Below are 54,801 nucleotides of genomic sequence, written 5' to 3'. Positions count from 1 at the left end.
TCCCGGCTGACACTGAAGTGCCCGGCCAGCTGCCGCTCGCCCGGCAGGCGTTCACCGGGCGGGACGGTGCCGTCGCGCAACTCGCCGAGCAGTTGGGTCGCGACGCGCCAGTACAGCGGGTCCCCTCGGTGTTCGCCTTCGGTGAGGGCAGGGTCGTGCGGGGTGGTGCGGGCCATGCCGCGCCTCCTGTTGGTGACGGAACGTAGCCGTGCGGGCTCATTGCGCCACCAGATCTAGCATTGGTCTAAACCACCAGGGAAGACCGACTCGGTGGTTCGGCCGAAACCGGTCCGCAACCGGTCCGCGCCGAGCACCGTTCACAGCGCCCGGTACACGGCCTCGATCAGGGCCATCTTTCGCGGGTCGTCCGCGATGTGGGGCCCCATCCGGTTCATCACATACCCCACCGACACCCCCGCCTCCGGGTCCGCGAGCCCGCAGGAACCGCCGAAGCCGTCATGTCCGAAAGCCCGCGGGTTCGGCCCGTACGAGCCGTTCGCGCCGCTGAGCCACAGGCCCAGCCCGATCTCCGTCTCGTGCCCGAGTCCGGCGCCGAGCACCAGGTCCCGGCAGCTGCCCTGCCCCTCACGCACCCGCTCGGCGGCCTCGGGGGACAGGATGCGACGGCCGTCGTACGACCCCCGGCCCGCGAAGATCCCGTAGAGCGCTGCGACCGCCCGGGCCGTTCCGTGCCCGTTCGCCGCCGGGATCTCGGCAGCCCGCCATTCGGGCGTGTTGGCCTCGCCCGCGCCCACCAGTGGATTGGCCAGCGCGGCGAGCGCCTCCGGCCCCAACTGGCTGAAGATCGCCGCCTGTTCGCTGTCGGAGGCGGTCGGCGGATGAACCAGCTCGGCCGCTCGACCGGCCTCCTTCGCCGGCAGCCCGACGGTGAAGTCGATCCCCAGCGGCCCGGTCACCTCACGCTCCAGAAACGCCCCCGGCAGGAGCCCGGAGACGCGCCGCACGACCTCACCCACGAGGAAGCCGTAGGTCAACGCGTGATACCCGGACCGTGTCCCCGGCTCCCACCAGGGCTCCGTCGCCGCGAGCCGCTGCGTGGTGAACTCCCAGTCGCAGAGTTGCTCCAGCGAGTGCGGCTCCCGCAGCCCGGACAGTCCCGCCCGGTGCGACAGCAGATGCCGTACGAGGACCTTGTCCTTGCCGGCCGCGGCGAACTCGGGCCAGTACGTGGCCACCGGCGCGTCGAAGTCCAGCAGCCCCCGGTCGGCGAGGATGTGCGCGCACAGCGCGACCGGACCCTTGGTCGTCGACCACACATTGACCAGCGTGTCCCGCTCCCAGGGCCGGGTGTGCGCAGCGTCGGCCCAGCCGCCCCACAGATCCACGACGGTCCTGCCGCCGACGGTGACGGCGACCGCGGCGCCGAGTTCCGCCCGCTCCCGGAAGTTCTCCTCCAGTGCCGTGCGCACCGCCGTGAACCGCTCGTCGCAGTATCCGTGCACCTCGGGCTCGTGCTCCGTCATGGCCCCTCCGTCGTCCGCGGGAAACCCGGGCCGCGACGCTGCGGCCCGGGCCATCCGAACGTACCGACTGGTCGGACTGGAGGGAAGGCCGACGGGACTGTCAGACGTACGACCGCAGCCACTTCAGCTTGGCCGCCTCCTGGAAGGGCCCGCCGCCCTCGTGGTCGTTGAAGTCGTACACCTCGATCGCCTTGTCGTCGTGCGCCCAGGCGTTGAAGGCGGCGAAGACGGTCGAGGGCGGGCAGGTCGCGTCCTCCAGGGCCGCCGAGAACAAGGCGGCGCTGTTGCCGCGGGAGGCGAAGTGCACGCCGTCGAAGTAGGACAGGGTGCGCAGCGCTTCCTCGGTGCGGCCGCGGTGGGTCTTGAGGAACAGACCGACCTCACGGTAGGGGTGACGGTCCGTGATCGTCACGGCGCGTGGGTAGTCGCACAGGAACGGCACGTCCGGGGCGATCGCGGTCAGGTCCGGGACCAGACCGCCCACCGCGATCGTGATGCCGCCGCCCTGGCTGCCGCCGAGGGCGACCGTGCGGGTCGCGTCGGTGAGGGGGTGCGAGCGGGCCGCCTCGACGGCACGCACCGCGTCCGTGAACACCCGCCGGTAGTAGTAGTTCTCGGGCGCGTCGATACCGCGGGTCATGAAGCCGGGGACGGACGGCGCGCCGCCCACCGGGTCCGCGGTGCTGCCGCCCCCGCCCCAGCCGCTGCCCTGTCCGCGGGTGTCCATCACGAAGTGCGCCCGGCCCGTGGACGCCCACAGCAGGTGCTCGTGCGGCAGGCCGCGCCCGCCGCCGTATCCGATGAACTCCACGACCAGGGGTATCGGTTCCTCGGTCGCGGCGGGCAGCGTCAGCCAGCCCTTCACCGGGTGCCCGCCGAACCCCGCGAAGGTCACGTCGTACACGTCGACCGTCGTCAGGCCCGTGTCGACCGGTTCGAAACGGGCGTCCAGGTCGTGCTCGCGAGCTTCCTGCAGGGTCTTGGACCAGAACGCGTCGAAATCCTCTGGCTCCACGGACTTGCTGCGGTACTCGTGGAGTTCGTCGAGGGGGAGGTCGAACAGGGCCATGTAGGACCGCCTTTGCGAAGCGACAGCTACGAAGGGACAGTGCGGATGATCACACCGTACGCGGGTGGTCGGACGACTCGCCAGGTCTTTCCGGTCGTACCTGTCTACGATGGCGCCATGACTTCAGCCGTGGATCTGCTGGTCAAGGACGCCGGACTGCTGGTCGTCGACGGGGAGCGCGAGATTCCCGGCGGCTGGGTGGCCGTCGCCAATGGTCGGGTCACCGCCGTGGGCGCTGCCGGGACCGAGCCCGAGGCCCGTACGACCCTCTCCGCGTCCGGACGGCTGGTCACCCCCGGCCTGATCAACACGCACCACCACATCTACCAGAACCTCACCCGCTCCTACGCCCCGGCAGTGAGCGGCACCCTCTTCGACTGGCTGACCACCCTCTACCCACTGTGGTCCGCCCTGGACGAGGAAGCCGTCTACGTGTCCGCGTACGTCGGCATGGCCGAACTGCTGATGGGCGGCTGCACCACGTCCTCCGACCACCTGTACGTCCACCCCCGCCCGTACCTCGTCGATGCGGAGATCCGCGCCGCCCGTGACATCGGTTTCCGCTTCCACGCGACCCGAGGCTCCATGACCCGCTCCGTCGAGGACGGGGGCCTGCCGCCCAGGAGCGTCACCCAGACCGTCGACGAGGTGCTCGCCGACAGCGAGCGGCTGATCAAGGCCCACCACGACCCCGAGCCGGGCGCGCTGATCCGGGTGGCGCTCGCGCCCTGCTCGCCGTTCTCGGTGACCAAGGAGGTCATGACGGCGACCGCCGAACTCGCCGAACGCCACGACGTACGCCTGCACACCCACCTCGCCGAGGACCACGACGAGGACACCTACTGCCTGGAGACCTACGGCTGCCGGCCCGTGGAGTACTTCGAGGACTGCGGGTGGATGAGCGACCGCACCTGGGTCGCCCACTGCATCTACCCCAACGACGACGAGCTCGGCCGGCTCGCGGCAGCGGGCGTCGGTGTCGCGCACTGCCCCAGCTCCAACATGCTCATCGGCGGCGGCACCGCGCGCGTCAAGGAGATGCGCGAACTCGGCCTGCCCGTCGGCATCGGCTGCGACGGCTCCGCCTCCACGGACCACGCCTCCCTCTGGATGGAGACACGCGGTGCCCTGCTGCTGGGCCGTTACCGCGGCGGACCCGGCGCGATGACCGCACGCGATGCCCTCGACATCGCCACCCGCGGCTCGGCCCGCTGCCTCGGCCGTGCCGACGAGTTGGGACATCTGCGCCCGGGGGCCTGCGCCGACCTGGTCGTCTGGGATCTCCACGAGGTCGCCCTCGCGGGGGCGTTGAGCGACCCGGTCGAGGCATGGCTGCGCTGCGGTCCGGCCCGTGCCTGGACGACGGTGGTCGGGGGCCGGGTCCTCGTCGACCGGGGCGAGCCGGTGCTGCCGGGGCTGGCGGAGGCGCTGCGGGATCACGGGCGGATCGCGCGGCGGATGCAGCAGGAGGCGTAGTAGGCGGCTCGTACGTTCGCGCCGGTCGCATTTGGTTTCAGATGAGACCGTTTCGAATGAATGCATGGCTGTAATCTGGCCCCATGGCTGCCGACGTTCCTGACACCTCCGCCGCCTCGCGTGCGACCGACCGCCCTGGGGACGCATCACCGTTCGCTCTCGGCCTGCTGCTGCGCCGGGCACACTGGCGCGCCGCCGCGGTGATGTCGGAGGCGCTTAGGCCGTTCGGCATCGAGCTGCGGCACTTCGCCGTGCTGATCGTCCTGGTCAACCAAGGGCCCACCATGCAGCGGGACCTGGCGGCGGCGACGGGGTCGGACAAGGCGGGCATCATGCGGGTCGTGGACGACCTGGAGGGCAAGGGGCTGGCCGTACGCAAGGCGGTCCCGGGGGACCGGCGGGCGCGGGCCGTGGAGATCACGCCACAAGGCCTCGAACTCTTCGATGCAGTCCATGCGGCGGCTGAACGGCCGGCTGAGCGACTGGTCGCCGAACTGGAGCCCGGTGAGCCCGAGTTGCTGAAGGACCTGCTGACCCGGTTCGCGCATCCCGAGGGCGGTGGGGCGTAGCCGCCCTGTCGTCGGGGTGAAGGGTGAAGCGGACGAGGGCGGCTGCGACCCATCCGGTCGCCGTCCTGGCAGGATGGCGGCATGGAACGTGTACTTGGAATCGGTGGTTACTTCCTGCGCGCCGCCGATCCGGCGGCCCTGAGCGCCTGGTATCGCGACTGTCTGGGCCTCGACGCCGACGAGAACGGCCTGTGGCGTCCCGAAGCCGGGCCGACGGTGTTCGCGGCGTTCGAGTCCGAGACCGACTACTTCGGGTCCCGCACCCAGCGGACCATGCTCAACTTCCGGGTCCGCGACCTGGATGCGATGCTCGCGCAACTCCGGGCCGGGGGAGCGGACGTGGCCGAGGAGACGCAGGACATGGACGGTGTCGGCCGATTCGGCTGGGTCACCGATCCTGAAGGCAACCGGATCGAGCTGTGGCAGCCCGCCTGAGCGCGGCCGTGTCCCCTGACGCCTTCCATGGGCCGTAGCGCGGGTTCCTTCGCCGCTCGAGCCCGTACGACCTCTTGTGCATGAGGCCGGGACGGTGTCCGGATCTTTGTGGCTTCTGTCAGTACGACGGCCGGCCGGGAGGCCGGGAGACTGCGCGTCAAGGGCTGAGGTGTGCCCAGGGCGCGGGGGCCGAGGCCGAGGACACGACCGGGCACAGGGGAGATCGGCAACGTGAGTGTGCAGCAGTACGAGGAGATCGGTGAGGCCTTCGAGGGCTTCAAGTCCCTGCCGCTGACGCGGTACGCGGAAGTACCCGGCTTTCTGGCCATGGTCGGGGACTTGCGCGGCAGGTCGGTCCTCGACCTGGCCTCCGGTACCGGCTTCTACAGCCGGGAGTTCAGACGGCGCGGCGCCGCGGATGTACTCGGCATCGACATCTCCGGTGAAATGGTCGCCGCGGCAAGGAAGTTGGAGGAGCGCGATCCGCTGGGTGTGCGCTACGAGGTGGGTGATGTGTCCGAACTGCGACCCCTGGGGCGCCAGTTCGACATCGCCACGGCAGTCCAGATGCTCAACTACGCGGAGGACATCGCCGCCATGGAGCGCATGTGCCGCAACGTGCACCGGAGTCTCAAGCCCGGCGGCGAGTTCTTCGCGCTCATGCAGTCACCCGACTACGTCTTCGACGGGCCGTCCCTGGCGAAGTACGGCTTTCTCTGCGAGCCGACCGGCGAGGAGGCCGAGACCGGGCCGCGCTTCCGGGTCACGGCGCTGCTCGACCCGCCGATCGAGATCATCTCCACCGCCCCGCGCCGCGAGGTCTACGAACACTGCCTGCGGGCGGCCGGTTTCGGCGAGCCGACCTGGGTCCCGCTGAAGGTCTCCGACTCCGGCGTGCGCACGTTCGGCGCGGACTTCTGGGCGGACTTCGTCGCCGGCCCTCCACTGGAGATGCTGCGCTGCCGCGCCTGACGACCGAGCGGGCATTTCCCGGAGCGGTTCATCGGCGGCCGGAGTCCCCGGCGGGGATTCGAAGCCGCGGACTCAGGCTCGCTTGATAGTTGCATGCGAGATGGTATTGAGTGATACTATCTCGCATAGAGCGAGAGTGAACGTGCTGAGTGGGCTGGAGGCGGTCGATCTTGAACGTCTACGAGGCGGTCACGAGTCGGCGGGCGGTACGCGGATGCCTAGGTGCTGGCCGGTGAGCCGCTGGTCGAACTCGAGAAGCGTGCCGGTGCGTGCGTGGCCGCCGGCGCCCCTGGGGCGACCGGGAGTACGAGATGTACCCGCCCGCGCTGAAGCCCTCGTACCGCGAGCGCCGACCCGCCTTCGGTGAACAGCGCCACGGAGCACTCGGCATTTCGCGTGAGGACTGGGAGGCACGTCAGCGGGCAGCGGCCGCGAACTGGACTGTTTCGGCGTGCCCGCGGCCCTGTTCTGCTCCATCGACCGCGACATGGGGGCGGCGGGGCGGCGCAATGGGTCGATGTCGGCTTGTCCTCTTTTGCGGCTTGTCGATCGGGTTCGAGGACGCCACCGTGGACTACGCCCGAAGGGTCCGGGCGCCGCTGGACGAGACGGTCACGTTCGTCGACGGCTGCTGACCCCGCCCGCTCTCAGCCGTTCGAGGCACCACCTCCGGCCGCACCCACAAGGCGGGGCATGGATCACATCGCATGGACAACTCCGACGAAGGGCATGTCATGAAGTTCGCAGTCATCGGCGGTACCGGGCTGATCGGGTCACAGGTCGTCAAGAACCTGAAGGCCGCGGGCCACGAGGCAGTACCGCACTCGCAGTCCACCGGAGTCGACGTCATCAGCGGCCGGGGGCTGGACGAGGCCGTGGCGGGAGCCGACGTCGTCGTCAACCTGACGAATTCCCCGACCTTCGACGACGCCTCCCCGGCCTTCTTCCAGGCCTCGATGGACAACCTGGTGGCCGCGGCCCAGAAGGGCGGCGTCGGCCACTTCGTCATCCTCTCGATCGTCGGCACGGACCAGGTACCGGAGCTGGACTACTACCGGGCCAAGACGCTCCAGGAGAACATCCTCGCGGCCGGGCCGATCCCCTACTCGATCGTCCGGGCAACGCAGTTCATGGAGTTCATTGACGCCGTCCTGTCCTGGACCGCCGACGGCGACACCGTCCGGCTGCCCGCCACACCGATCCAGCCGATCGCCGCCAAGGACGTGGCCGCCGCGGTGACGGAGGTCGCCGTGGGCGCCCCGCTGAACGGCATCCGCAACATCGGCGGCCCCGAGATCTTCACCCTGGACGAACTGGGCCGCATCACCCTGTCCCACAAGGCCGACAACCGCACCGTCGTCACCGACCCCACCGCCGGAATGTTCGCCGTCGTCAAGGGCGACGTCCTCACCGACAAGGACGCTCACCTCGCGCCCACCCACTACGTCGACTGGCTGTCCGCCTGACAGGTTCGCGTACGTCACGCCCGACGCCGGGTCCACTCCGGCTCGGTGCGCGCCCACTCGCGCTCCCACTCGGCGAGCCGGTGCCCGGTGGACACGCGGCGCACCACGGCGCCGGCGAGGAGCGCGACGGCTACCGCGCCGCCCGCGGCGCAGATGCCGATGGTCACTGTGTGCTGCCAGACCTGGGTCTCGCCCGGCGGCGGGGGAACGGCCCTGCCCGCGGCGTCGAACCAGACATCGACCGTGTCGCCGTGCCGGCTGTCCGCCGGCACGCGGGCCTTCGCGGTGTGTGTGCCGGTCGCGTCCCGCCAGCGCACATCCACGCGGTACGAGTGATCCCCGCTGCCCTGCACCGACGGCAGCCTCTCGGGTGTCCTGCCGACGACCTCGGCCCGCACCCGGTGACGTTCGGCGCGCTGCGCAGCCGCCACGGCCCGTGCCTCGTCATGGGCCCACCAGCCCGCCAGCGCTCCCGCCAGGGGCGCGCCCACGAACAACAGGACGGCGACGACCAACGCCGTCCACGCCTCGACCACGTCCGACCGACGCCGCAGCGGATTGCGCCGCCAGCGCCAGCCGCGCACCCGGGTTCGCATGTCGACCTCCTCCCCGTCGCCGGAGCCGGAGGGGCCGTATCGCCTTCGGTCCGTATTGTCCCTCCGCGCCGCGTATACGCGCGAGTGCCCAGGAAAATCAGGTACCCAGCACACGGGAGATCGCTCAGTCCGCCCGGCCTGCCCTTCGGGGCGTCAGCCGAAGCGTTCGATCCGGATCCGGTCCACGGGCTGGCCCGCCTCGACGAGCAGCCGGGAGGCGTGCTCGGCGAAGGCGTTCGAGCCGCACACATAGGCCTCCCACCCACCGGGTGGCTGCTCGGCCAGGAGCGGCGCCACATGTGCGGTGCCCATACGTCCGACGGGCACACCGGCCGGTGCGCGACGAGTGAACACGGGTGTTGTCTCCGCGCCGAACTCCCGCGCGTAGATGAGCTCTTCGGGACTGCGCGCGGAAACCAGCAGCCGCAGCGGCACCTCCAGCCCGCGCGCCCGGTGGTGCCGCACCATCGACATCAGGGGTACGACCCCGGAGCCGGCCCCGAGCAGCAGTGCGGGCCGGTCGCCCGGCCATGCGAAGAAGCCGCTCAGCGGGCCGCGCACCTCGACCTGGTCACCGGGCTCGGCCACGGTGTGGAACCAGCCCGAGACCTCGCCGCCCTCCACATGGTCCAGGGTCAGTTCGATGTGCCCCGGGTCGTCGGGCGCGGACGCGAGCGAATAGTGGCGCTGGGCCACATAGCCGTCCGGTGCGGTCAGCCGCAGCATCAGGTGCTGGCCGGGCAGATGCCCCTCCCAGTCGGGCACCGCGAACCGGAAGGTGGCCGCCTGCGCGGTCTCGCGGCGGATCTCGGTGAGCGTGGCGGTCTGCCACACCGAGGCCGTCCGGTTGCTCACGGCGATCCGGCCGGGCACGGCGAAGCGGGTCGGGGGAGTGAACCCGGGGGAAGGGGAGGGCTGCGTCAGTTGCTCAGTCACCGGAGTACCGCTGCTCCTGCCAGGGGTTGCCGCGCGCGTGGTAGCCGTTCTGCTCCCAGAACCCCGGCTCGTCGTGGTCGAGGAGCGTCAGGCCCGCGATCCACTTGGCGCTCTTCCAGAAGTACAGATGCGGCACCAGCAGCCGGGCGGGCCCGCCGTGCTCGGGCGCCAGGGGCTGCCCGTCGTACTCCCAGGCGATCCAGGCCCGCCCCCCGGTCAGGTCCGCGAGGGGGAGGTTGGCGGTGTAGCCGGTGTGCGAGTAGGCGACGGCATGGGTGGCCGACTGGCGCGGGCGCACCACCTCGAGGAACGCGTCCAGGGACACGCCCCCGAACCGCACCCCGAACTTCGACCAGCTCGTCACGCAGTGGATGTCGCCCTCGTACGCCGACTCCGGCAGCGCGTGCGCCTGCTCCCAGTCCCAGGTGTGCGGCCGTTCCACCAGGCCGTCGACCCGGAAGGTCCAGTCGGCGGGCGCCAGTTCGGGGGTGACCTCGGCGGACAGGACGGGCCAGTCGTCGCCCGCGTCGTACTGGCCGGGCGGCAGGCCCGCATTGTCGACGCGGGCGCGCCCGGTGAAGCCTCGGGTGACGTTCATACGGATCCAGCGGGACGGAAGTGATTGCCTACGCATCCAACCGTACGTGTTCGTGAGAGGTGCTCCGGCCCCGGCCCCGGCCTCGATCATTAAGGCCGTATGAAGACTCCGGCGGCCCGGGAATAGCCGACCCCTGATCCTCCTTGCCGACTGGTGCCGGAACCGGTGCCCCGTACAACCGGTGACCAGGCGGGAGCGAAGGAGAGTGGGAGCAGATGCCCAAGGCGTACGTCTTCACGCGCTACGGCGGACCGGAGGCCGAGGCCCTCGTCGACGTGGAGCGGCCGAGTCCCGGCCCCGGTCAGGTGCTCGTCGCGGTGCGTGCCGCGGGGGTCAACCCCGTCGACTGGAAGCAGCGCACCGGTTACCGCCGCCCCGGCGAGAGCGGCGAGCACGCCTTCCCCGCCTACTTCGGCAACGAGGTCTCCGGTGTCGTGGAGGAGATCGGTGAGGGAGTCGAGGGGTTCGCCGTCGGGGACGCGGTGTTCGGCCGGCCCGTCGTCGGCGGGTACTCCGAGTACGCGCTGCTGTCGGTCGACCTGATCGCGCTCAAGCCCGCCGCGCTGTCCTTCACCGACGCCGCGACCCTGCCCGTCGCAGCCGTGACGGCGTACGACGGAATCCGCCAGCTCGGCCTTCCGGCCGGTGCGACCCTCCTCGTGACCGGCGCGGGCGGCGGGGTCGGTGTCGCGGCCGTGCAGATCGCCCGTGCGTTCGACCTGCGGGTGGTGGGCCTTGCGAGCGAGGCCAAGAAGGACTTCGTCGCATCGCTCGGGGCCGAGCACGTGGCGTCCGGCCCGGGCTGGACCGGGCGCGTACCGGGCGGTGTCGACGGCGTGTACGACCTGGTGGGCGGCGACGTCCTCGAGGAGGCCGCGACGCTGCTCACCGACCGGACCAAGCTGATCACGGCCGGGGCTCCGCCCGAGGTCGTGGAGAAGCTGGGCGGCGCCCGCGTGGCCCGGGTGCGCACCTCCGAGCGGCTCGCGGCGGCGGCCGAGCTCGTGGTGCGCGGCGACCTGGACCCGCACGTGACGCAGACCTTCCCACTGGAGCGGGCCGGCGAGGCGCTGCGCACCGTCGAGGAGGGCCATGCCCGCGGCAAGGTCGTGATCGAGGTCGCCCGATGAGCCACGTCCTGGACAACCCCGCCCTCGCCTCGCTGACCGGCCCGCACGCGCACTTCGCCGAGCGGCGCGGCCGGCTGCTGCGCTACCCGGTCGACGTGTCGCCGTGGCTGGCGCTGCCCGACGAGCTCGACGCCGGGGACTGGGCGGACCTCGCCGCCTTCGCTGGCCCCGGAGGCGAGGTCCCCTTGCTCGGCTTCCGTGGCGAGATTCCCGACGGCTGGGAGGTCACCTTCAAGGTCGAGGGTGTACAGCTCGTCGACGACGGCGTAGCCGCGGAGCCGGAGCCGGAGGCGGTCCGCCTCGGCCCCGCCGACGTGCCGGAGATGCTCGACCTGGTCGCTCGCACCCAGCCCGGCCCGTTCCTGCCCCGCACCATCGAAATGGGCACCTACCTGGGCATCCGGCGGGAGGGCGCGCTGATAGCGATGGCGGGGGAGCGGCTGCACCCGCCGGGCTGGACCGAGATCAGCGCCGTCTGCACCGACCCCGCCTTCCGCGGCGAGGGCCTCGCGACCCGGCTGATCCTCGCGGTGGCCCACGGCATCCGCGAGCGCGGCGAGACCCCGTTCCTGCACACCGGCGCGGGCAACACCAACGCCATCCGCCTCTACGAGTCCCTCGGCTTCCGGCTGCGCCGCAGCACCGTCTTCGGCGCGGCCCGCGCGCCCGAACACCTCACGGACGAGCGGACGTTGGCCGTCTCCTAGGCCTCGCCCTCCGGCCGCGCCCAGGCGTTGTACCGCACGAGATAGCCGGCGAACCGCTCCAGATCCTCCCTCGGCCAGCCCGCAAGCCGCTCCCGGAAGGCCGCCCGGCGGCTGTCGGTGACCTGGGCGAGGATCTGGCGCCCGGCCTCGGTCAGGTGCAGGACCTGGACGCGGTGGTCGTCCGGGTCCAGGCGCCGCTCGATGAGCCGGGCCTGCTCCAGGGCGGCCACCTGGCGGCTGACCGTGGACTTGTCCAGGGCGTAGTGCGCCGCCAGGTCGGTGGCCCGGCAGCCGCTGACCTCCTCCAGATGGCCGAGCAGTGTGTACGAGACCAGCGACAGCTCGGGGTGCATACGGCCCGCCGAGGCGCGGGCGCGGCGGGCGAAGGCCGTCATCTCGCGCTGGATCGTCTCCACGGCTTCGTCTGCTTCCACCGGACCTCCCTCGTTCACCACGGAATACCACCTCACCCCACTTGGTTGTATAGTACAACTTGATGTGAGAGTTGTATAAGCCAACCATCTGGAGGTTGTGAGCGATGAGGTCTCCGGCCCTGCGCCACGTGATCACGCACCTGATCACCCCGCTGCTGATGTGCATCGGCATGGGACTCGCGTACATGGGGGCGTTCGTCACCCCGGAGCCCCACCACCTGCCCGTCGCCGTCGTCGGCTCCGGCCCGCAGGCGAAGGTGTTCGCACAGACCGTCAAGGACAAGGCGGGGGACAGGCTGGACGTCCGCACGGTCGCCACCCGCTCCGAGGCCGTCGGCCTGCTCGGCTCCCGTGACATCACGGGCGCCTACGTGCCCAGCGCGAAGTCGCCGGAACTGGTGGTCGCCAGCGCCGCCTCCGACATGGACGCCACGGCCGTCGAGAAGGTCTTCACACCCGTCGCCGCCGGGCAGGGCGTCCCGCTCAAGGTCACCGATGTGGCCGCACCGGTCGACGACGACCCCACCGGGCAGGGCCTGTTCTTCCTGCTGATCGCGCTGAGCATCGGCTCCTACGCCTCCGTCGCCGCGCTCGGCGCCGCCGGCGCCGGCCTGCCCATGCGGCTGCGTGCCCTGCTGGCACTGGGCGTCTCCGCCGTCGTCAGCGGCATCGGCGCGCTGCTCGCCGGGCCCGTCTTCCACCTCGCCCACCACGACCTCGCCGGCCTGTGGGGGATGGCCTGGCTCTACTCCGCGGGCATCCTCTTCGTCGGCGTCGGCCTGCACACCTTCCTCAAGCGCTGGACCACCCTCGCCATGATGGTGCTGTTCGTCATGCTCAACTTCACCAGCTCCGGCGGTCTGTTCCGCCCCGACCTGCAGAACGGCTTCTTCGGCACCCTGCACGCCTTCTGGGACGGCGCCGGATTCGTCGAGGGCGCGCGCAGCCTCCTGTACTTCCACAGCGACGGCCTGTCCCGCAACGTATGGACGCTCGCCGCGTGGCTGCTGATCGGGCTCGCCGTCACGGTGCTCGCCGCCGCGTACGAGCGGGCGCGGGGCCGGGCGCAGGCGCCCGCCACCGTAGCCGCGCCGGTCCGCGTGACCGAGGAACACGAGGCGGAAGAGAAGGCCGAAGAGGAAGCGGAGGAGGAGGTCGAGGAGACGGTCGGCGTCTGACGCGTTGCGGTAGTGTGGGCGCCCGGCCGTGGAGTCTCCCGGCCACCGAAGACCGAGGAGGTGGGACCCATTACCGCAGTGTCAGGTCGGGTGCTCACACCTCGAGTCGACGCGGGCCGCCGGCAGTAGGCGACCGCGAGAGCGCCCTTCGACTTACCGAAAGGCTCTCGGCTTTCATGCCTCCTCTGTCTCCTTCACCTTCCTCCCTGCCGTCGTCCTCCACCCGTGAGTCCGTCGTCGCCGCGCTGCGCGCCGCGGGCTGCGTCTTCGCCGAGGACGAAGCGGAGTTGATCCTGGCCGCCGCGCGCACGCCGGAGGAACTGGCCGCCCTGGTCGACCGCCGGGTCTCGGGGCTGCCCCTCGAACTCGTCGTCGGCTGGGCCGAGTTCCGGGGGCTGCGCATCGCCGTGGAGCCCGGCGTGTTCGTGCCCCGCCGCCGTACCGAGTTCCTCGTCGACCAGGCCCTCGCCCAGGCCCCGAACGCCTCCGTCGTCGTCGACCTGTGCTGCGGCTCGGGCGCCGTCGGCGCGGCCCTGGCGACCGCGCTCGGCCGGGTCGAGCTGCACGCCGCCGACATCGATCCGGCCGCGGTGCGGTGCGCCCGCCGCAATGTCGGCGCCGTAGGCGGCCGGGTCCACGAGGGCGACCTGTTCACGGCGCTGCCGGACGAACTGCGCGGTCGTATCGACATCCTCGCGGCCAATGTGCCCTACGTTCCCAGCGGCGAGGTCGGCCTGCTGCCCGCGGAGGCCCGCGACCACGAACCGCTGGTCGCGCTCGACGGCGGCGCGGACGGACTCGACGTCCTGCGCCGGGTCGCCGCCGAAGCACCCCGCTGGCTCGCCCCTGGCGGCTGCCTCCTGGTCGAGACGAGCGAACGGCAGGCCGCAGCGGCCGTCGACGCCTTCACCTGCGGCGGGTTGAGGGCACGTCTGGCGGCCTCCGAGGAGTTGTACGCCCATGTCGTGATCGGCGTCCGCCCCTGAACTCGCCTTTGCGGACACCGTTCCCGGTCAGGCGGGAGGGGAGAGCTGTTCGCGCACCCATTCCGGATCGGGGTTCGTGTGTGGCCGGCCCTTCACGACGACAGTCGGTACGGTCTCGTTGCCGTCGTTGGCTTCCCGCACTGCCGCCGCGCCGGCCGGGTCACGCCAGATGTCCACCCAGTGCAACTGATGGGCGCTGCGGCCCAGTCGGAGGCGCAGTCGCAGACAGTACGTGCAGCCGGAGCGCCAGAAGACGACCGGTCGGCCGTCGACCGCGCTGCGGCGTTGTGCCTCCGGCCAGCTGATCGACTGTGGGAAGACCAGGGGCGAGTTCACCCCTGCGAGCGCCACGAACACCAACAGGAGGGCCACTGCGGCGGCCGGGCTGCCTCTGAAGAACTCCTCGGTCGCAACGGCCGAGCCGCAGAGGACCATGAGAAGCGGCAAGATCCAATGACGCGTCATGACGACGCAGACTATCGGTGCCTCAGGTCGTGGCGCCGCTGCCCGACGGGCTCGGGAATGGTGCGTGGCCCCGCCAGTCCCTGTGGCCGTGGCCCGGGAACCTGCCGTGCCAGTCGCCGGGGCCCTTGCGGTCGAAGGTGCCGGACATCGCGCGGGTGGCGGTCCGGGTACCGTCGTCGGAGCGGGTGCCGGCCAGGAGGGCGGTCTCGCCCTTCTTGAGGTCGCCGGGGCCCGAACCCTTCGTACCGTCATGGAACACGGCGGTGCCGGAGTTGACGGTCCATGTCCACCGGGCACCGTCGTCGCTCTTGAGCGTGACCTGGTCGCCGTCGACCTTCTCCACGGTGCCGCGCTGCCAGATCCGTACGACCCACTTGCCGGTGTCCTGGTCCTTCACCGTCGTCTCGCCGTGCACCCCCATGCCGCCGAAGCCGAAACCGAACCAAGGGCCGACGCCGTGCCGGCCGCGGGGGCCGTCCGGCGAAGGGGAGGCGGACCCGGACGCGGAGGGCGTGGCGCCCTGGCCGGAGCCGCCCGAAGTGGTGGCGTAGGCGACCGTGCCGCCGAGGGCCAGCACGGCGACCGTGGCTGCCGCGGCCACCGCACGCGCCCGGCGGGAGCGGCGCCGCCACGGCCCCGGCTCGCGGTCCGGGCCGCCCGGACCGGTCATCACTTCCATGTCCGGGTTCGTCTTGAAGCGCCCGTCAGGCGGCTCGCCCCCGGCGGTGGGTTCCTGGTCCGGCTCGTGCATCACGGCTCGCTCCCATCGGCCACGGCAGGCGCTTCTCCGTGCCATGCCTTGCTGTGATTGTCGAATGCGGGCGATAAGGAACCCGTAATCAGGAGCTGTGAGAGCCCCGGCGACGCCCCCGGTCGCCTCGGGCCGTCAGCCCGGCTTCTGCACGCGTGCGATGAGGAGTGCCACGTCGTCGGAGTTGTCGGGCTGGTGCAGGGTCCGCAGCAGGAGGTCGCAGACCTCTTCCAGGGGGCGGTCTGGGCCTTCGAGGAGGGAGAGCAGGGCGTCCAGGCGCTCGTCGAGGGGATGCTGCCGGGTCTCCACCAGGCCGTCGGTGTAGAACACGAGACGGTCGCCGGGCTCCAGGTCGACCGTGGTGGTGGAGAAGGCGACCCCGCCCACGCCCAGCGGTACGCCCGTGGGCAGTTCCAGCAGCTCCGGGGGGTGCCCGGGCTGCAGCCGGACCGGCGGCAGATGACCGGCATTGGCGATCCGGCACTGCCGCAGCCGTGGATCGTGGACGGCGTACACACAGGTCGCGATCGAGTGGTCCAAGCCCTCGGTGATCTTGTCGAGGTGTTCGAGGAGCCGGGCCGGATCGAGGTCGAGGGAGGCCAGGGTGTTGGTCGCGGTGCGCAGCCGGCCCATGGTCGCGGCGGCGTTGATGCCGCTGCCCATCACATCGCCGACCACCAGCGCCGTCTTGCCGCCGTCCAGCGGGATCACGTCGAACCAGTCGCCGCCGACCTCACTGGTGGCTCCGGCGGGCTGGTAGCGGGAGGCCACTTCGAGGCCGCCGGTCACCGCCGGATGGCTGGGCAGCAGGCTGCGCTGGAGGGTGAGGGCGGTGTCGCGGGCGTTCTGGTACCAGCGGGCGTTGTCGATCTGCACGGCCGCGCGGGACGCCAGCTCACGGGCGAGCAGCAGGTCGTCCTCGCTGAACGGCTCCGGGTTGTGCGTGCGCTTGAGGTCCAGGGCGCCCAGCACCTCGCCGCGGGCGATCAGCGGCACCGCCAGATACGAGTGGACGCCCGCCTCGGCGAGCAGCTCCGCGGCCTCGGGGGAGCGGGCGATGCGCGGCAGGTCCGCGGGCGCGACCTCCCGCACCATCACCGGCCGGCCGGTGCGCACGCACTCGGTGACCAGGCGGTCGGGGCCGTACCGGGTGACCTCCCCGGGCGGGTCGGCCGCCCGCAGCGCCTCCGGGGCGCCGTCCGCCTGCACGGCGAGGGCCCGGATCACCGCCGGCTCCGTGGGGCCCAGGCTGCTGCGTCTGCCCGCGACCACCGCCTCGAGGAGGTCCACGGCGGCTATGTCGGCGAGCTCCGGCACGGCGACGTCGGCCAGTTCGCGGGCGGTGCGGTCCAGCTCCAGGGTGGTGCCGATGCGGGCGGAGGCGTCCGCGATGACCTGCAGCCGCCGACGTGCGGACTCCGCCTCGACGCTCGCCCGGTGCTGCTCGGTGATGTCCACGACCGAACCGGCCACGCCCAGCACGGTCCCGACGGCGTCCTCCAGCCGGTACAGCGAGAGCGACCAGGCGCGCTCCTCGTCCGGATCGGCCGGGGTCCAGCCGGTCGCCTTCTGGTCCACGAGGGGGCGCCCGGTCTCCAGCACATGACGCGCCGCACCCTCGATGGCCTCGACATCCAGGTGCGGCAGCACCTCGCCGATCGAGCGGCCGATGTGCTCCTCGGCAGCGATCCCGTTGAGCCGCTCCAGGGCCGGATTGACCGACACGTACCGCAGATCGGTGTCCAGGACGGCCAGCCCGATGGGGGACTGCGCGATCATCCGGGTGGACAGCGCCACATCCCGCTCCAGCTGCCGTACGGTCGACCGGTCGGCGCACAGCCCCAGCGCGTAGACGTCCCCGTGGTCGTCCAGCAGCCGCATGTTGCGGAACTCCACCAGACGCGTGCTGCCGTCCTTGCGCCGAATGGGGAAGGCGCCGGCCCAGCTCTGGCCGGTGACCATGACATCGGCGAACAGTTTGACCACCAGGTCGACGTGCTGCTCGTGCACCATGATCCGGGCCGCGTACTGGCCGAGGGCCTCCTGCGCCGGATAGCCGAACAACTCCTCGGCCTGCGGGCTCCACAGCACGATGCGTCCCTCGGCATCCAGGACCACCGAGGCCACGCGCAGCACGTCGAGCAGCCCACTCGGCTGTACCGACTCCTCGCCCTCGGCCACCGGAAACCCAGGTGCACTCATTCCACGCACCGCCTTCGCCCGTTCGCGCGGCACGCCGTCCCCCGTGCCGACTCCCCATGTTCTACCGCGCTCAACCGTCCCTGTGACGACCCCGTCGCCCACCTCCACCATCCCTCAACACGGTGGGGACCGTCCCCCGGAGCCGTGACGACAGTACCCGGTACGGACCGTCACCGAGCCGACGACCCCCGTTACCGTCTTGGTCTGTACATGACTACGTCATGAGGCCAGACTGTCCGCCGAGCACGCCCCACCCCCCATGGAGGAGCCCCCATGTCCCTGCGCGCCCGGCAACGTTGTCACGCCGCCCTGACCGCGGCCCTCGCCCTCGCGGCCGCGGCAGTCCTGTCCGCCGCTCCGCCCGCCTCGGCGGCCGACACCTGGACGGAAGTGGGCTCGGACCGCGCCGATCCGCTGACCGAGAGCCAGGGCCTGACCTCCGTCGAGGTCCCGGCGAACAGCCCCAACCGTTACACCGGCATCGGCACGATCCCCACCGGCGTCTCCAGTCGCGGCTGGAACCACGTCGGCGACCCCGACGCCTCCTACAACGGCTACTACGTCGAGCCCTACCAGGCCGACTCGGGCAACGCGAAGATGTTCCGCGTGCAGGCCCCGGGCGGGGCCTGGTCGGAGTACGTCCACACGCTCAGCTCCGGCGAGGCGCCGAACAACTCCTGGGTCGCGATCTCGCCCGACGGACAGTGGATGCTGGCCGGCGAGTACGGCACCATGAGCCGCTTCCTGGTGTTCCCGACCCCCGGCGTCAACGCGAGCACCTCGCCCTCGGCCAACCTCCCGCAGGCCTCCACGGTCAACCTCGACCACGCCGTACGCGACGTACAAGGCTGCGACTTCTCCGGCCCGACGACGCTGCTGTGCTCCTCCGACGACCCGGCCGGCGCACTGTTCGGCATCACCAAGCCGCTCCTCCAGGTCGACCTGTCCGCTCCGCCGAACGGCACGTCGGACGTCTCCGGCCATGTCACCGCCCTACGGCAGCTTCCGCTGCGCAGCTCCTGCTCGGGCACCTTCGAGGTCGAGGGCATCGACTACGACCGCCGGGACGGCACCCTGCGCGTGATCGTCGTGTCGCCGGGATTCTGCGTCCTGACGGACAGCAAGACCTACCGCTTCAAGCGGAGCTGAGTCTCTCGCTGGTCCGGTGCGGCCAGTGGTGCTTTTCTGGGGGTGTGGCGCGGTTCGCGGGGAACTCGCGGTACCGCGCCACAGCCACGAGAGGAGCGATCACGATGGATCGTCAGCGCTCGCACGAGGAGCCGGTCTCCCTCGAGATCAGCGGATGCAGCAAGGAGGACGCCCGGATCGTGTTCGACGCGCTGTGCGCGTGCTTCGAGTCCGATCGGGGTCCGGACGAGGTGCCGGAGCAGCTCCATGAGACCCGGCCGATGGTGTGGCTCGGCACGTTCGAGGTCACCGATGCGCATGAGTGTCCGGCGCCGGGGCGGCTGTCGTCCTCCGTCGAGGTCGATGCGCAGGGTGGGTACTGGGCGATCGAGCGGTTGCGCAGCACGCTGGATCCCCTGTTCACGGTGCGGGATCTTTCCTCGGCGTCGGGGGATCAGGAGCGGGAGTTGCACGTCATTCTTGAGAGTCGGTGAGGATTTCGACTGCGGCGCTGTGGGGGCTGGTCGCGCAGTTCCCCGCGCCCCTTGAGGGGGGTGCCGGGCCGTCGGTCAGTAGGCGCAGCGCGGCTTGCCTGTAGATGGCGTGGACCCTGGGCAGGTCTGTGAGGCAGGCGCGCTCGTCCGTGCCGTGCAGGCCCTCGTAGCGGACGCCGAAGCCTGCTGTTGCCGGGATGCCCTCCGCCGCCAGTAGATTGCCGATGTTCGATGGGCCGGCGGTCTTCGCGTGGACCGTCAGCCCCTCCCGCGCGGCTGCGTCCCGTAGTGCGGCGGCGGGTTGCTGGTTCTCGGTCAGGCGGTACGGCGGCCAGGAGGCCACCTGGGTGATCACGGTCGGTCTCGGGCCGGGAAGCAGTGCGTCCAGCTCGGCGACCGCTCCGCGCACCAGAGCCTCGGCCTCGTCGGCGTCGAAGGACGGCGTGGTGCGGATGTCGATGCCCAGTTCGCATCGGTCGGGGACCACCGAGAAGCCCTCGCCGCCGTGGCAGGAGGTCACCGTCAGTTTCGGCGGCAGCGGGAACTCGCCCTGGGCGGCCGGTAGTTCGGCCTCCTCCAGCAGGTGTACCAGCCGCGCCGCCCGGGAGACGGCGCCGCGCGCCGTGCGCCGCGATCCGGAGTGGCCCGACTCCGCGTGCACCGCGATCGTGGCCCGCCAAAGCCCCCGCCCGCCGACCACCACCTCGTCCGGGCCGGGGTAGCCGATCATCACCCCCGCCGGGCGCACCGCGGCCGCGTCCGCGAGATAGGCCCGGGCCCCGCCGAACCCGCCGGTGTGCTCGTCGACGTCCAGCAGTACCGCGAGCCCGCCGTGCAGGTTTGCCGCCCGGGCGTGCACCTCCGCCGCGATCCGGCAGAACATCGCCGCCGCCAGCTTGGAATCGGCCGCGCCGCGGCCTCGCAGCCATCCGTCCACGACGTCCCCGCAGTCCGGCGGGAACGACCAGGCGTCCTCGTCGCCGTAGGGGGCGGTGTCCAGGCAGGCATCCAGTGCCCACCACGGCCCCGGCCGGCCACCCGCTACCTCCACCAGCAGGGCGACAGGTCGGCCCGCGTCGTCGTACAGGCGGCGATATGGCAGGTCACGGGCGGTGAGCCAGTCGCCGAGGACGGTGAGGACGGGGCCGTAGTCGTCGATCCCGGCCCGGCTCGGGCGGCGGATCAGTGCCTGCGCGAGCTCGATCACCTCGGTGTCTTCGGGGCTCATGAGGTCACTGTGCCCGGAGGTGGTCCGTGTCACCCCTGCCCGCTTATGCAACTAGTTGCAAAACCTGGTCGGGGTCCTCTACAACAGAGGCACCACACCGCGCATGGAGGGCCCGATGAGCCGATACCCGCATCTGCTGAACCCGCTCGACCTGGGCTTCACCACGCTGCCCAACCGCGTCCTCATGGGCTCCATGCACGTCGGCCTGGAGGAGGCCGAGCGCGGCTTCGAGCGCATGGCGGAGTTCTACGCCGCCCGGGCGCGCGGGGGAGTGGGTCTCATCGTCACCGGCGGCATCGCCCCCAACGACGCGGGGCGCCCGTACGAGGGCGGCGCCAAGCTCACCACCGACGCGGAGGCCGAGCAGCACCGGCAGATCACCGAGGCCGTACACCGCGAGGGCGGCCGGATCGCCATGCAGATCCTGCACTTCGGCCGGTACGCCTACCACCAGGACCTGGTCGCCCCGAGCCCCCTCCAGGCGCCGATCAGCCCCTTCCCGCCCCGCGAGCTCACCGACACCGACATCGAGCGGACCATCGACGACTACGCCCGCGCCGCCCGCCTCGCCCGGCAGGCCGGCTACGACGGTGTCGAGATCATGGGCTCCGAGGGCTACCTCATCAATGAGTTCATCGCCGCCCAGACCAACCGGCGCACCGACCGCTGGGGCGGCTCGTACGAGAACCGCATGCGCTTCCCCGTCGAGATCGTCCGGCGCGTGCGCGAGGCCGTCGGCGAGGACTTCATCATCATCTACCGGCTGTCCATGCTGGACCTGGTCCCGGGCGGTTCGACGTTCGAGGAGGTGATCACCCTCGCCAAGGCCGTCGAGGCGGCCGGTGCCACGATCATCAACACCGGCATCGGCTGGCACGAGGCCCGCATCCCCACCATCGCCACCTCCGTGCCGCGCGGCGCGTACGCCTGGGTCACCAAGAAGCTCATGGGCGAGGTGTCCCTCCCGCTGGTGACGACCAACCGCATCAACACCCCTGAACTGGCCGAGGAGTTGCTCGCCGAGGGGTACGCGGACATGGTCTCCATGGCCCGCCCGATGCTCGCCGACCCCGACTTCGTCAACAAGGCCGCCGAGGGCAAGCCGGAGGCCATCAACACCTGCATCGGCTGCAACCAGGCCTGCCTCGACCACACCTTCAGCCTCAAGATCACCTCCTGTCTGGTCAACCCGCGCGCCTGCCACGAGACCGAACTGGTCCTCTCGCCCACCCGGCTGAAGAAGCGTGTCGCCGTCGTCGGGGCCGGACCGGCCGGACTCGCCTGCGCGGTGTCGGCGGCCGAGCGCGGCCACGAGGTCACCCTGTACGACGCCGCGAGCGAGGTCGGCGGCCAGCTCAACGTGGCCCGCAAGGTCCCCGGCAAGCAGGAGTTCGACGAGACCCTGCGCTACTTCCGCCACCAGCTCGACGCGCACGGCGTGGACGTACGCCTCAACACGCCTGTGGAGGCAGGGGACTTGAAGGGATACGACGAGGTCGTCGTCGCCACCGGCGTCACCCCGCGCACCCCGGACATCCCGGGCATCGACCACCCGAGCGTCGTCGGCTACCTCGACGTCCTGCGCGACAACGTCCCCGTCGGCGCCCGCGTCGCCATCCTCGGCGCGGGCGGTATCGGCTTCGACGTCGCCGAGTTCCTCACCGACGGCGGGGACAAGGCGAGCGAGGACCCGGCGACGTACTTCCGTCAGTGGGGCGTCGACATGGACTACCGGGCGCCCGGCGGCCTCATCGCCCCCGAGCGACCCGCCCCGCCGCGCACCGTCCACCTGCTGCAGCGCAAGACCAGCAAGGTCGGCGCGGGCCTGGGCAAGACCACCGGCTGGATCCACCGCACCGAACTCAAGCACCGCGGCGTCACCATGGTCCCGGGCGTCCGCTACGACCGCATCGACGACGCCGGCCTGCACGTCACCGTCGGCGAGGAGAGCACCGTGCTGCCGGTCGACACGATCGTGCTGTGCACCGGACAGGAACCGCGCCGCGGCCTGTACGAGGAACTGGTCGCCGCCGGAGTCGGCGCGCATCTGATCGGCGGTGCGGACGTGGCCGCCGAACTGGACGCCAAGCGTGCCATCAAGCAGGGCACGGAGCTGGCGGCGGCCCTCTAGGGGCCCTGCGCCCGTCCCTAGGATGACGCCATGTCACTCCCGCACGCGATCCTCACCGCCCTGCTCGAAAAGCCGTCCTCGGGGCTGGAGCTGACCCGCCGGTTCGACAAGTCGATCGGCTACTTCTGGTCGGCGACGCATCAGCAGATCTATCGCGAGCTGGGAAAGCTGGAGGCCGAGGGGCACATCCGGGCGCTGCCGTCCGAGCAGCCGGCCCGCGGGCAGAAGAAGAGCTACGAGGTTCTGCCCGCGGGCCGCGCCGAACTGGCCCGCTGGACCGCCGCGTCCCGGGACCCCAAGCCGCACCGCGATGTGATGCTGCTGCGGCTGCGGGCGGCGGCCGTGGTGGGCACCGCCGGTCTGGAGGCCGACCTGCGCCGCCATCTCGACCTGCACCGGCTGCAGTTGGCCGAGTACCGGGAGATCGAGCAGCGCGACTTCCCGCCCGGCAAGGACACCCCCCAGGACCGGCTGCGGCACCTGGTGCTGCGAGCCGGCATCGACCTGGAGACCTTCTGGACGCAGTGGCTCACACACGCACTGGAGGAGTTCGCCGAACTGCCCGGTTCCGAGCCGGAGTGAGCTCTGCGGCTAGGGGGCCCGGCTGCTGTCAGAGCCGGTTCGGCCGCGTACGCCGGCGCAGGTACCAGCCCGTGGCGATGACGCCGGTGCCCACCAGGGCGGCGCCCACCCCGACCGTCAGCGGGCCGTAGTCCTGGACCGCGCCGCCGACACCGCCCCTGACGCCGAGCGAGGGCGAGGGCCTGGTGGTGGCCGAGATGGTGGCGGCGGGAGTGGTGGTGGGCGTGGGGGTGGGAGTGGTGGCGGAGGAGACGACGACACTCTGGGTGCCCGCCGGGGTGCCGTTCGCGCAGACGACCGTCACGGTGTACGTGCCGGGGCTCACGTTCGACCAGGCCGCCGACTGCAGGGTGGCGGTGCCCGTCAGCGTCGCCTGACGGGCCGGCCGGCTGCTGCTGAGCAGCGTAGCGGTGCCAAACCCATTGCTGCCGTGCACGGAGCACACGCTCGTGGTCACCGAAACAGTGGATCCGCTGGTGCTCACGGAGATCCCCGACCCCTGCGCCGCGGCCGGCACGGCGGCCAGGGCGAGTGGGAGCGCGGCGGCGGCTGCCGCGGTCAGGGCGGAGCGAACGACTTGCTGAGAGTTGCGCATTGGACTGCCCTCCGACGGCACGGTTGGCGGTACATCCCTTGCGCCGCCGAGGGTCGGGAAACGTCCGTGCTGCCTCAGGTGCAGCCAACGTCCCCGCGGCCCGCCCCGCATGCGGACCGCCTCCGGGCAGGTGACGGATTCCTCCGTCCGGCCCATGCCGCAGGGTCGTCACCGCCGTCAGCCGCGGGTCGCCCCGGTGGTCACCGTCCGCTCCACCGAGAAGCCGCCCCAGGTGCCGTCGGGCAGCCTGGCCCGGATCCGCACGCGATGGCGCACGCCGGCCTCCCGGCCGATGTAGAAGGAGTACGACGCCCGGTCGCGCGGCGCGTCCCCGCCGTAGACCAGGGAGGTGGCCGCGCGGTCGTCGAGGCGGATCTGGTACTCCGTCACCACGCTGTCGGTGCGCGGTGGGATCCAGCGCAGGTCGAGGTAGTAGGCCCCGTCGACGCGGTGGCTCGTCACCCGGAAGGCGGTGGGTGCCGTGTTCCGCCCGTCGTCGGAGCCCGGCGTGGTGAGGCGGACAGTGGTGCCGGGAGGCGAGAGGTTGTCGGCGGCGTCGCGGGCGCGGACCGTGAAGGCGTAGCGGGTGCCCGGCCGCAGCCCGGTGACCACGGTCGCCGTCTGTGCCCCGCCCACACTGTGGATCTTGGCGGTGCCCTGATAGACGTCGTACGACACCACGGCCCGGTCGTCCCTCGACGCGGACCAGGACAGCTCGACGGCCCTGCTGCCGACCGCGCGGCCGCACACCTTTCCCGGGCCGGTCGGGGCCGTGTCGTCCGCTGCCACGACCGCCGGAGTGGCCGCCCGCACCTGGCGGCCGGGCGGTCCGAGCCGGCCTTCGGTGTCGCGGGCCCGCACGGTGAAGACGTACCAGGTGGACGGCCTGAGCCTGGTGACGTCCACCATGTGCTGGGAACCGGGCACTTCCTCGACCTTGGTGGCGCCGCGGTACACCTCGTAGGCACTGACGCGAGGGTTCGCGGACACGGCGTTCCACATCACATGGACGCTGGTCGAACTGCCCGCCGCCGCGGTCACTCCGGTGGGGGCCGCCGGCAGCCCGCCGTCCTCCTCCCCGGCTCCGCTCCCGCCGCAGGATCCGACCAGGGCCCAGTGCGGCACAGAGCGCCAGGGATCTGCACATGAGCACGGTGTCCTGACGCACGGCTCCGCCTCCGGGACGACACGGCGGTAATGGTCCGGACCAATATGGCGTGGCTGACGTGATCGCATCAAGGGTGCGGTCGCGGTCGACAGCATGGGTGACGGCGTTGCGGACCGCTCGCCGGAGTTACGTATGCTGAAGCTCCTCCCGGCTGAACTCTCCCTGAGGGTTGCTGAGTTCATGTCGGTGGCGCGGGCCGCTGTCGTCGCTGTTCCCGCGCCGGACGCGGGGGCCCGGGCCGCCGGAGCCGAGGCAGGCTCGGGTGGCCCGGCCCCTGCCGGACGTCCGAAGACACGCCGCGCCGTGCCACGCCTGGAGCTGTGTGCCGTCCGGTCCGCCTACGGTGGCCCCATGATCGCTACGGCGCCGGACCGGGCTGAACGCCCGTCAGTGCCCCTTCCGGAAAGGGCTTCTCATGGTGCGTGTCCAGTCGCTGACCCTGGCCGTGGCCGGCGCCGCCTTACTCGCCCCGCCGATGCTGTCCGACGCCGCGGCAAGCGGCCGGGCGGAACCGGCGGCCTGGCGCGAGGGCGACGTCCGCGCTGCCGATCTGCTCGCCAAGGTGCGTGACTGCACCCAGATCTCCCACGGCCGCTTCCGCAGCGACGCCGGCAGACCGGCCACGATCGCGGTGTGCGGCACCCGGCGCGCCGTCTTCTGGAAGGCCGACATGGACATCGACTGCGACGGACAGCCCGGCCCGCGCTGCAACCGCCGCACCGATCCGTCGTTCTCCGAGGCCACCGCCTACCAGCAGTCCGACGGGAGCTACCTGAGCGCCGAACGCCTTCCCTACATCGTCGTGCCCGCCTCGAGCCGCATCTGGGACCACCTCGACGACGGCGTCCGCGGCGGATCGGTCGCCGCCGTCGTCTACCGGGGCCGTGTGCAGTACGCGGTCGTGGGCGACGTCGGCCCCGAAGGCATCATCGGCGAGGCGTCCTACGCCACCGCCAAGGGCCTCGGCATCCGCCCGGGCCCGAACGGCGGCGGCACCTCCTCCGGCGTCACCTACATCGTCTTCAAGTACTCGCAGGTCAAACCGATCGAGAGCCATGCCGCGGCCGTCGAAGTGGGCCGGCGGCTGGCGCAGCAGTTCGTCCGCGGCGGATAAGCGCCCGGGGCCGTCAGACGGCCGCCCACCCGTTGTCGACCGGCAGGATCACGCCATTGATGTTGCTCGCCGCGTCCGAGGCGAGGAACACGATCGCGGCGGCCTGCTCCTCCGGCTGGGACACGCGTCCCACATTGCCCATGTACGGCCCGAGAGTCGTCGGCCCATGGGCGCTCCCGTCGACGTCGGGAATCATCCCCGTGGCGGTGCCGCCCGGCGCGATGGCGTTGGCACGGATGCCCTGGTTGCGGTACATCACCGCGAGGGACCTGGTCAGGCCCACCACTCCGTGCTTCGAGGCGGTGTACGCGGCGCCCGCCGCGCTGCCCCGGATGCCGGCCTCGGAGGCGGTGTTCACGATCGCACCCCTGCCCGCCTCCAGCATGTGCGGCAGCACCGCCCGCGTGAGCAGGAAGGGGGCCGTGAGGTTGACCCGTATGACCCGCTCCCACTCGCCGTCGCTCACGTCCGCCGGCGCCGACATGCGGTCCATGATGCCGGCGTTGTTCACCAGGACGTCCACGCCGCCGAAGCTCTCCACGGCCCTCCGGACCACCTGGTCGACAACGGCCCGCTCGCTCAGGTCGCCCACGACGGCGACCGCGGCGCCACCCGCCCGCTCGATCTCCTTGACGACCGCGTCCGCGCCCTCGGCGTTCAGATCGGCGACCACGACCCGAGCCCCCTCCGCCGCGAAGGCCAGAGCGGCGGCGCGCCCGATGCCCGAGCCCGCTCCGGTGACGATGACGCTGCGTCCGTCGAGTCCACTGGCCATGAGGTGCTCCTGTCCATGCGTAAAGAGGGCTCGCTCAGGTGCCTGCAGGCCCGGTGTGCGCACACCCTACGACTTAATGTCTGTGAGTGACATAAATCTGTGGTGGAGAATCCTGGAGAGTGATCACCGGAGCCGGAGGAACACATGACCGCAGCCCGCGGACGCACGGGACGACCGCCCTTGACCGAGGAGCGCAAGGCCGAGATCCGGCTGGAGATCGCCCGGGCAGCGGTGGACCTGTTCGTCGCCCAAGGCGTCGCGGCGACCACCGGCGAGCAGATCGGGCAGGCCGTCGGCGTCTCCGCCCGCACCGTGTGGCGCTACTTCCCCAGCAAGGAGGCCTGCGTACGGCCGCTGTTCACGGCCGGTATCGGCATGATCGCCGCCCGGCTGCGGGAATGGGCGCCCGGACAGCCCCTGGAGGACATCTTCGCGCCGGAGCTGACCGCGGACCTGGGGGTCGTCGCCGGGCCCGACCGTGCGACCGTCGGTGCGCTGGTGCGGCTGACCCGCACCGAGCCGGATCTGCGCGCCGTCTGGCTCCAGACCTACGACGAGGCGGAACCGGCGTTCGCCCGCGCCCTCGCCGAGCGCGCCGGGCTGCCTGCGGACGATCTGCGGCCCACGATCCAGGCGGCGATGTTCAACGCGGCCCTGCGCGCGGCCGTCGAGCGCTACGCCTGGCGCACCGCCGGCGCGGAGCCCGACCGCGCGACGGCGGAGGCCGAGCTGACGGCAACCATGCGCTCGGCCCTCTCCGTCGCCGCGGAGGGACTGGGGTAAGAGGTCCTCTCGGTTCTTCCGGTGCTGTCAGACCTTCCGGTAGGTGTACGCCTCCGCGGCGGCCGCCTCCACGGCCGCGAGGTCGGCGCCCGTGGCCGCCGTGACCACCGCGGCCACCGCTCCTTCCACGAACGGGGCGTCCACCAGCCGCGTGTGGTCGGGGAGTTCGTCGCCCTCGGCCAGCAGCGCCTTCACCGTGAGCACCGCGCTGCCCAGGTCGGTGAGTACGGCGACCCCGGCACCCCGGTCCACGGACGCGGCCGCGGCGGCGATGAGCTCCGCGCTCGTGCCGAGCCCGCCGCCCTCGGTGCCGCCCGCCGGGGCGACGGGCACCGAAACCCCGCCACCCGCGAGCCCCTTCGCCAACTCGGCCACGGAGGCGGCCACTTCGGCGCTGTGCGACACCAGCACGATGCCGACCTGCTTCTCCTCACTCATCGTCGGCCTCCGCGAGAGCGGCGACGAGCAGCGCCGACGAGGTGGCACCGGGATCCTGGTGCCCGATGCTGCGCTCCCCGAGATAGCTGGCCCGGCCCTTGCGGGCCTGCAACGGCGTCGTCGCGAGGGCGCCCTCCTCGGCGGCCGTGCGGGCCGCGGCGAAACCGCCGCCGTCGAGTGCGTCCACGGCCGGCACCAGCGCGTCGATCATGGTCTTGTCGCCCGGCGCGGCGCCCCCGAGTGCCATGACCGCCTCCACCCCGGCCCGCAGCGCCTCGGCGAACTGCGCCTCGCTGACCTCACCGGCGTCGCCGAGCGCCTTGCCGGTACGGCGCAGCAGCGTGCCGTAGAGGGGGCCCGACGCACCGCCGACGGTCGAGATCAGCTGCCGCCCGGCCAGCGTCAGCACCGCACCTGGCGTGTCCGGCGCCTCCTTCTCCAGCGTCGCGGTCACGGCCCGGAACCCGCGCTGCAGATTGCTGCCGTGGTCGGCGTCCCCGATGGGCGAATCGAGGGCGGTGAGCCGTTCCGCCTCGCGGTCCACGGACGCGGAAGCCGTCGTCATCCAACGGCGGAAGAAGTCGGCGTCGAGCACTGGATCTCCTTGCGTGGTAGGTACGTTGACACCTGGGTCCGCCGGGCTACATGCCCCAGCGCAGCCCGGGCGTCTTCACCGGCGCGTCCCACAGCCGCAGCAGCTCCTCGTCGATCTGGCACAGGGTGACCGAGGCGCCGGCCATGTCGAGCGAGGTGACGTAGTTGCCCACCAGCGTCCGGGCGACCGCGACACCGCGCTCGGCCAGCACCCGCTGCACCTCGGCGTTGAAGCCGTACAGCTCCAGCAGCGGCGTCGCACCCATTCCGTTGACCAGGACGAGCACCGGGTTGCGCGGGGGCATGTCCTCCAGGATCGCGTTCACCGCGAACTCGGCGATCTCACCCGCGGTCATCATCGCCCGCCGCTGCCGGCCGGGCTCGCCGTGGATGCCGATGCCCAACTCCAGCTCGCCGGAGGGCAGATCGAAGGTGGGGCTGCCCTTGGCGGGGGTGGTGCAGGCGCTGAGAGCGACGCCGAAGCTGCGGGAGCTCTCGTTGACCTGCCGGCCGATCGCCGCCACCTGCTCCAGCGGCTGCCCCTCGTCCGCCGCCGCGCCCGCGATCTTCTCCACGAACAGTGTGCCGCCGACGCCGCGCCGCCCGGCCGTGTAGAGGCTGTCCGTGACCGCCACGTCGTCGTTGACCAGCACCTTGGCGACCTGGATGCCCTCGTCCTCGGCGAGCTCGGCCGCCATGTCGAAGTTCAGCACGTCGCCGGTGTAGTTCTTCACGATGAACAGCACACCCGCCCCGCTGTCCACGGCCGCCGCGGCGCGCGCCATCTGGTCGGGAACCGGCGAGGTGAACACCTCGCCCGGGCAGGCCGCCGACAGCATGCCGGGACCCACGAATCCGCCGTGCAGCGGCTCGTGCCCCGAGCCGCCCCCGGAGATCAGGGCGACCTTTCCGGGCACCGGGGCGTCCCGCCGCACGATCACCCGGTTCTCCACGTCGACGGTCAGCTCGGGATGGGCGGCCGCCATGCCCCGCAGGGCGTCCGCGACCACGCTCTCCGGCACATTGATCAACATCTTCATGGGTACCTCCCGGTGGGATGAGCAGATGAGCCCATGACCTCTGTTCTTGCAGGTCAGTGCGGGTTTGGCTGGTTGTCGATCTTGGCGGTTCCTGGCGGTCGGAAGCGGGTTCCGGCGGTGCTGATGCTGACTAAACGCTGACTTCGGTGACGGGGTGTCAGGGATATGGGTGTGGTCGGATGCGGGCGGGCGGAGAGCGCTTCTTTCGGCAGTATCGACCTTGCGGCAGTGAAGGTCACGCCGGACGACGGCGCGATGCAAGAAGGTGTGTGTCGGAGGTGCCTCCGTGAACGTGGGAGCGCTTCGCCTGACGTGTCCCGTGAGCTGTTCCGGCAGGACAGTTCGATCACGCCAATGGCATCCTGGGGCCGAGCTGCACCCTTGCTGACCTGGGCCGTTGGCTTGAGGGACGCGGAGGGCTACCTCCAGTTCCCTCGATTTGCCGGGGAGGCGGCCCGAGGACGCTGCCGGACGTTCTGTCCGTCCGCCGGCCATCAGTGGAAGTTCGCCCTGCATCGCGGAGCCGACTCGGTCAGTGCCCCGCTGTGACCGCTTTCGGCCGACGGTCTTTTGCTCCTGGCCACGGTCGGGCTCTTCAAGTCAGTCAGAGCCTCGGACCCGCCGGGCGATTTGGTCGGCCTACTTGCTGGGAATCGCGGTCACTCTGGCCGCAGAGATGTGCCGCAGCCGGTGCGTTCATGGTGATCATCGGCGATATCGGCACCCCGTCGAGGGCCCGGTCGTCGGCGCGATCGCGTACTTCCTCCTCGACAAGTACTTCGCGCAGAGCGGTGTCTGGTACCTGATCGTGGTCGGCGCGGCGGCCATCGTGGTTTCGCTGTACCTGCCGAGGGGGCTGTGGGGAACGCTGGCGCACCGCACGGGATTCGCCGTCTTCCCGGTGCGCCATACGGTCCGGTTGTAGGTCGGCTCTCTGGGGCGCCGCGAGCGTGCGGTTCGAGTTCATGCAGCTCGGAAGCGATCGGCACGACCACAGCGGTGCAACAGGTGTGGGCACGGAGCCCAGCGCAAGATCCACCCGGCGGGAGGCTGGCGAGAGTCGGACCGCCCGCTCAGGCACTCGCGGATCGCGAGTCGTTCGGTTGTGAGTCGTGTGACCGCCTGTGAGTGGTGCATTGACAAGCCGAACCAGTGAACTGATGATGTAATCAGTTATGCGGAGGTGGTCAGAAAGTGGGTCTCGTCCCGCTTGTGCGCCACCCTGCGATGGCCTATTTATGGCGATATGTGACGTATTGCCGCCCAAGCCCAAAGAGAGGCGCCATGAGCGAGACAGACCTGCACGCCAAGTTCCAGCAGTTCCCGGATGCCGTCCGCGAGAAGGTCGAGACCGCACTGTCGGACGCGAAGATCGCTCTCAAGCTCAAGGCCGCCGAGATCCTCGCCGACAAGGAGGAGATGGCCGAACACGCCGTCACCACCGCCGGCCGGATCGGTGCCAAGAGCGGTGAGGTGTCCGAGCTGACGACGATCCTGCCGCTGAAGCCGAACGGCGCCGCGCGGCTTCGGAAGTTCTTCGGCCTGGTCGGCGGGAACCTGGCGGGCGCGGGCCAGGTCGGCACCCTGCACAACATGCGGTTCGTGTTCCTCGACAACGACACGAAGCTGCTGTTCGCGACCGCCTTCGACGGCGAGTGGGACCCCTACATCGACGACTTCGCGACGAAGATCCCCGAGTTCATGGACTACCTGTTCAGCAACGTCGAGGGCTGGCCCGGCATCACCTCGCCGGACGTGAAGGAGTTCATCGTCAAGTACCAGATCCCGGCGGAGGCGTGGTTCGTCGCCCACCCCAACCTCACCGTCGCTGAAGGCCACCGGCTCAAGCGGCAGGAGGCCGCCGTGCAGCGTTTCCTGTCGGACCTCAACTGAAGGCAGGCACACCATGCCTTCCCCGCTGTTCCGGCGGCTGCGCCGCCCGCCCACCCTGGACCTCGACGACATCCAGGCGACCCTGCTGCGGGCCCGGCCCGAGCCCTACTTCGGTACCCACGCGATCCTGGAGATCACCGAACCGGCCGCGGGCAAGGAACTGCTGCGCCGACTGGCGCCGAGGGTGACCTCGGCGGCGCGCTGGGACGAACCGCAGCCGTCCTGGCTGGCCCTCGCCCTCAGCTACCAGGGTCTGGTCGCACTGGGGCTGCCGGAGACCTCGCTGGCCTCCTTCCCGGCCAACTTCCGCGCCGGGATGGCCGCCCGCGCCGAGCGGCTGCGGGACACGGGCGTGAACGCGCCGGACCGCTGGGAGTTCCCCTTCGGCACCCGTCGCGTGCACGCGGCCGTCACGGTCTACGCGGCGAGCGAGGACGACTGGCGGGCCGAAGTCGCCGCCTACGAAAAGGAACTGGGCGAGGTCCCGGGCGTGAAGCTGCTGTCGCACCAGGACTTCGCGGCCGACGGGTTCAACGTCTTCGGCTACCGGGACGGCTTCAGTCAGCCGGTGGTCGAGGGCAGCGGCGCCGAACCCCTGCCCGGCGACGGACGGCCCATCAAGGCGGGGGAGTTCGTCCTCGGCTACCCGAGCGAGACCGGTGTGCCGCTGCCCGTGCCGGCTCCGGACGTCCTGGGCCGCAACGGCACGTACGTCGTCTTCCGCAAGTACCACTCCCACGTCGCGGCCTTCAACAAGTGGCTGCACGACAACGCCTCCACCGAGGCCGAACGCGAGCTGCTGGCAGCCAAGTTGGTCGGCCGCTGGCGCAGTGGCGCACCTCTCGCCCTGACCCCGGAGCGCGACACCCCCGCCATCGGCGAGGACCCGAACCGGATCAACGACTTCGACTACTCCGCCGACCCGCGCGGACTGCGCACCCCGCTCGGCTCCCACATCCGCCGGATGAACCCGCGCGACACCAAGCTGACGGTCCTCACCGACGTCAACATCCGCCGGATCATCCGGCGCGGCACCTCCTACGGCACCCCGCTGCCCCCGGACCGCCTCAAGGACGACGGCACACCGCGCGGCCTGGACTTCATCGCCCTCGGCGCCCGCGCCATCGACAACGTCGAGTTCCTGCAGAGCGAATGGGTCGGCTCGGGCAACTTCATGGGCCTGGGCAAGGAGAAGGACCCGATGATCTCGCTCCAGGACAAGGGCGCCTACTTCACCGTGCCCGGGACCCCGCCGCGCCGGGTGCAGAACATCCAGTCCTTCAACACCCTCCTCGGCGGCGAGTACTTCTTCATGCCCAGCCTGTCCGCCATCCGCTGGCTCAGCGGCAACTGACCCCCCACCCCGCGCGGAGACACTCCCCATGACCTCGTACGTCCGCTACAGCCCCGACCTCGAACAGCCCTTCCCGGACGAGGACGAACTCGTCCGCCAGGTCGTCGCGGCCATGGGCAAGGCCAACCAGCAGGTCGCCGACAAACACCGGCACGGCCTGCGCGATGCCCACGCCAAGAGCCACGGCGTCCTCGCCGGCGAGCTGCGCATCCAGCCCGACCTGCCCGCCCACCTCGCCCAGGGCCTCTTCGCCGAACCAGCCACCTACCCGGTGATCGTCCGCTTCTCCTCCGCCCCCGGCGACCTGCGCTCCGACCAGGTGCCCGTCCAGCGCGGCCTCGCGATGAAGGTGATCGGCGCCCCCGGGCCCCGCGCCCTCGACGACGGCTTCACCACCCAGGACTTCCTCCTCGTCAACCACCCCACCCTGCCCTTCGGCAACATCGCCGAATACGCCAAACTCCAGGGCATCCTGGAGAAACAGCCCGGCCAGAGCGACCAGCAGCTCCAGCTCACCGGCGCGGCCGCCCGGGTGGCCGCCAAGGCCCTCACACGCGTCGGACGTCCGCTTCCGCCCGCCGTCGAGACCCTGGCCGCCGCCAACGACCACATCCTCGGCGAGACCTTCCACTCCATGGCCGCGCTGCGCTACGGCGACCACGTGGCGAAGATGTCCGCCGCGCCTCGCTCGGCGAACGTCAGGGCCCTCACCGGCAGCCACGTCGACAAGAAGGCCGGCGAGTCGGCTCTGCGCGACCTCGTCATCGACTTCTTCGCGGACAACAGCGCCGAGTACGACATCCGTGCCCAGTTGTGCACGGACATCGACCGGATGCCGGTGGAGGACGCCTCGGTCCTGTGGCCCGAGGAACTGTCACCGCACCGGACCGTGGCCGTGCTGCATCTGCCCGCCCAGGACGCCTACAGCGACGCCCGCCGCCGCTACGCCGACGACGTCCTTTCCTTCAGCCCCTGGCACGCCCTGGAGGCCCACCGCCCGCTGGGCTCGATCATGCGCTCCCGCCGCGCCGCGTACCCCGCCTCCAGCGACTTCCGGCACCGCTTCAACGGCATCGAGCCGCAGGAGCCGTCCGACATCAAGGAGCTGCCCGCCTGACCAGGTCCCGACCGACCCCGGATGCGGCCGCGGGTCGGTCGGGACTCGCGTGCCAGAATGGAGAAGTCCCTTCTACGCCCTGTCTTCTTCGAGGTTCCTTTCGTGTCCCAGCCCGTCGGCCGTGTGCCCCAGCGACGCAACGCACGGTCCAACCGGGCGCGCATCCTCGCCACCGCCCGCCAGGAGCTCGGGCGCAATCCCGACATCACCCTGGAGGAACTCGCCCGCGCCGCCGGTGTCGTACGGCGTACGCTGTTCGGGCACTTCCCCGGGCGGGCGGCGCTGCTGGATGCACTGGCCGAGGAGGCCGCCGAGGCGCTCCAGGCCGCCGTCGCGGTCGTCGCGGGGGCGACGGAACCGGCGGACCGGGCGCTCGCCCACTTCACGTTGGCGCTCTGGCCCGTGGGCGACCGGTACCGGATGCTTCTGGCGCTGGCCCGACGGGACCTCGGCATGGACCGGGTCGCCGGGATCCTGGAGCCCGCCCGGGTCAGGGTCACGGCCATCGTGGAGCAGGGACAACAGGACGGGATCTTCCACTCCCACCTGTCGGCCCCGGTGCTGAGCGCCGGTCTGGAGGCGATGACGGTCGCCCTGCTGGAAGAGGTCAACACCGGGGCGCTGGAGGACGACGGCACCCGGGTGGCCGTCACCACGCTCATCGCGGCCGGTGTGCCGGAGAAGCGGGCGCAGATCGTCGTGGACGAGGTGGCCGCCGCCGAGGGGTGAGATCGCCCTGCAGTCCGACGTGACCCCGGTGCGAAGCGCCGGGGTCCTTCCGTGTCCGCTCCCGCTTCTTTAGTTACCCCTGGATGTGCAATTATCTTGCGCATGAACTTCGGCGGACCAGACGATCTGGCCTTCTCCCAGCCTGCGCCGGTGGCGGTCCTCGGCGACAGGTACGAACTGCGACTGCTCCTCGGCTCCGGGGGCATGGCCGAGGTGCATCTCGCGCACGATCTCCGGCTCGACCGCGGCGTCGCGGTGAAGACGCTGCGCACCGACCTCGCCCACGATCCGGCACTCCAGGAGCGGTTCCGGCGGGAGGCACAGTCCACCGCCTCGCTCAACCACCCGGCCATCGCCGCGGTCTACGACACGGGCGAACACCTCTCGTACGGGGCGCAGTTTCCGTACCTCGTGATGGAGTACGTCGACGGCACCACCCTGCGCGAGGCCCTGTCCTCCGGACCGCCGTTGACCGTCGAACGCGCCTTGGAGATAACGGCCTGCGTCCTGGAGGCGCTCGCCCACTCCCACCAGCACGGCATCGTGCACCGGGACATCAAGCCCGCCAACGTCATGGTGACCTGGTCCGGCCAGGTCAAGGTCATGGACTTCGGGATCGCCCGTGACGCACGGGACGTCGGCATGACCCAGACCTCCCTGGTGATCGGTACCGCGCAATACCTCTCCCCGGAGCAGGCGATGGGACACGCCGTCGACGCCCGCTCCGACCTGTACTCGGTGGGCTGTCTCCTGTACGAACTCCTCACCCTCCGCACGCCGTTCACCGGTGATTCGCCGATGGCGGTGATGTACCAGCACGTTCAGGAAGAACCGAGACCGCCGAGTCTCTACAACCCCGAGGTCGGCCCCCAGGTCGACACGATCGTCCTGCGGGCACTGACGAAGGACCCTGCGTATCGCTACCAGTCCGCGCAGGAGATGCTCGCCGACGTCGAGGCGTGCCTCGGGGCGCAGACCGTCCTGGACCGGGCGGTCGACGGCGGCGACGAGGAGGAGCCCGACGGCGATGTCGCGGCGGAGACCGGTCGCCGCAGAGGCAGTGCCGCGCTGATCGGGGTGGGCGTCGCGGTCGTCGTCGTGGCGCTCGTGCTCGGCTGGTTCCTGTTCGGGCGCGGTGCGGCCGGCGACGGCAAGGCGGGCGTACCCGATCTCGTCGGTCAGCCCCTGGAGGAGGCCCGGCGCACGGCGGACAACGTCGGGCTCACGCTCACCGTGACCAAGAAGGAGCCCTGCGCGGACCAGCCCAAGGGGCACATCTGCGAGCAGACCCCACTGGACGGCCGGCTCGACAAGGGGGAGGCGGTGTCGGTCACCGTCTCCACCGGCGCGCCGAAGGTCGAGGTGCCGGACGTCACGGACAAGGACGAGGACGACGCGTCCCGCATCTTGGAGGACAAGGGCTTCAAGGTGAAGCTCCGGCACAAGGTGTCCACCGAGGACGCCGGGACCGTCCTGGAGCAGGATCCGGCCGGCGGCGAGAGCGTCGAGAAGGGCACCGAGATCACCCTCACGGTGGCCAAGGAGGCCGAGAAGGCCACGGTTCCCGACCTCACCGGCAGCACCCTGAGCGAGGCCCGCAAACTGCTCGCCGAGCACGGCCTCGAACTGGGCGACACCACCGAGGTGGAGAGCAGCGCCTCGGCCGGGACCGTCGTCGAACAGAGCGCCACCGCGGGAGAGGAGGTCGAGCCCGGTTCGTCGGTCGACGTCCAGCTCGCCAAGTCGGTGCAGACCGTGCAGATCCCGACGGACATCGTCGGCAAGACCCTTGCCGAGGTCCAGAACGAGCTGGGCGGACTCGGCCTCCAGGTGACCGTCGCCTCCGGGTACTCCCAGGCCTCCGACGCCGTCGTCGCCTCCAGCACCCCGGCGGCGGGGAGCGAGGTCGAGGCGGGCAGCACGGTGGTCGTCGTCCCCGAGGAGGCCCAGGACACGTCGTCGGACGACGGGACACCGGACGACGACACGGCGACGACGCCGGGGGCGACGACCGACGGCCGATGAGACGTCGTTCACCGACGCGGACGTCATCAAGGCCGTCCGGCGGCGGTATCGACCCGGCTACTCCTCGGGCTCCCAGGCGATGAGCTGCTCGAACACCTGCTGGTTGCCCTCGATCTTCAGGTCGTTCAGCGTGAGGCGGCCCCAGACGAAGAGGAGCAGCTGCTCGGCGTGCCCGTGGCCGAAGCGGAGGCAGGCGCGGCGCTGTCCGTGAGGGGTGCGGGCCAGGCGCCGGTGCCGTCCATTGCAAGGAGCCGGGAGCGGCCCTCGGTGGCGTGAGTGGTAGTGGAGGGTGCCGGCCTCGTGCGGCCAGGCCGCCGGGGTGGAGTTGCAGGTGTCGAGAAACTCGGCCACGCCGTCGATCGCGACGTCCGCCGACATCGGCTGCACGGCGCCTGCGGCGAGCTGGGCGTCGTAGGTGTGCACCAGCACCTCGTGCACCCGGTGCCGGGCAACGCCCCAGGCATTCGTCGGCGACACACCGGCGCTCCACCACTTCCAGCGCTCGCGCTCCGGGCCGGCCTCACACAGCGCACTCAGCAGCAGCTCGTTCGACCCCGTGTACCAGGCCGGCAGTGCCTCCAGCTCGCACGGCACCTCCGCGGCATCCTTGGCCGGCGGAGCCTCGGCCGGGCCCGCGGCGACGATCGCGGCCCACCAGCGCTGGCCCGTACCCAGGTGCTGCACCAGATCGAACACGTCCACTCGGGGCAGGACGGCACCGGCGCGTCAAGGCCGGGTGCGGCGGCAACCGCACTCCGGAACGCGGCCGACCGCTCGTCGATCAGTCGCAGCAGGGCGGAATTCTCATGACTCTCTGTCACATCGCTTGCCTTTCACCCCAGTTCAGCGACCGCACCCCATTCAGTGGAGGTCTTGCGGTGCTGCGATGGGAAAGGAGTCCCGAACTCACTTCACCCGAGAGTGTGCCCTTATTCCCGGCGCTGATGCGGTAGGTCGGCACGAGGACCCGGCGCAAGGCTTGCAGCTACCCGCATCGATCGGTGACAGCGGCCCACGCCCTCACCCGCCGTACGTCTCTGCTGCCATCGAGGGGCCGAGGCGGCGTCTCGGCCGCGGACGACAAAAAAGGGGGACGGTGCCGGGTGTCCCCTCCCGGCACCGTCCGGGGCCGTGCGCCGCTCTAGGCACGGCCCGTTCTGGGGGCGAAGGAGGCCGGAATCGCGTTCCGGCCTCCGATGTGCGGGGCTCAGGCGCCCACGGTCTCGGTCTGCTTCTCGGTAGCCGGTGCCGCCTCCGCCTCACCGTGCTTGGTGGTGTGCTTGCGGCCGGGCAGGACGGCGATGACGATCAGGGTTCCGGCGGCCATGATGATGCCGCCGATGAGGCTGGTGTGGGCGATGGCGTGGGCGAAGGACTCGTGGACCGCTCCCAGCAGAGTCTGGGCCTGCTCGGCGCCACCCTGGGGGTTCTTGGCGACCTGTTCGGCGACCGCGATGCCGCCTCCGACCGAGTCCTTGGCCGTGTCCATGGCCGCGGCCGGGAGATGGCCGCCGACCAGGTCGGTCAGCTTGTCCTTGTAGGAGGTGGCCAGCAGCGAGCCGAGGATGGCGATGCCCAGCGAGGCACCGAGTTCCAGGGCGGTGTCGTTGGCGCCGCCGCCGACGCCCAGCTCGTCCTCGGGGAAGGAGCCCATGATCGTGTCGGTGGCGGGGGACAGGCTCAGGCCGATGGCGAAGCCGAGCAGCAGCAGCGGGGCCAGGAAGTCGGTGTAGGCCGAGCCGGAGTCGATCCGGGTGAGCAGGAAGACGCCCACGGTACCGATCACCATGCCGGTGCCGACCACGATCTTCACGCCCAGTTTCGGGGCGAGCTTGCCGGTGACTGCGGCGCCGAGGAAGACCGCTCCGGCCAGCGGCAGCAGGCGGATGCCGGTCTCCAGGGCGTCGTAGCCGAGGACGAACTGCAGGAACTGGGTGGAGTAGTAGATCGAGCCGAAGGTGCCGAAGAAGAAGAACAGCACCGCGAGCATCGAGCCGCCGAAGGGACGCTCGGTGAACTTGCGCACGTCCAGCATGGGGTTGGGGTGCTTCAACTCCCAGGCGACGAAGGCCAGCAGGCCCACGCCGGCGACGACGGCCGCGGTGATCGGGCCGACGCCCCAGCCGAAGTGCGGGCCCTCGATGGTCGCGTAGACGAGGCAACCGACCGAGACGATCGACAGCAGACCGCCGATGTAGTCGATGCGGCCCATGCCCTCCGCCTTCGACGGCGGCACCAACAGCAGCGCGCCGACGACGCCGAGGACGGCGATGGGCACGTTCATCAGGAAGGTCGAGCCCCAGGCGTGGTCCTCCAGCAGCCAGCCGGCGGCCAGCGGGCCGGCGGCGATGGCGAGGCCGGAGGTCGCGGACCAGGCGGTGATCGCCTTGGCGCGCTCGGCGCGCGGGAACATCGCGACCAGCAGCGACAGGGTGGCCGGCATGACGACGGCGGCACCGACGCCCATGATCGCGCGGGCTGTGATGACGAGGTTCGTCTCATCGACCAGGCCGCCCATCACCGAACCTCCGGCGAAGATCAGCAGGCCGAGGACGAGGGCGCCGCGGCGGCTGTACTTGTCGCCGATAGCGCCCAGCACCAGCATCAGCGCGGCGTAGGGGACGGTGTAACCGTCGATGACCCACTGCAGGTCACTGCTGCTCAGGCCCAGGTCCTTGGTCATGTCGGGGGCGGCCACGATCAGTGACGTGTTCGCCATGACGACGATCAGCAGGCTCAGGCACAGGACCAGCAGGGCCCACCAGCGCCGGTGGTAGGGCTCCGTCATCTTCTCGACGGGTGTGTTCGGAAAGAGCGGCATGGTCAGGCTCCTCGGCAGGAGGTGAAGCGGAGGCTTCGGGGGTGCGGAATCGATGGGATCGGTGCACGCGGGGCCAAGAGGGGCCCGGCACCAGGGGCAGCTAATTGCCCACTGATGTGCAGACTAGTTTATTGCCCGTCGATGTGCAACTATCGAGTCGTCCTCCCCCACCTACCGGAGGTTCGACATGATCCACGCACACCTGACAGCCGCCCCGGAACGCAGCCGCACTCTGCTCACGCGGGCCCGCATCCTGGAGGCGGCCCGGCAGGAACTCGGCCGCGACCCCGACAGCAGCCTCGGTGACATCGCCGAAGCGGCAGGGGTGGTGCGCCGTACGGTCTATGGCCACTTCAACGGCCGGGCCGCGCTGATGGAGGGGCTGGTGGAGGAGGCCACGTGGGCCTTGCGGCAGGCGCTCGCGGTCCCGCGCACGCCGGTGGCGGATGCCGTCACGGAGTTGGCGCGCTTCGTCCTCGCGGTGTGGCCCGTCGGAGATCGCTACCGCATCCTGCTCCGCCTCGCTCCCCAGGACCTCGGGGCCGACCGGCTCGCTGAAGTGCTGGCCCCCGCGCGGGACATGGCGGAGGCGATCATCGGCCGGGGGCAACGGCAGGGCGCCTTCCAGACCGGCGTCCCCCCGGTCGTCCTGACCCGGGCGCTGGAGGGGCACCTGCTGGGGCTTCTCGACTGCGTGAACAGCGGGGTCTGGAGTGACGACGGCACCGGCACCGCGACCGCCGCCCTGATCGCGATGGGCGTGGCCGGAGACAGCGCTTCGGCGCGCGTCCACGGGCTTGTCCGGCCCGAGGGCGACGCCGCGTAGGCGGACTTGCCAAGCACCACTCGAAGAGGAGAAGCATGTATCAGTCCCACCGCGACGAGGAGTACCTCGGCGAGCCCTACTACGGCGACGCCTCCGTGTACGCGAGCCCCCCGACCCGGACCAGACGGCGCATGATCATCGCCGTCGCGTCCCTGGTGGCCCTGATGGTCGGCGCAGTCGCGGTCGACCGGATCGCCGCAGCTCGCGCGGAGAGCCGTACGGCCAAGGCGTTCCAGGACGGCATGGGAACCGCCGATCGGCCGTCGGTGCACGTCAGGGGCTTTCCCGTACTGAACCAACTGGCCGCGGGCAGCCTGGACCATGTCGACCTGACCGCCCACGACATTCCGGCCGACGGCAGCACCCGGCCGCTCCCGGTGACGAAGCTGACGGTCGGGATGGACGGGCTGAAGACCTCGGGGAGCGCCGACGAGGCTCACGCGGACGGCGTCACAGCGACCGCGTTCCTGTCGTACGCGGACGTGTCGAGCGCGCTCGGCGTGCAGGTGTCACAGGGGGACGAGCCCGGCCGGGTCGACGCGACCGCGAGTCTGCCGCTCGTCGGCGACGTAACCGTGAGCGCTGCCGTCTCGGCGGCCGACGGCAACAGTATCGCCTTCACGGACGTACGCGCGGAGCAGGGTGAACTGCTCCCTCCGCTGAAATCACTGCTCGACAGGGCCCTGGACGAGCCCATTCCGCTGCAGAACGTGCCCGAAGGGCTCCGGCTGCGGTCGGTCACCACCAGCAAGGACGGAATCGACGCCCGCTTCACAGGCCGCTCGGTCACGTTCCACCCGGACTCGTCGTCCGCGTGAGGTCAGGGGGCGTCAGGCAAGGGGCGTCGGGCTACTTCGTGGGCGTCGTCCGCGGGCAGGCCCAGCATCCGCAGGACCATCTCGGCGAGGTTGACCGCGGCCTCGTCGCCGTCCACCTCGGGGCGGGCGAACCGCAGTTCCACCAGGGACAGCAGGGTGCCGCCCAGCGCGGTCAGGGCGACCACGGGGTCGAGAGTGGTGGTGAAGCGGCCGGAGGCAATGCCGACCTGGAGATCACGCAGGGCGCGTCGGGCCAGTCCGTTGCCCGTGTGGATGTGCCCGAGGCCACGGCGGCGCAGGACCTGCATCAGCTCCGGGTGGGAGTCGGCCATGCGGGCGCTGAGCCGGAAGCCGGCCGCGAGCAGCTCCGCCGGGTCGTCGATCCCTGTCAGGCGCTCGTCGAAGGCCTGCCCGAACTCCTCGAAGGCGTCGATCACTGCCGTCTCGAACAACTCCGCCTTGGAGTCGAAGTGGTTGTAGAAGGAGCCGAAGCCCACATCCGCGCGCTCGGCGATCGCCTGGATGCTCGCGCTGGTGTCGCCGCTCTCGGCGAGTATCTGCCGGGCCGCTCGCACGAGAGCTCCACGGGTCTCTGCGCGACGTCGCTCGAACCGGTTGCTGGGCGGGGCTGACGTAGACATGCGAAGGAGTCTAACGGTTACCCCATGCAGATCGCAGTCCTGATGAATTCATCATTTCTTGCAGCGAACGCCTTGACGACAGAACTGTCACAGTTGATGATTTCCTCATTACGGCAATGTTGCTCGGAGGGCACCATGTCTGAAACACGCGTCAACGGGGACGTCATCACGGCCCACCAGGACCTCCACAGTGAGCAGGGCGCCCTGCGCGGCGAACACCCCGGCCGCTCCCGGAACCCCGTGATCAAGGTGGCGGACCTGGCCTGGCTGGAGTTCGAGAAGCCCGACCTGGACCGGGCGGAGGTCTTCGCCCGCGACTTCGGCTTCGGCGTCGCCGCCCGGACCGAGAGCGAGCTGTGGCTGCGGGGTACCTTCGCGGGCTCGCCCTGCATGGTGATCCGGCGCGGTCGTACGTCCCGCTTCATCGGTCCGGCGTTTCGCGCCGCCGAGCGGGGCGACCTGGACCGGCTGGCCCGCGCCACCGGATCGTCCGTACGGGACTCCGACGTTCCCGGCGGCGGCAAGGTGGTCGACCTGCTCGACCCGTCGGGCTTCCCGGTCCGGGTCGTGCACTGCGGCGAACAGCTCCCCGCACTGCCGGAACAGCAGCCGCTGATCCTCAATTTCGGCACGGATCACCGGCGTACCAACGCCACCCAGCGGCCGCCGCGCGAGCCGTCCCGAATTCAGCGCCTGGGCCATGTGGTGCTGGAGACACGGGTGTTCGGCCGGGCCCTGGACTGGTACCTGGACACCCTCGGGATGATCGTGTCCGACTTCCTGTTCCTGGACGGGCAGCGCGATCGCGGCCCGACGATGGCGTTCATCCGTTGCGACCTGGGCGGTGTGCCCGCCGACCACCACACCCTCGCGATGCACCTGGGGCCGGGGACGGGGTACGTCCACTCCGCCTATCAGGTCACCGACCTCGACTCGATCGCCGCCGGGGGTGAGTACCTCAGGGAACGCGGATACAAGCGCAGTTGGGGCATCGGCCGGCACATCCAGGGCAGCCAGCTCTTCGACTACTGGCGCGACCCCGACCACTTCATGCTGGAGCACTTCGCCGACGGCGACCTGTTCTCCTGCGACGTCGAGCCCGGCTGGGCGCCGATGTCGACCAGCGGCCTCGCCCAGTGGGGCCCGCCGGCCACCCGCGACTTCCTCGGCGCGAGCCCCTCCCCGCAGCGGGTCCGCGATGTCATCGAGGCCCTGCGCGGCGACAACGAGATGGACCCGGCACGACTGTTCGGCCTGCTCAAGGCCGCCAAATCCTGAACCCCCGCACCCGAATCCCTCACAAAGGCACTGACATGAGCACCAATGTCCTGCGCACCGCCGACGGCTGGTGGGTCGTCCGAGGCGACCGAGCCGTCCCCGTCGAGACCAAGGCCGTGACCACCGCCGAGCTGCTGGCCGACCGGCCGGCTGTCCGCGAGGCCGCCGCCTCCGGCGAACCGGGCACGCCCGTCGCCGACCTGGTGGCGCTCTCGCCGGTCACCACGCCCTGCCGGGTGGTCGCCCAGATGGTCAACTACCGCAGCCACGCCCGCGATTCGGGCTTCAAGGGCGACATCCCGCCCGCCTTCTTCCGTAAGGCATCCGGCTCGGTCAGCGGCCCCGGCGACGCCGTCGTGCGGCCGTCGCACGTGAAATTCCTCGACTACGAGATCGAGTTGGGGCTCGTCATGGGCGCGCCCCTACCCGTCGGCACCGTCGTCGAGGAGCGGGACCTGCCGTCGTACGTCGCCGGACTGGTGATCACCAACGACGTCAGCGCCCGTGAGGTGCAGCTGACCAAGACGCAGTTCTACGAGAGCAAGTCGTACCCCACGTTCACGCCCACCGGGCCCCACCTCACGCTGCTGGAGCCGGAGGACTTCGCCCATCTCCTCGACCTGCGGCTGAAGTTGAGCGTCAACGGCGAGCTGCGCCAGGACCGCACACTCGCCGACATGATCGTCCGCCCGGCACAGGCACTCACCCTGCTGGCCCGCTTCCAGACCCTGGACGCCGGCGACCTGCTGCTCACCGGTACTCCCGGCGGCACGGCCCTGAAGGCGCCGCCGAAGGCCGTCGAGAAGATCGGCGCGCTGCTGCCGCCCGCCGTGAAATGGAAGGCGTTCTTCAAGAGCCAGGCGAAGAACCCGCACTACCTGAACCCGGGCGACGTGATCACGGCGACGATCGCGACCCCCGACGGCCGCATCGACCTCGGCGAGCAGCGCACGCCCGTCGCGGCCGCGAACTAAGACCCGAGGTGAGCCGCACATGACCGTCGATGAAGCCGCACGTGTGCCCGTCGTGATCGTCGGGGCCGGGCCGGTGGGCGTGACCGCCGCCCTTCTCCTGGCCCGGCGCGGAATCCGCAGTGTCGTCCTCGAACGCCACCAGGACATCTACCCGCTCCCGCGCGCCGTCGCATGCGACGATGAGGTCCACCGAATCCTCCAGGCCGCGGGCCTCGGCGAGGAGTTCACCGCCATCTCCCGCCCGGCGGGCGGGCTGCGGCTGCTGGACGCCCGGCACCGGGTGATGGCCGAGTTCCGGCGCACCGAGCACGGCCGGCACGGCTACCCGCAGACCAGCATGTTCGACCAGCCCGAGCTGGAACGCGTGCTCCGTCACGCCCTGGCCCAGCGCCCGGAATGCGAACTGCGCGGTGGCGTGGAGGTCACCGGCGTCGGCCCGGACACCACGGGCCCCGTGCGGGTGACCTACCGCGACGACACCGGCGAGCACGCGCTGTGGGCCGACGCGGTCCTCGGCTGCGACGGCGCCAACAGCCTCACCCGCGAGGCGATCGGCGGCGCCTGGGAGGACCTGCACTTCGAGGAACGCTGGACCGTCATCGACGCCGAGACGACGGGCCCGGTCCGTTGCTGGGAGGGTGTGGACCAGGTCTGCGACCCGAAGCGGCCGGGCACGTTCATGCGGGTGAACGACACCCGCTACCGCTGGGAGTTCAGGATCCAGGAAGGGCAGGAGACGGCCCGCGAACTGATCGCCCCGTGGCTGCCGCCCTCGTACGACGGGGACTTCGAGGTGGTCCGCGAGACGCAGTACACCTTCCGGGCCCGCGTCGCCGACCGCTGGCGCAGCGGCCGGGTCTTCCTGCTCGGCGACGCCGCCCACCTCACCCCGCCGTTCATCGGACAGGGCCTGTGCTCGGGACTGCGGGACGCCTACAACCTCACCTGGAAGCTCGCCCGCGTCCTCCAGCAGGGCGGCGACGAGCGGCTGTTGGACACCTACGAGAGCGAACGAAGGCCGCACGCCCGTCATGTGGTGAGGCTCGCGGTCGCCATGGGCTGGGCCATGACCGGCGGCCAGGACGGCGCCGCCGCGATCCGCCGCCGAGCGCTTGCCGCCGCCTGCCGCATACCCGGCCTGACCGAGCTGGCCGGCCGCGACCTCAGCCCACCCCTGACCGCCGGCCCGCTCGTGCGGCGCAGTGTCCGCCGACGCCTGGCGGGCACGCACTGTCCGCAACCGTGGGTGAGCGTCGACGGACGGCGTACCCGTCTCGACCAGCTGCTCGGCGACTCCTTCACCGTGCTGACCGCCACAGAGCCCGGCCCCTCTCTGACCGCGCTTGCCCACAGCCTCGGCATACGCGCGCTCTGCGTGGCCGACCTCGGCGACGACGGCACCCTCGCCGCCTGGCTGCGCGGCGGACGCGCGGACGCGGTCCTGCTGCGGCCCGACCGCGTCGTGATGGACGTCGTCCCGGCCGGGGGACGCGACTTCACGTCGACCGCCGACTGGGCGGCCCTGCTGCACACCACCCGAAGCCCCGTCCCTTCCGAACGGACGGCGCCGAAAAGCCTGTTGAGGAGTACGACGCGATGAGTACGCCCTTCTTCACCCCCGATCCGGAGACGGCGGCCGCCAGTCGCATCGCGGACTTCGCCCGGCTCCAGGGCATGGACCCGGAGGACTACGCCGCCCTGCATCAGTGGTCGGTCACCGACCTGGAGGGCTTCTGGGGCGCGGTGTGGGAGTACTTCGACATCAACGCCGACACCCCCTACGAGCAGGTGCTGGCCGAGGAGCGGATGCCGGGCGCCCGCTGGTTCCCCGGCGCCACCCTCAACTACGCCCACCATGCCCTGCGTAACCTGGCCGACGACGACGTGGCGATCATTGCCCTCGACGAGACCGGTGCCGGATACGAGGTGACCGGTGCCCGGTTGCGTGCCCTGGTGGCCTCCGTGGCCGCCACCCTGCGCGACCTCGGCGTCGGCAAGGGCGACCGGGTCGTCGGCTACCTGCCCAACACCCCGCACGCCATCGTCTCGTTCCTCGCCGCGGCGAGCCTGGGCGCCATCTGGTCGGTGTGCGGTCAGGACTACGCCCCCAAGGCCGCCGCCGACCGCTTCGCCCAGCTCGAACCCACCGTGCTGATCTCCGCCGACGGCTACCTCTTCAACGGCACCACCCACGACCGCCGCGACGCCGTCCTCGAACTCGCCCACGCCCTTCCCACGTTGAAGGCCACCGTGCTGGTGGACCACATGGGCCTGCCCTGGCCGTCGCAGGCCTACCCGTCGCTGGTCGTCCCCTGGGAGGACGCCTCGACCCGCACCGAAGATCTCACCTGCCAGCCGGTGCCGTTCGACCATCCGCTGTGGGTCGTGTTCTCCTCCGGCACCACCGGCCTGCCCAAGGGCATCGTCCACGGCCACGGCGGCGTGCTCCTGGAGCATCTCAAAACCCTGGGGCTGCACTCGGACTTGGGGCCCGGCGACCGCCTCCTCTGGTACACCACCACCCACTGGATGATGTGGAACCTGGTCGCCTCCACCCTCCTCACCGGCGCCACCACCTGCACCTACGACGGCAGCCCGGCCCCCTTCGCGAAGCTCGACCGCCTATGGGAACTGGCGGCCCGCCACCGGGTCACCGTCTTCGGCACCAGCCCCCAATACCTGCTGGGCATGGCCAAGTTCGACATCGACCCGTCCGTCCACGACCTGTCGTCGATCCGCGTCGTCGGCTGCACGGGCTCGGCCCTGCCCGCCTCCGCATACCCGTGGGTCCGCGAGCACGTCGGCGACCACGTTCTGCTGGCCTCCATCAGCGGCGGCACCGACATCGTCTCCGGGTTCGCGGGCAGCGCCCCCAACACCCCGGTCTGGGCAGGGGAGTTGTCCGCGCCGCACCTGGGTGTGGCGCTGGCCGCGTACGACGCCGAGGGCTTCCCCGTCATCGACCAGGTCGGCGAACTGGTCGTGACCCGGCCCATGCCCTCGATGCCGCTGTACTTCTGGAACGACCCGGAGGGCACCCGCTACCGCGACGCCTACTTCTCGGCGTACCCCGGGGTGTGGCGACACGGCGACTGGATCACCGTCACGGGGCACGGCTCGGTGATCATCCACGGCCGCTCCGACTCCACGCTCAACCGCAACGGTGTACGGCTCGGCAGCGCCGACATCCATGACGTCGTCGAACGTCTCCCCGAGATCGCCGAGGCCCTGGTCATCGGCGCGGAGGAGCCGGACGGCGGCTACTGGATGCCGCTGTTCGTGGTCCCGGCGGCCGGGGTGACCCTGGACGACACCCTGCGCGAGAAGATCCGCGATGCCGTCCGCACCGGCGCCTCACCGCGCCACGTCCCCGACGAGATCCTCGAAGTGCCGGGCATCCCGCACACCCGCACCGGCAAGAAGCTGGAGGTCCCGATCAAGCGACTGCTGCAGGGCGCCGCGGTGCAGCAGGTCGTCAATCCGGCCACCGTGGACGACCCCGGTCTCATCGACCACTACGCCCGGCTGGGCAAGGAGCGCCGCAAGGGCAGGTCCGCCTCATGACCACCGTGCTCGCCGTCGCCCTGTCCCTGGTCTTCCTTCCACTGGGGCTGGCGAAGCTCGCCGCGGTGCCGTTCATGCGCCAGGCGGCGGCCCATCTCGGCATGTCGGTACGGCTCTACCGCCTCGTCGGCGCGCTGGAGGTGGCCGGGGTCGCCGGTCTGCTGACGGGGCTGACCTGGATGCCGCTGGGCGTGGCCGCCGCGACAGGCCTCGCCCTGCTGACGGCCGCGGCGGCGGTGGTCCACCTGCGCCACGGCGACCCGTTGGTCCGGGCCGTCCCGGCCGCCGTACTGGCCCTGATCTCCTTGACGTACGCGGCAACGGCGATGACCGCCGGCTGACGCGTCCTGCACGGCCGGGCACGGGCGGCCCCCTGTGAGGGTGGAAGCCGCCCCTCCCCGGCTCCGCGCGGGCTGCCATCGCACACCGGCCGTCCCCTCCCCCCGAGGCCGGGCGGCCCGCGCCGACGTCCGGGGCCTGCGAGACGGCTGAGCTCGACAGGCCCCGGACGTGACACCCCGCTCCCGGGGATGTCAGGTACTAGGACGTGTTTGAGACGTCGGGGTGTTGCGCGGGTTGATGGGCGGAGTGCAAGTGGTGGGATGAGAGCATGGGCTGTTGATTTGGCCTGGCGTTGAGTGAGTGATCATGGTTGCAGCTGAGCTTGTGTCGGCTTACCTGTCGGCGCTGGAGCGGGCGGATGCCGAGGCGGTGCTGGAGTTGTTCGCGCCTGGAGCGATGGTGCACTCTCCGCTGTACGGCCCTCGACCGGCCACGGAGTTCTATCCCGAGCTCTTCGCCGATACCAGCCGGGCGCGCTTGACTCTGCTGGGGGTGGCGGAGGGCCGGACCCAGCAGGGGGCCGCCCTGATCTCGTTCTGGTTCCACTTCGACTGGCGCCTGCCGTCCGGGGCTGCCGCGCCGTTTGACGTGGTGGACCTGGCTGAGCTTGCCGAGGACGGCCGTATTGCCACGCTGCGGATCGTGTACGACACCGTTGACGTGCGTCCGGCGTTCGAACGTGAGACCGGCAGTTCGTGGCGGCCCGCCACAGATCAGAGCTGACGGGCTGCTGTGCATACCCTGGCCGTGAAACGATCTTCAGATGTCTCGGGGCGATCTGACGGATACACAGGGGGAGCGGTTGGAAGCCGTGTTGCCGCCGATACCGAAGACGGGCCGGCCGCCGCGGGATCGGCGACAGGTCTTCGACGGGATCTGGTGGCGGGCACGGACGGGCTCGCCGTGGCGGGATGTGTCCCCGAGCGGTACGGGCCCTGGGAGACGGTGTATGCGGTGTTCCAGCGCCGGCAGATCGACGGCATCTGGCCCCGTATCTTGGAGAAGCTGCAGGTCAGGCTGATGCCGACGGCATCATCGGGTGGGAGGGTTCGGTCGACTCCACTGTCTGTCCAGCGCACCGACACGCCGCCGGCGCCCGCAAAAAGGGGCTGACGGTCCGGGCCGGACGCGTCCGGACGGCCTGGCGGCCGAGCCGGACGACCATGCTCTCGGCCGCTCCCGCGGTGGGCTGACCACCAAGATTCACCTCAAGGTGGACGCTTCCTTCCACGTCCTCGGGGGGGCACCGGCCGACCCACGACGCCTCATTCGACCGCGAGATGTACAAGCGCAGAGCTCGCCGTCCGCTACGAGGCCACTGTCCTCATCGCCGCAATCAACGAATGGCTGCGAACGCCGGTGGTGTGGAGGCGTATGGGCTACGTAGACGCGAAGCGTTCTGCTGTCGGCCAAGACTGTCGCGCCTCCGAAGGCATGGGCGACAGGACCGTCACATGCAGCCGATCTTCGTTCTCGCCGGCGTCATCGGCAGGTCGTGGGTTCCGCTCGGCGAACAGATCGGCAGCCTCTGTCGGCACTGTCCGTGCTCGGGAGGCAGAGGCCACGTGTCCGGCGCGTCCCGGCGTGCTCCCACGGTGCGCCGGGGCGCGCCCGGCACCGACTCGGCGGGTCGTCAGCCGGTCTTGTGCCCCCACCGCGGACCGACCAGGTCCCACTCCCTGCCCCACTCGTCGATGCGCCGCCGGTCCAGCCCCCAGCGTGCGGCGCCTGTGACTGCGAACGCGAGGCCGGTCACGGCGAGCGCCGACGCGGCTCCCAGGAGTCCCGCTTCGACGGCCGCATCGGTGCGGCTCGGCGGCCGGGTGGTGAGGTTCCCCTGCGTGTCGGTCCAGAGCACCGTCGTGGATCCGGCCCTGAGCCCGCCGTCCACCAGCGTCCTGGCGGTGCGGGCGGATCCATCCCTTCCGGCCCAGCGGACCTGCGCAAACGCCCGGTAGCTCTGCGCCTCCGCGGGCGGGGTGTCCGTGAGGAGTACGGCCGTTACGGGGGTGCGCTCGGCGCGTTGCCGTATGAAGGCGTCGTCGGCGGCCCGGGCCGTCAGCACACCGGCGAGCGTTCCACCCACGGCCACGAGCGTCCAGAGGGCGAGCACGAGCCAGGCCTCGAGTACGTCGTCGCGCCTGCGCAGCGGGTTGGCCCGCCACCGCCACAGCCACCTCTTGGTTCGCCTGCAGGTCCGCATCGGTCCGCACCTCCTCGTCGTCACTTAGAGCAAGGTGACAGCCGGGCGCGTGTCATGGCATGGGCCGGACAGAAGGGGCCATGGGGCCGACCGGGCCCAAGTCTGCGACGGCGAGGGGCGCTTCAGCCCTGCCGCCGCCCGCCGGGACGCCGTAGCCGTCCGCCCGTGGGCGAGGCGCACCAGCCCCACGGCCGTCGTCGTTGGCCTGACCGGGCCTCCTGCCGGGGACCATCGGCCCCTCACCCCGAGGCCGCCGGGCGCCCACTCTCGAAGGGCATCCCTACCTGCTCCGAAACCCGTGCGGGAGGAGGACACCATGCCATCCGTGCCTCTCGACGCCGCGACGCTGGAAGCCTGCGTGGCGGCCGCCGTGGCCGCGCCCTCGTTCTTCAACACGCAGCCCTGGCGCTTCAGGCTGGACCCCGAGGCCGTCGCCTTCGAGGTACGCGCGGACCCGCAGCGCAGTCTGCGGCATGCCGATCCGGCCGGCCGTGCGCTGCATCTGTCGGTGGGTGCGTCCGTCTTCAACCTCCGTGTCGCGGTGTCGCACTTCGGCTGGGCTCCCGTCGTGCGGCTGCTGCCCCGCCCCGACGAGCCCGACCTGCTCGCCGTCGTACGGCCCACCGGAGCCAGGGGCGGGCACGGCACGGAACACCTCGGCGACCTCTACCCGGCCATCTGGCGCAGGCACAGCAGCCGCTTCCCGTTCTCCGCCAGGCCCCTGCCGCCGCAGGCACGCGCCGAACTCACCGAGGCCGCCCACGTGGAAGGCGCCTCACTGATCTTCCCCGAGGCCGCGGAGACGGTACGTCTGCTGCGGGTGACCGCGGAGGCCGAGCAGCGCAACCGCGCCGACGCCGACCGCGGCACGGAGAGCCGCCGCTGGGTGAACCGGGACCCGGACAGCCCGTTCGACGCCGGCCTTCCGTACACCGCACTCGGCCCGCAGGACGCCCGCGAACGCATCCCCATGCGGGACTTCACCGCCGCACGCCACCCCGGGCAGTTGCCCGCCCAGGACTTCGAGACCGCCCCGGCCATCGCCCTGCTCAGGACCGAGCACGACCGTCGTACGGACTGGCTGCGGGCGGGAGAGGCACTCGAACACGTCCTGCTCGTGGCCACCGCCCTGGGGCTGCGGGCGTCGCTGCTGCACCAGCCGATGGAATGGCCCGACCTGCGCCGCTCACTCGGCCCGGACCCCCACCACACCGGTCACGCCCAGATGCTGATCCGGCTCGGCTACGGCCCGGAGGGCCCCGCGACCCCGCGTCGTGTCCCCCGAGCGGTGCTGGATGCGCAGGGGCCGCACCGATAGCCGCGAGTGCCGGTTCCCGCGGCCGCGGTCAGCCCGCCGCGGCCGGGGTACGGCGTGCGAAGGCAAGTCGGCCCAGAGCCCGCCAGTCCGCCGGCGGATTCGTCCGGGGCGGCCCCGGCCGGCCGCTGGGTACCCGTACGCGCAGCGAACCCGGCGCGATGCGGCAGGTGACGGGGGTGGGCAGGACGAGGGCTTCGCCGTCGACGCCGACCGGTATCTCGGCAGCATCGGCGTCCACGACCACGTCGGTCGTGGTCAGCGCGGTGAGCCCGCGGGCGTGCCGGCCGCGCAGCAGGTCGACCGCCTGGGCCGCGTTGTCGACGTTGACACCGAGCACGCCGAGCGCGCCGGAATCCAGCCTCGCACGCTGACCCAGGCCGGCCGGATCGCCCACCTGGTAGGGGTTGTTGCTGACCAGCACCGCCTGCGGGGCGTCCATGGCGACGGGGCCGGCGCGGACGGTCAGCCGGGGGCCGGACCGGTGGGTCAGCAGCTCGGGCAGCCGCTGCAGGATCGTGCCCACCTTGTCGTCACGGTAGGCGTCGCTCTGCACGACCTGCGCATACACACCGAAGGATGCGTTGTTGACGAAGACCCGGTCGGAGACGAAGCCGAGGTCGATGCGGAGTTCGACTCCGTCGGTGAGGGCGTCGAGGCACTTTGAAGGGTCGGTACGGTCCAGGCCGAGATCGAGGGCGAAGTGGTTGCGGGTGCCTGCCGCGATCACCAGGAACGGTACGTCGTGCTGTGCGGCCACCCCTGCGACCAGCGCCTGGGTGCCGTCCCCTCCGGCGACGCCCAGCAGGTCCGCGCCCTCGGCCACGGCTCGGCGGGCCAGTGCGGCGACGTCCTGCGGGTGGGCGGGGTCGAGTACGGCCACCTCGGCACCGAGGGCCCGGGCCCTCTCCACGAGGTGGAACCTGCCGACCTTTCCGCCGCCGGAGCGGGGGTTCATGACGAGGAACGGCGATTTCGGCGGCGGAGTCCGCTGCGGTCGTGGTTCCGGGGGAAGCACTTCCGTGCGGAGGGCGGCGCGTCCGGTCACCGTCGCCACGGCCCACAGGGCGAGGGCCGACAGGGCGGCCCACAGCAGGTCCACTGCCGTGTAATACAGCAGCACGACGACGGGCACCACCGCGGCCAGGGTCGCGGCACACGCCCGGAGCAGGCCGTGATGGGTGAGCGCCCACCACACCGCGGCCGTCGTGGCAGCGAGTCCGGCGAGACCGACCAGCAGCAGGGCAACGCTCTTGACTCCGGCGACTGTCAGCAGCAGCACGATCGCGGCGGTGGCGAGCAGCAGCGCCGTCCGAGCCGTCCACTTCTGAGCCGTTTCAGGGCGACGACCAATCGTGCCGGCCGTGCGAGCCGGAGCCTCGGCGCTGCGCACAGAGGCATCACACCGCCCGCGCCCACGGCCGCACATCACCTGTCCGGGGTGATCCCGGGCGGGCACCGAGCCGCGAGGATGCGAGAAAGGAGGAACGGTCATGGTCACTATGAACCAGAGGCCTGCGTCTTCGTCCGAGCGTGCGGCGCTGGGCAAGGCTGTGCGGGCGTCCCTGCCGCGCTCCGCGCACGCCGTTTTCGAGCCGGACGCCAAGCGGCCCGATCCCGTCGACATCATCGAGCGGCAGTCCGCCACCCGGGTCCCGGAACTCGTCCCGATCCGGTACGGCCGGATGCTCGAATCGCCGTTCCGCTTCTACCGCGGTGCGGCGGCGATCATGGCGTCCGATCTGGGCGCGTTCCCGCACACCGGACTCATGGCCCAACTCTGCGGCGACGCACATCTGTTGAACTTCCGGCTGCTCGCCTCCCCGGAGCGGCATCTGGTCTTCGACATCAATGACTTCGACGAGACGCTGCCGGGCCCCTTCGAGTGGGACGTCAAGCGGCTCGCCGCGAGCCTGGTGATCGCCGGCCGCGCCAACTCGTTCCCGGAATCGGACTGCGCCTCGGTCGTGCGCGAGAGTGTCCGGGCCTACCGCGAACGGATGCGGGAGTTCGCGGGGATGCGCACCCTCGACATCTGGTACGCCCGTGACGACGCCGCCCAGGTCGAGGCGATCCTGTCCGAGCGGCTGAGCCGCAGCGAGCGCCGGCGCGTCGACACCGCATCGGCCAAGGCACGTACCCGGACCAGCCTGCAGGCCGCAGGGAAGCTGACCCGGCTGGTCGACGGCGCACCCCGGATCATCTCCGACCCCCCGCTCATCACCCCCCTCGACGAACTGCTGTCCGGCACCGAGGGCGACGATCTGCAACGGACCCTGCGCGCACTGGTCGCGGACTACGCACGCACCCTGTCCTCGGAGCGGCAGCACCTCCTGGGACGGTTCCACGTGGTCGACATGGCCCGCAAGGTGGTCGGCGTCGGCAGCGTCGGCACCCGCTGCTGGATCATTCTGCTGTTGGGCCGTGACGACGAGGATCCGCTGCTGCTGCAGGCCAAGGAGGCAGGCAACTCGGTCCTCGCTCCCTACAGCGGCGCGAGCGTGTACGACAACCAGGGCGAGCGGGTGGTGGCCGGGCAGCGGCTGATGCAGGCCGCCAGTGACATCTTCCTCGGCTGGAAGCACATGACGGGGATCGACGGCCGCGAACGCGACTTCTATGTACGGCAGTTGCGCGACTGGAAGGGTATCGCCAGGCCCGAGACCATGGATTCCGCGACCCTGGCGCTCTTCGGCCGTCTGTGCGGCGCCTCGCTGGCGCGCGCCCATGCCCGGTCCGGCGATCCGATCGCCATCGGCGCCTATCTCGGTGGTGGTGACTCCTTCGACCGGGCGCTGGCCCGGTTCGCGCAGGCCTACGCCGATCAGAACGAGCGCGATCACCAGGCGCTGGCCGATGCGGTGGCCGCCGGACAGGTGAAGGCGAGGACCGACCTCACCGCGTAGTACCGGGCCTCACCGCGTAGTACCGGGCCCGCCGGACAGCGCCGGGCTCTCCGGAGCCACGGCGCTCTCGCGCAGCTCACGCCCGGCAGCGGCGCCCGTGCGCCGGAACCAGGCGCCGTACCGCCCGGCGAGCCCCACGGCCGACACACCGTGCAGCAGGACGCTGAGCCCGACGGTTGCGGCGACGACCCGGCCCACCGTTTCCGTGCCCGGCACATGCTCCTCCACCACGAGCAGCGCCAGCACGACCGAGGCGAGACCACGCGGCCCGAACCATCCGATGTACGCGACCGTCGGCGCCCGCAGTCCGCTGCCGAGCAAGGAGACGGCCACGGGCAGCATGCGTACCACGGTCAGGCTGAGAACGGCATAGAGCACGAGCTTCCAGGTCAGGTGCTGCAGCGTAGGTCCCAGCAGCACCGCGCCGAAGAGCATCAGGCTGACCGCCGCCAGCAGACCCGCCAGGTTCTC

The 54,801-nt window shown here is 71.1% G+C and carries 54 protein-coding genes and 2 pseudogenes (2 of these 56 cut by a window edge); 33 read left to right on the top strand and 23 right to left on the bottom strand.

The annotated features are described in order from the left end of the window. From ACWDAG_RS05580 to ACWDAG_RS05570, 3 genes are all read right to left on the bottom strand, one after another. A protein-coding gene (locus tag ACWDAG_RS05580) for a GntR family transcriptional regulator (protein WP_450694291.1) crosses the window boundary here: on the bottom strand, positions 1-176 show its 5' portion. 580 nt of this gene lie to the left of the window's left edge; the window shows 176 of its 756 coding nt (coding positions 1-176); it begins with the start codon at positions 174-176; its stop codon lies off the left edge, out of view. A gap of 141 nt (positions 177-317) precedes the next feature. After that, positions 318-1,484, bottom strand: coding sequence for a serine hydrolase domain-containing protein (locus ACWDAG_RS05575; protein ID WP_450694290.1), 1,167 nt, complete (start codon positions 1,482-1,484; stop codon positions 318-320). Positions 1,485-1,584: 100 nt separating this feature from the next. Next, a complete protein-coding gene (locus ACWDAG_RS05570) occupies positions 1,585-2,553 on the bottom strand; it encodes an acetylxylan esterase (protein ID WP_450694289.1) in 969 nt (322 codons plus the stop codon). A 117-nt stretch (positions 2,554-2,670) separates the two neighbouring features. Here ACWDAG_RS05570 and ACWDAG_RS05565 point away from each other — a divergent pair, with 117 nt between their 5' ends. From ACWDAG_RS05565 to ACWDAG_RS05540, 6 genes and pseudogenes are all read left to right on the top strand, one after another. Then, entirely contained in the window at positions 2,671-4,029 is a 1,359-nt protein-coding gene (locus ACWDAG_RS05565; protein ID WP_450694288.1) for an 8-oxoguanine deaminase, read from the top strand. A gap of 83 nt (positions 4,030-4,112) precedes the next feature. Next, a complete protein-coding gene (locus tag ACWDAG_RS05560) occupies positions 4,113-4,598 on the top strand; it encodes a MarR family winged helix-turn-helix transcriptional regulator (RefSeq protein WP_450694287.1) in 486 nt (161 codons plus the stop codon). Between the two features lie 81 nt (positions 4,599-4,679). Next, the gene (locus ACWDAG_RS05555; protein ID WP_450694286.1) at positions 4,680-5,033 is read left to right on the top strand and encodes a VOC family protein; all 354 of its coding nucleotides are present in this window, start codon (positions 4,680-4,682) and stop codon (positions 5,031-5,033) included. A gap of 231 nt (positions 5,034-5,264) precedes the next feature. Further along, positions 5,265-6,005, top strand: coding sequence for a class I SAM-dependent methyltransferase (locus ACWDAG_RS05550; RefSeq protein WP_450694285.1), 741 nt, complete (start codon positions 5,265-5,267; stop codon positions 6,003-6,005). Between the two features lie 222 nt (positions 6,006-6,227). After that, positions 6,228-6,640: pseudogene (locus ACWDAG_RS05545) on the top strand (nitroreductase); the annotation flags it as partial. A gap of 99 nt (positions 6,641-6,739) precedes the next feature. Beyond that, complete coding sequence (locus tag ACWDAG_RS05540; protein ID WP_450694398.1) at positions 6,740-7,471, top strand: SDR family oxidoreductase; 732 nt, start codon at positions 6,740-6,742, stop codon at positions 7,469-7,471. Positions 7,472-7,485: 14 nt separating this feature from the next. On the opposite strand, the gene ACWDAG_RS05535 is transcribed toward ACWDAG_RS05540, so the two are convergent. From ACWDAG_RS05535 to ACWDAG_RS05525, 3 genes are all read right to left on the bottom strand, one after another. Then, entirely contained in the window at positions 7,486-8,067 is a 582-nt protein-coding gene (locus tag ACWDAG_RS05535; RefSeq protein WP_450694284.1) for an Rv1733c family protein, read from the bottom strand. Between the two features lie 153 nt (positions 8,068-8,220). Further along, the gene (locus ACWDAG_RS05530) at positions 8,221-9,003 is read right to left on the bottom strand and encodes a ferredoxin reductase (protein ID WP_450694283.1); all 783 of its coding nucleotides are present in this window, start codon (positions 9,001-9,003) and stop codon (positions 8,221-8,223) included. Further along, positions 8,996-9,601 carry a sulfite oxidase-like oxidoreductase gene (locus tag ACWDAG_RS05525; protein WP_450694282.1) on the bottom strand — a complete coding sequence of 202 codons (606 nt, stop codon included), beginning with the start codon at positions 9,599-9,601 and terminating at the stop codon, positions 8,996-8,998. Before ACWDAG_RS05525 ends, ACWDAG_RS05530 begins: the two co-directional genes overlap by 8 nt. Positions 9,602-9,816: 215 nt before the next feature. Between ACWDAG_RS05525 and ACWDAG_RS05520 the strand changes: the two genes are divergently transcribed. Then, positions 9,817-10,731, top strand: a complete 915-nt coding sequence (locus ACWDAG_RS05520) for an NADP-dependent oxidoreductase (RefSeq protein WP_450694281.1) — start codon at positions 9,817-9,819, stop codon at positions 10,729-10,731. Further along, the gene (locus tag ACWDAG_RS05515) at positions 10,728-11,438 is read left to right on the top strand and encodes a GNAT family N-acetyltransferase (RefSeq protein ID WP_450694280.1); all 711 of its coding nucleotides are present in this window, start codon (positions 10,728-10,730) and stop codon (positions 11,436-11,438) included. Before ACWDAG_RS05520 ends, ACWDAG_RS05515 begins: the two co-directional genes overlap by 4 nt. Here ACWDAG_RS05515 and ACWDAG_RS05510 read toward each other — a convergent pair. Beyond that, positions 11,435-11,833 carry a MarR family winged helix-turn-helix transcriptional regulator gene (locus ACWDAG_RS05510; protein WP_450694397.1) on the bottom strand — a complete coding sequence of 133 codons (399 nt, stop codon included), beginning with the start codon at positions 11,831-11,833 and terminating at the stop codon, positions 11,435-11,437. The genes ACWDAG_RS05515 and ACWDAG_RS05510 overlap by 4 nt on opposite strands. A 143-nt stretch (positions 11,834-11,976) precedes the next feature. Here ACWDAG_RS05510 and ACWDAG_RS05505 point away from each other — a divergent pair, with 143 nt between their 5' ends. Together ACWDAG_RS05505 and ACWDAG_RS05500 are read left to right on the top strand one after the other, a co-directional pair. Beyond that, on the top strand, positions 11,977-13,050 hold the full coding sequence (locus ACWDAG_RS05505; protein WP_450694279.1) for a hypothetical protein: 1,074 nt from the start codon (positions 11,977-11,979) through the stop codon (positions 13,048-13,050). Positions 13,051-13,226: 176 nt separating this feature from the next. Next, a complete protein-coding gene (locus tag ACWDAG_RS05500) occupies positions 13,227-14,036 on the top strand; it encodes a putative protein N(5)-glutamine methyltransferase (RefSeq protein ID WP_450694278.1) in 810 nt (269 codons plus the stop codon). 27 nt (positions 14,037-14,063) lie between these two features. Here ACWDAG_RS05500 and ACWDAG_RS05495 read toward each other — a convergent pair whose 3' ends face one another. The 3 genes from ACWDAG_RS05495 to ACWDAG_RS05485 form a co-directional block, all read right to left on the bottom strand. Beyond that, a complete protein-coding gene (locus tag ACWDAG_RS05495; protein ID WP_450694277.1) occupies positions 14,064-14,501 on the bottom strand; it encodes a glutaredoxin domain-containing protein in 438 nt (145 codons plus the stop codon). A gap of 22 nt (positions 14,502-14,523) precedes the next feature. Further along, the gene (locus tag ACWDAG_RS05490) at positions 14,524-15,252 is read right to left on the bottom strand and encodes a hypothetical protein (RefSeq protein WP_450694396.1); all 729 of its coding nucleotides are present in this window, start codon (positions 15,250-15,252) and stop codon (positions 14,524-14,526) included. A gap of 135 nt (positions 15,253-15,387) precedes the next feature. Continuing rightward, positions 15,388-17,454, bottom strand: coding sequence for a SpoIIE family protein phosphatase (locus ACWDAG_RS05485; RefSeq protein ID WP_450694276.1), 2,067 nt, complete (start codon positions 17,452-17,454; stop codon positions 15,388-15,390). Between the two features lie 273 nt (positions 17,455-17,727). Between ACWDAG_RS05485 and ACWDAG_RS05480 the strand changes: the two genes are divergently transcribed. Next, positions 17,728-18,603, top strand: a complete 876-nt coding sequence (locus ACWDAG_RS05480) for a hypothetical protein (RefSeq protein WP_450694275.1) — start codon at positions 17,728-17,730, stop codon at positions 18,601-18,603. Between the two features lie 104 nt (positions 18,604-18,707). Next, a complete protein-coding gene (locus ACWDAG_RS05475) occupies positions 18,708-19,076 on the top strand; it encodes a hypothetical protein (RefSeq protein WP_344398485.1) in 369 nt (122 codons plus the stop codon). Here the strand turns inward: ACWDAG_RS05475 and ACWDAG_RS05470 are convergent. Further along, on the bottom strand, positions 19,057-20,304 hold the full coding sequence (locus ACWDAG_RS05470) for a M20 family metallopeptidase (protein WP_450694274.1): 1,248 nt from the start codon (positions 20,302-20,304) through the stop codon (positions 19,057-19,059). The genes ACWDAG_RS05475 and ACWDAG_RS05470 overlap by 20 nt on opposite strands. A 115-nt stretch (positions 20,305-20,419) precedes the next feature. Between ACWDAG_RS05470 and ACWDAG_RS05465 the strand changes: the two genes are divergently transcribed. After that, positions 20,420-22,435 (top strand): FAD-dependent oxidoreductase, encoded by a 2,016-nt coding sequence (locus tag ACWDAG_RS05465; RefSeq protein WP_450694273.1) that lies wholly within the window; start codon positions 20,420-20,422, stop codon positions 22,433-22,435. 30 nt (positions 22,436-22,465) lie between these two features. Beyond that, positions 22,466-23,017 (top strand): PadR family transcriptional regulator, encoded by a 552-nt coding sequence (locus tag ACWDAG_RS05460; protein ID WP_450694272.1) that lies wholly within the window; start codon positions 22,466-22,468, stop codon positions 23,015-23,017. A 28-nt stretch (positions 23,018-23,045) separates the two neighbouring features. On the opposite strand, the gene ACWDAG_RS05455 is transcribed toward ACWDAG_RS05460, so the two are convergent. Next, positions 23,046-23,612 carry a hypothetical protein gene (locus ACWDAG_RS05455; RefSeq protein WP_450694271.1) on the bottom strand — a complete coding sequence of 189 codons (567 nt, stop codon included), beginning with the start codon at positions 23,610-23,612 and terminating at the stop codon, positions 23,046-23,048. A gap of 177 nt (positions 23,613-23,789) precedes the next feature. Beyond that, positions 23,790-24,759 (bottom strand): annotated as a pseudogene (locus ACWDAG_RS05450) (fibronectin type III domain-containing protein). 439 nt (positions 24,760-25,198) lie between these two features. Here ACWDAG_RS05450 and ACWDAG_RS05445 point away from each other — a divergent pair. Further along, positions 25,199-25,894: a glycoside hydrolase family 75 protein gene (locus tag ACWDAG_RS05445; protein WP_450694395.1), complete on the top strand. Its 696-nt coding sequence runs from the start codon at positions 25,199-25,201 to the stop codon at positions 25,892-25,894. A 13-nt stretch (positions 25,895-25,907) separates the two neighbouring features. Here ACWDAG_RS05445 and ACWDAG_RS05440 read toward each other — a convergent pair whose 3' ends face one another. Next, the gene (locus ACWDAG_RS05440) at positions 25,908-26,669 is read right to left on the bottom strand and encodes an SDR family NAD(P)-dependent oxidoreductase (RefSeq protein WP_450694270.1); all 762 of its coding nucleotides are present in this window, start codon (positions 26,667-26,669) and stop codon (positions 25,908-25,910) included. A 144-nt stretch (positions 26,670-26,813) separates the two neighbouring features. Between ACWDAG_RS05440 and ACWDAG_RS05435 the strand changes: the two genes are divergently transcribed. Further along, the gene (locus ACWDAG_RS05435; RefSeq protein WP_450694269.1) at positions 26,814-27,452 is read left to right on the top strand and encodes a TetR/AcrR family transcriptional regulator; all 639 of its coding nucleotides are present in this window, start codon (positions 26,814-26,816) and stop codon (positions 27,450-27,452) included. Between the two features lie 27 nt (positions 27,453-27,479). Here the strand turns inward: ACWDAG_RS05435 and ACWDAG_RS05430 are convergent, their stop codons facing one another. From ACWDAG_RS05430 to dhaK, 3 genes are read right to left on the bottom strand one after another with little or no spacing between them, the layout of a single operon-like run. Further along, positions 27,480-27,890 (bottom strand): PTS-dependent dihydroxyacetone kinase phosphotransferase subunit DhaM, encoded by a 411-nt coding sequence (locus tag ACWDAG_RS05430; RefSeq protein ID WP_450694268.1) that lies wholly within the window; start codon positions 27,888-27,890, stop codon positions 27,480-27,482. After that, positions 27,883-28,485 (bottom strand): dihydroxyacetone kinase subunit DhaL, encoded by a 603-nt coding sequence (gene dhaL / locus ACWDAG_RS05425; RefSeq protein ID WP_450694267.1) that lies wholly within the window; start codon positions 28,483-28,485, stop codon positions 27,883-27,885. Before dhaL ends, ACWDAG_RS05430 begins: the two co-directional genes overlap by 8 nt. A gap of 46 nt (positions 28,486-28,531) precedes the next feature. After that, positions 28,532-29,524, bottom strand: coding sequence for a dihydroxyacetone kinase subunit DhaK (gene dhaK, locus ACWDAG_RS05420; RefSeq protein WP_450694266.1), 993 nt, complete (start codon positions 29,522-29,524; stop codon positions 28,532-28,534). A 643-nt stretch (positions 29,525-30,167) separates the two neighbouring features. Between dhaK and ACWDAG_RS05415 the strand changes: the two genes are divergently transcribed. The 6 genes from ACWDAG_RS05415 to ACWDAG_RS05390 all read left to right on the top strand — a co-directional run bounded on the left by ACWDAG_RS05415 (position 30,168) and on the right by ACWDAG_RS05390 (position 36,642). Further along, positions 30,168-30,449 (top strand): hypothetical protein, encoded by a 282-nt coding sequence (locus ACWDAG_RS05415; RefSeq protein ID WP_450694265.1) that lies wholly within the window; start codon positions 30,168-30,170, stop codon positions 30,447-30,449. Between the two features lie 359 nt (positions 30,450-30,808). Beyond that, on the top strand, positions 30,809-31,417 hold the full coding sequence (locus ACWDAG_RS05410) for a hypothetical protein (RefSeq protein ID WP_450694264.1): 609 nt from the start codon (positions 30,809-30,811) through the stop codon (positions 31,415-31,417). A 13-nt stretch (positions 31,418-31,430) separates the two neighbouring features. Further along, complete coding sequence (locus ACWDAG_RS05405) at positions 31,431-32,771, top strand: Dyp-type peroxidase (RefSeq protein WP_450694263.1); 1,341 nt, start codon at positions 31,431-31,433, stop codon at positions 32,769-32,771. A gap of 28 nt (positions 32,772-32,799) precedes the next feature. Beyond that, positions 32,800-33,888 carry a catalase family protein gene (locus tag ACWDAG_RS05400; protein ID WP_450694262.1) on the top strand — a complete coding sequence of 363 codons (1,089 nt, stop codon included), beginning with the start codon at positions 32,800-32,802 and terminating at the stop codon, positions 33,886-33,888. 102 nt (positions 33,889-33,990) lie between these two features. Continuing rightward, positions 33,991-34,617 (top strand): TetR family transcriptional regulator, encoded by a 627-nt coding sequence (locus ACWDAG_RS05395; protein ID WP_450694261.1) that lies wholly within the window; start codon positions 33,991-33,993, stop codon positions 34,615-34,617. A 102-nt stretch (positions 34,618-34,719) separates the two neighbouring features. Next, entirely contained in the window at positions 34,720-36,642 is a 1,923-nt protein-coding gene (locus tag ACWDAG_RS05390) for a PASTA domain-containing protein (protein ID WP_450694260.1), read from the top strand. A 57-nt stretch (positions 36,643-36,699) separates the two neighbouring features. Here ACWDAG_RS05390 and ACWDAG_RS05385 read toward each other — a convergent pair whose 3' ends face one another. Both ACWDAG_RS05385 and ACWDAG_RS05380 read right to left on the bottom strand, forming a co-directional pair. Beyond that, on the bottom strand, positions 36,700-37,344 hold the full coding sequence (locus ACWDAG_RS05385; RefSeq protein WP_450694259.1) for a maleylpyruvate isomerase family mycothiol-dependent enzyme: 645 nt from the start codon (positions 37,342-37,344) through the stop codon (positions 36,700-36,702). Positions 37,345-37,849: 505 nt separating this feature from the next. Beyond that, positions 37,850-39,463: an MFS transporter gene (locus ACWDAG_RS05380; RefSeq protein ID WP_450694258.1), complete on the bottom strand. Its 1,614-nt coding sequence runs from the start codon at positions 39,461-39,463 to the stop codon at positions 37,850-37,852. A gap of 187 nt (positions 39,464-39,650) precedes the next feature. On the opposite strand from ACWDAG_RS05380, the gene ACWDAG_RS05375 reads away from it, so the two are divergent. Then, complete coding sequence (locus ACWDAG_RS05375) at positions 39,651-40,289, top strand: TetR/AcrR family transcriptional regulator (protein WP_450694257.1); 639 nt, start codon at positions 39,651-39,653, stop codon at positions 40,287-40,289. 35 nt (positions 40,290-40,324) lie between these two features. Beyond that, entirely contained in the window at positions 40,325-41,107 is a 783-nt protein-coding gene (locus ACWDAG_RS05370) for an LmeA family phospholipid-binding protein (RefSeq protein WP_450694256.1), read from the top strand. A 2-nt stretch (positions 41,108-41,109) separates the two neighbouring features. Here ACWDAG_RS05370 and ACWDAG_RS05365 read toward each other — a convergent pair whose 3' ends face one another. Next, on the bottom strand, positions 41,110-41,748 hold the full coding sequence (locus ACWDAG_RS05365; protein ID WP_450694255.1) for a TetR/AcrR family transcriptional regulator: 639 nt from the start codon (positions 41,746-41,748) through the stop codon (positions 41,110-41,112). 135 nt (positions 41,749-41,883) lie between these two features. Here ACWDAG_RS05365 and ACWDAG_RS05360 point away from each other — a divergent pair, with 135 nt between their 5' ends. The 7 genes from ACWDAG_RS05360 (at position 41,884) to ACWDAG_RS05330 (ending at position 48,927) form a co-directional block, all read left to right on the top strand. Beyond that, positions 41,884-43,026, top strand: coding sequence for a VOC family protein (locus ACWDAG_RS05360; protein WP_450694254.1), 1,143 nt, complete (start codon positions 41,884-41,886; stop codon positions 43,024-43,026). Positions 43,027-43,061: 35 nt separating this feature from the next. Beyond that, positions 43,062-44,000 carry a fumarylacetoacetate hydrolase family protein gene (locus tag ACWDAG_RS05355; protein ID WP_450694253.1) on the top strand — a complete coding sequence of 313 codons (939 nt, stop codon included), beginning with the start codon at positions 43,062-43,064 and terminating at the stop codon, positions 43,998-44,000. Positions 44,001-44,019: 19 nt separating this feature from the next. Then, positions 44,020-45,600, top strand: a complete 1,581-nt coding sequence (gene mhpA / locus ACWDAG_RS05350; protein WP_450694252.1) for a bifunctional 3-(3-hydroxy-phenyl)propionate/3-hydroxycinnamic acid hydroxylase MhpA — start codon at positions 44,020-44,022, stop codon at positions 45,598-45,600. Beyond that, positions 45,597-47,564 (top strand): acetoacetate--CoA ligase, encoded by a 1,968-nt coding sequence (locus ACWDAG_RS05345; RefSeq protein ID WP_450694251.1) that lies wholly within the window; start codon positions 45,597-45,599, stop codon positions 47,562-47,564. Before mhpA ends, ACWDAG_RS05345 begins: the two co-directional genes overlap by 4 nt. Continuing rightward, a complete protein-coding gene (locus ACWDAG_RS05340; RefSeq protein WP_450694250.1) occupies positions 47,561-47,905 on the top strand; it encodes a DoxX family protein in 345 nt (114 codons plus the stop codon). The genes ACWDAG_RS05345 and ACWDAG_RS05340 overlap by 4 nt, the downstream gene beginning before the upstream one ends. 307 nt (positions 47,906-48,212) lie before the next feature. Continuing rightward, a complete protein-coding gene (locus tag ACWDAG_RS05335) occupies positions 48,213-48,629 on the top strand; it encodes a nuclear transport factor 2 family protein (RefSeq protein ID WP_450694249.1) in 417 nt (138 codons plus the stop codon). A 40-nt stretch (positions 48,630-48,669) separates the two neighbouring features. Next, entirely contained in the window at positions 48,670-48,927 is a 258-nt protein-coding gene (locus tag ACWDAG_RS05330) for a transposase (RefSeq protein WP_450694248.1), read from the top strand. A gap of 612 nt (positions 48,928-49,539) precedes the next feature. Here ACWDAG_RS05330 and ACWDAG_RS05325 read toward each other — a convergent pair. Continuing rightward, positions 49,540-50,109 (bottom strand): Rv1733c family protein, encoded by a 570-nt coding sequence (locus ACWDAG_RS05325; RefSeq protein ID WP_450694247.1) that lies wholly within the window; start codon positions 50,107-50,109, stop codon positions 49,540-49,542. 316 nt (positions 50,110-50,425) lie between these two features. On the opposite strand from ACWDAG_RS05325, the gene ACWDAG_RS05320 reads away from it, so the two are divergent. Further along, positions 50,426-51,427 (top strand): Acg family FMN-binding oxidoreductase, encoded by a 1,002-nt coding sequence (locus ACWDAG_RS05320; RefSeq protein ID WP_450694246.1) that lies wholly within the window; start codon positions 50,426-50,428, stop codon positions 51,425-51,427. Positions 51,428-51,455: 28 nt separating this feature from the next. Here the strand turns inward: ACWDAG_RS05320 and ACWDAG_RS05315 are convergent, their stop codons facing one another. Then, positions 51,456-52,817: a diacylglycerol/lipid kinase family protein gene (locus tag ACWDAG_RS05315; protein WP_450694245.1), complete on the bottom strand. Its 1,362-nt coding sequence runs from the start codon at positions 52,815-52,817 to the stop codon at positions 51,456-51,458. Between the two features lie 100 nt (positions 52,818-52,917). Here ACWDAG_RS05315 and ACWDAG_RS05310 point away from each other — a divergent pair, with 100 nt between their 5' ends. Beyond that, entirely contained in the window at positions 52,918-54,330 is a 1,413-nt protein-coding gene (locus ACWDAG_RS05310) for a DUF2252 domain-containing protein (protein ID WP_450694244.1), read from the top strand. A 9-nt stretch (positions 54,331-54,339) separates the two neighbouring features. Here the strand turns inward: ACWDAG_RS05310 and ACWDAG_RS05305 are convergent, their stop codons facing one another. Continuing rightward, on the bottom strand, positions 54,340-54,801 hold the end of the coding sequence (locus tag ACWDAG_RS05305) for a cation:proton antiporter (RefSeq protein ID WP_450694243.1). Its footprint extends 852 nt past the window's final position; 462 of the gene's 1,314 nt are visible here — the last part of the coding sequence; its start codon lies off the right edge, out of view; it ends in the stop codon at positions 54,340-54,342.

The organism is Streptomyces sp. NPDC001157 (assembly GCF_053598255.1).
This window is presented reverse-complemented; position numbering and strand designations above follow the sequence as displayed.

Bases quoted from the DNA above. Each gene is read 5' to 3' on its own strand.
- ACWDAG_RS05355 (WP_450694253.1), top strand. From the start codon at position 43,062: ATGAGCACCAATGTCCTGCGCACCGCCGACGGCTGGTGGGTCGTCCGA.
- ACWDAG_RS05540 (WP_450694398.1), top strand. From the start codon at position 6,740: ATGAAGTTCGCAGTCATCGGCGGTACCGGGCTGATCGGGTCACAGGTC.
- ACWDAG_RS05470 (WP_450694274.1), bottom strand. From the start codon at position 20,304: ATGAGCCCCGAAGACACCGAGGTGATCGAGCTCGCGCAGGCACTGATC.
- ACWDAG_RS05365 (WP_450694255.1), bottom strand. From the start codon at position 41,748: ATGTCTACGTCAGCCCCGCCCAGCAACCGGTTCGAGCGACGTCGCGCA.
- ACWDAG_RS05460 (WP_450694272.1), top strand. From the start codon at position 22,466: ATGTCACTCCCGCACGCGATCCTCACCGCCCTGCTCGAAAAGCCGTCC.
- ACWDAG_RS05535 (WP_450694284.1), bottom strand. From the start codon at position 8,067: ATGCGAACCCGGGTGCGCGGCTGGCGCTGGCGGCGCAATCCGCTGCGG.
- ACWDAG_RS05565 (WP_450694288.1), top strand. From the start codon at position 2,671: ATGACTTCAGCCGTGGATCTGCTGGTCAAGGACGCCGGACTGCTGGTC.
- ACWDAG_RS05575 (WP_450694290.1), bottom strand. From the start codon at position 1,484: ATGACGGAGCACGAGCCCGAGGTGCACGGATACTGCGACGAGCGGTTC.
- ACWDAG_RS05360 (WP_450694254.1), top strand. From the start codon at position 41,884: ATGTCTGAAACACGCGTCAACGGGGACGTCATCACGGCCCACCAGGAC.
- ACWDAG_RS05440 (WP_450694270.1), bottom strand. From the start codon at position 26,669: ATGGCCAGTGGACTCGACGGACGCAGCGTCATCGTCACCGGAGCGGGC.
- ACWDAG_RS05410 (WP_450694264.1), top strand. From the start codon at position 30,809: ATGAGCGAGACAGACCTGCACGCCAAGTTCCAGCAGTTCCCGGATGCC.
- mhpA (WP_450694252.1), top strand. From the start codon at position 44,020: ATGACCGTCGATGAAGCCGCACGTGTGCCCGTCGTGATCGTCGGGGCC.
- ACWDAG_RS05370 (WP_450694256.1), top strand. From the start codon at position 40,325: ATGTATCAGTCCCACCGCGACGAGGAGTACCTCGGCGAGCCCTACTAC.
- ACWDAG_RS05430 (WP_450694268.1), bottom strand. From the start codon at position 27,890: ATGAGTGAGGAGAAGCAGGTCGGCATCGTGCTGGTGTCGCACAGCGCC.
- ACWDAG_RS05555 (WP_450694286.1), top strand. From the start codon at position 4,680: ATGGAACGTGTACTTGGAATCGGTGGTTACTTCCTGCGCGCCGCCGAT.
- ACWDAG_RS05310 (WP_450694244.1), top strand. From the start codon at position 52,918: ATGGTCACTATGAACCAGAGGCCTGCGTCTTCGTCCGAGCGTGCGGCG.
- ACWDAG_RS05505 (WP_450694279.1), top strand. From the start codon at position 11,977: ATGAGGTCTCCGGCCCTGCGCCACGTGATCACGCACCTGATCACCCCG.
- ACWDAG_RS05480 (WP_450694275.1), top strand. From the start codon at position 17,728: ATGTCCCTGCGCGCCCGGCAACGTTGTCACGCCGCCCTGACCGCGGCC.
- ACWDAG_RS05515 (WP_450694280.1), top strand. From the start codon at position 10,728: ATGAGCCACGTCCTGGACAACCCCGCCCTCGCCTCGCTGACCGGCCCG.
- ACWDAG_RS05465 (WP_450694273.1), top strand. From the start codon at position 20,420: ATGAGCCGATACCCGCATCTGCTGAACCCGCTCGACCTGGGCTTCACC.
- ACWDAG_RS05325 (WP_450694247.1), bottom strand. From the start codon at position 50,109: ATGCGGACCTGCAGGCGAACCAAGAGGTGGCTGTGGCGGTGGCGGGCC.
- ACWDAG_RS05560 (WP_450694287.1), top strand. From the start codon at position 4,113: ATGGCTGCCGACGTTCCTGACACCTCCGCCGCCTCGCGTGCGACCGAC.
- ACWDAG_RS05320 (WP_450694246.1), top strand. From the start codon at position 50,426: ATGCCATCCGTGCCTCTCGACGCCGCGACGCTGGAAGCCTGCGTGGCG.
- ACWDAG_RS05485 (WP_450694276.1), bottom strand. From the start codon at position 17,454: ATGAGTGCACCTGGGTTTCCGGTGGCCGAGGGCGAGGAGTCGGTACAG.
- ACWDAG_RS05375 (WP_450694257.1), top strand. From the start codon at position 39,651: ATGATCCACGCACACCTGACAGCCGCCCCGGAACGCAGCCGCACTCTG.
- ACWDAG_RS05340 (WP_450694250.1), top strand. From the start codon at position 47,561: ATGACCACCGTGCTCGCCGTCGCCCTGTCCCTGGTCTTCCTTCCACTG.
- ACWDAG_RS05495 (WP_450694277.1), bottom strand. From the start codon at position 14,501: ATGACGCGTCATTGGATCTTGCCGCTTCTCATGGTCCTCTGCGGCTCG.
- ACWDAG_RS05490 (WP_450694396.1), bottom strand. From the start codon at position 15,252: ATGCACGAGCCGGACCAGGAACCCACCGCCGGGGGCGAGCCGCCTGAC.
- ACWDAG_RS05390 (WP_450694260.1), top strand. From the start codon at position 34,720: ATGAACTTCGGCGGACCAGACGATCTGGCCTTCTCCCAGCCTGCGCCG.
- ACWDAG_RS05405 (WP_450694263.1), top strand. From the start codon at position 31,431: ATGCCTTCCCCGCTGTTCCGGCGGCTGCGCCGCCCGCCCACCCTGGAC.
- ACWDAG_RS05330 (WP_450694248.1), top strand. From the start codon at position 48,670: ATGTCTCGGGGCGATCTGACGGATACACAGGGGGAGCGGTTGGAAGCC.
- ACWDAG_RS05335 (WP_450694249.1), top strand. From the start codon at position 48,213: ATGGTTGCAGCTGAGCTTGTGTCGGCTTACCTGTCGGCGCTGGAGCGG.
- ACWDAG_RS05475 (WP_344398485.1), top strand. From the start codon at position 18,708: ATGGATCGTCAGCGCTCGCACGAGGAGCCGGTCTCCCTCGAGATCAGC.
- dhaK (WP_450694266.1), bottom strand. From the start codon at position 29,524: ATGAAGATGTTGATCAATGTGCCGGAGAGCGTGGTCGCGGACGCCCTG.
- ACWDAG_RS05380 (WP_450694258.1), bottom strand. From the start codon at position 39,463: ATGCCGCTCTTTCCGAACACACCCGTCGAGAAGATGACGGAGCCCTAC.
- ACWDAG_RS05570 (WP_450694289.1), bottom strand. From the start codon at position 2,553: ATGGCCCTGTTCGACCTCCCCCTCGACGAACTCCACGAGTACCGCAGC.
- ACWDAG_RS05435 (WP_450694269.1), top strand. From the start codon at position 26,814: ATGACCGCAGCCCGCGGACGCACGGGACGACCGCCCTTGACCGAGGAG.
- ACWDAG_RS05500 (WP_450694278.1), top strand. From the start codon at position 13,227: ATGCCTCCTCTGTCTCCTTCACCTTCCTCCCTGCCGTCGTCCTCCACC.
- ACWDAG_RS05345 (WP_450694251.1), top strand. From the start codon at position 45,597: ATGAGTACGCCCTTCTTCACCCCCGATCCGGAGACGGCGGCCGCCAGT.
- ACWDAG_RS05455 (WP_450694271.1), bottom strand. From the start codon at position 23,612: ATGCGCAACTCTCAGCAAGTCGTTCGCTCCGCCCTGACCGCGGCAGCC.
- ACWDAG_RS05525 (WP_450694282.1), bottom strand. From the start codon at position 9,601: ATGAACGTCACCCGAGGCTTCACCGGGCGCGCCCGCGTCGACAATGCG.
- ACWDAG_RS05520 (WP_450694281.1), top strand. From the start codon at position 9,817: ATGCCCAAGGCGTACGTCTTCACGCGCTACGGCGGACCGGAGGCCGAG.
- ACWDAG_RS05510 (WP_450694397.1), bottom strand. From the start codon at position 11,833: ATGACGGCCTTCGCCCGCCGCGCCCGCGCCTCGGCGGGCCGTATGCAC.
- ACWDAG_RS05400 (WP_450694262.1), top strand. From the start codon at position 32,800: ATGACCTCGTACGTCCGCTACAGCCCCGACCTCGAACAGCCCTTCCCG.